The following is a 56,607-nucleotide window of genomic DNA, read 5'->3' as shown; positions in this document are numbered from 1 at the left end:
GAGCCGATGACGGCCCCGGTCGTCCTCGACCTGCTCGGCACGTTCTTCTTCGCGATCTCCGGCAGCCTGCTGGCCGCGCGGCGCGGCTTCGACATCGTCGGGTCGCTGCTGCTCGGCTCGCTCACCGGGCTGGGCGGCGGTGTCATCCGGGACGTCATCCTCGGCGTCACGCCGAACGCGTTCGCCAACCCGGTGTACCTGGCGCCGCCCGTCGTGGCCGCGATCCTGGTCTACTTCCTGTCCGGCGCGGTGGCGCGCCTCCCGCGCACGCTGCTGGTGTTCGACGGCGGCGGCCTGGCGCTGTTCTGCGTCACGGGGACCGTCATCGCGCTCGGGCACGGCGCCAACCCGGTCGCCGCGGCCGTGCTCGGCGTGACCTCCGCGGTCGGCGGCGGGCTCCTCCGCGACGTGGTCGCCAACCGTGACCCGCGGCTCTTCGACCCGCACGACCTCTATGCTGTGCCGGCGATGCTCGGGGCGGCGGTGATCGCGGTGCTGTGGAGCACGGGAGGCTACAACCCGTGGACGGAGGCCTCGGCCGCCGCGCTCGTCTTCGCGTTCCGGATGCTCTCCCTCCGCTTCCGCTGGCACGTCCCGCTCGCCGCGGTGTCGCGTCACACGGCCTGAGGCTCAGCTCCCGTCGTACGGGGCCAGCTCCGCCAGCACCTCGTTGAGCGCCTCGGTGCTGGAGGGGTGGGTCCAGATCCCGTTCAGCAGCGCGTCGACCGTGACGCCGGCGCGCATCGCGAGGGCCACCAGGTTGATCACCTCCTGCGAATCGACGCAGAACAGCGTCGCGCCGAGCAGCTGCCGCGTGGCCGCGTCCGCCGTGAAGGTGATGATCCCGTCCGCGTCGCCCAGGATCTTCGGCCGGGGCATCGCGGCGATGTCCGCGACCTTCTTCGCCGCGTAGAGGACCTCGTGCCCGCGGCTCAGCGCCTCGGCGGGCGTGAGCCCGACCTGCGAGAGCGGCGGCGTGATGAACGTCGTGTTCGGCACGGCCACGCGATCGGTCGTCGTGCGCCGGCCCTCCCCCGCGATCTGGTCCCAGACCACGCGGTTGTCGTCCAGCGAGATGTAGGTGAACTGCGGGCCGCCGTTGACGTCCCCGACCGCGTACACGCCCTCGGCGGAGGCGCGAAGTCGCTCGTCCACGCGGATGAAGCCCCTGTCGTCGGTGGCGACGCCCGCCGCCTCCAGGCCGAGGCCGGCGGTCACGGGCGTGCGGCCGGTCGCGACCAACACGGCGTCGGCGTCGACCGCGCCGTCCTCCAGCAGCACGCGCAGCCCGTCGCCGGAGCGCTCGATCGCGCGCACCCGGGTGGCCGTCCTCAGCGTCACCCCACGCGCGCCGAGCACGTCGCGGACGGTGGCGACGACGGCCGGCTCCAGCTTCGGCAGGAGCTCCGTGCGCGGATCCAGCACGGTCACCTCCGACCCGAAGAGCTGGAACATGCTCGCGAACTCCAGCCCGACGAAGCCGGCGCCGATGACCGCGAGCCGCCGCGGGAACGGGTCGGCGTGCTGGATGGTCGTGGAGTCGTACACGCCGGGGAGGTCGAGGCCGGGGATCTCCGGCCGCGCCGGGATCGTCCCGGTCCCGATCACCACCGTCGCCCCGCGGATGGTCAGCGTCTCGCCGTCGGAGGTGCGGACGGCGACCTCCCGCGGGCCGATGAACCTCGCGGAGCCGTCGACCAGCGTCGCCAGCCCCTCCAGCATCCGGTGGTTGGCGCCGTTCAGGCCGTGCACGAGCTCGTCGCGCCCGGCGACCGCGCGCGTGAAGTACTCCTGCGGGTCGTCGTCGGGCCTGCGCGCCTCCGCCGCGACCACCAGGTCCTTGGTCGGGACGCACGCGACGTTGATGCAGGTGCCGCCGTACATCGCCGGGTCCCGCTCGACCAGCGCGACGGAGCGCCCGGCCGACGCGTATCTCCTGGCGAGCGTCTTGCCCGCCTTGCCCCACCCGACGACGAGCAGGTCGACGTCCAGTTCCGAATCGCTCACGGTGCCTCCTCGGTCGCCCGGTGTCACCCTACGACCGAGGAGGCCGTGGCGTTCAGGCCCCGACGGAGCGTTCCGCCAGGAAGGACGCGAGCTGCGCGGGGTCCGGGTACGACGCCTGAGCGCCGGGATGCGCGGCCGCGTAGCCGCCGACACCGACCGCGAACCGTGCGGCGTCCACGAGCGCGTCGCCCTCCGCCAGCCGGACGAGCAGCGACCCCATGAAGGCGTCGCCCGCGCCCGTGGTGTCGACGGCTGTGATCCGCACGGCGGCGACGTGCGCGGGAGCCGCGTCGCCGTCCACGATCAGGCAGCCGTCCGCCCCGCAGGTGACGACCGCGCGGGCGATCCCGAGCGCGGCGAACCCGTCGCGCACGGCGGCGGGGTCGGAGGCGACCGCGCCCTCCGCCAGGCCGAGGAGCGCCTCCGCCTCCCCCTCGTTGACGAGAAGGACGTCGGCGAGCGGGAAGAGGTCGCGCGCGGCCTCCCCGAACGGCGACGGGTTGAGCACGACCGTCGCACCGGCCGCGCGGGCACGCGCGGCGGCGGCCCGCACGGTCGCGGCCGGCACCTCCAGGCACAGGCCGAGGACGGCCGCGCCGTCGAAGACGCTATCCGGGAGGTCGTCCGCAACGAGCGTTCCATTGGCGCCGGCGGAGACCACGATCGTGTTCTCGCCGTCCGCGGCCACGGTGATGAGTGCCGTGCCGGTGGCCACGCCGTCCCGGACGATCACGTGGGACGTGTCCACCCCCGCCGCCGCCACGGCCGAGCGCAGCAGCTCGCCGTTCGCGTCCGCCCCGACCGCGCCGACCATCGCGACGTCGCCGCCGATCCGGCCGGCGGCGACCGCCTGGTTGGCGCCCTTGCCGCCCGCGCCGACCAGCAGGTCGCCTCCGGAGACGGTCTCGCCCGCACGCGGGAACCGCTCGGTGCGCACGACCAGGTCGGCGTTCAGCGAGCCGACGACGACGATCCTGCGCCTGCTCACCGCTCGGCCTCCTGCGCCACCTCGGCGGAGGCGGGACGCGGGATCAGGAACGACACGGCGAGCGCCGCAGCCGTGATGACGGCACCGAGGATCATCCCCGCAGAGTATCCGGTCGTGGAGTGCCCCGTCGCGCCGCTCGCGATCTGGATCGCGGGCAGAAGGGCGAAGCTCAGGCCGGCGCCGAGGTTGAACGCTCCCGCGTTCAGTCCGGGCAGGAAGCCGGGGTTCGCGGCGGGCGAGAGCACGATGCCCAGCCCGTTCAGCATGATGTTCGCGATACCGGCGTAGGTGATCCCGAGCAGCACGGTGGCGGCGATCAGCACGGGGAGCGAGTGCACGCCGACGAACGCCATGATCAGCGTTCCGATCACACTGCCGACCAGGCCGATCCGGAGGATGCGACGGTAGCCGAGCGTCGGCGCGAGGCGACCGGCGAGCGGGCCGACCACCCAGCCGACCAGCGCGTACGGCGTGAGGAAGGCGAGCGACGCGAGGTCCGGCGCCATCCCGAACCCGGCGTCCGGGTTCTGCGCGATGGAGGTCACCAGACCGTTGACCACGGCGAAGACGCCGGTCATCGTCAGCAGCGTGGTGAGCAGCAGCGCCCAGGTGGACCGCGGCTTGAGCAGCGGGGTCGGGATGAGCGGCTCGCTCCGGCGGTTCTCGATCGCCCAGAACGCGGCGAACGCGAGCCCGGCGACCAGCAGTGCCCCGATCACGAGCGGCCAGTTCGCGGCGGCGAGCCTGCCCGCCTCGTTGAGGCCGGTGAGCAGCGCGGCGAGCGACAGGGCGAGCGGGAGCACTCCCCACCAGTCCATCCGCACACCGGCGGACGGCCGGGACTCGACGCCCCAGGCGGCGAGCATGACCACGGCGACGACGGTGACAGCGGCGATCACCCAGAAGACCGAGCGGAAGCCGAAGGCCGTCGCAAGCCAGCCGCCCGCGATCGCGTCGATGCCGGCGATGCCGCCGTTGACGGCGGTGAGCAGGCCCATCGCGGCGCCGTAGCGGCGCGGGTCGGAGATCTCCGAGCGCAGCATGAGCAGGCAGATCGGGACGACCGGCCCGGCGACGCCCTGCACGATGCGGCCGACGAAGAGCATCTGCACGTTGACGGCGAGCGCGGCGACCACGCTTCCGGCGAACATGACCACGAGCATCCCGAGCAGGACGCGCTTGCGGCCGGCGATGTCGCTGAGGCGCGGGAGGAACAGCGAGAACACCGCGGCGACGGTGAAGAACAGGGTCTGCGACAGGCCGATGGTGGCGTCGTCGCTGTGCAGCTCGCGCGCCATCGTCACGAGCACGGGGCTGAGCATGCTCGCGTTGAGCTGGAACGCGACGCACGCCGCGAGCAGGGCCGCGGTGAGGGCGGCGATGCGGACCGGACGGCCGGTGGGGGCGGAGGTGGCGACGGGGGCGGTCACGCCACGGCTCCGTTCGCGGAAGCGGCGGCGATCGCGGCCTCCGGGTCCCCGATCCGCTCCAGCGCGTCCACCACGAGCCCCCAGAAGCGGTCGCGGTCGAGCTCCAGCGCAGCCCAGGTCACGCAGTCGTCCGGCGCCGGGCCGCGGCGGTCGGCCACGGTCATCCCGGTGGTCAGGCGCCCCTGGGTCTCGATCGCGATCGGCATGCGCTCGGCGCGCACGATCGTCGGGTCGATCACGTACGCGACGGCGCACGGGTCGTGGACGGGCGGGCTGTCGAAGCCCTGCGCCTCCGAGTAGGTGTGCCCGAAGAAGTCGAGCAGCTCGCCGACGAAGCGGGCAGGGGCGGTGCCGACGGCGGCGATGCTCTCGCGCACCTCGGGGGTCGCGAGCGCCTGGTGCGTCAGGTCGAGCCCGACCATCACCACCTTCCAGCCGGCGCTGAAGACGATGTCGGCGGCCTCCGGGTCGATGACGATGTTGAACTCGGCGACCGGGCTCCAGTTGCCGACGTGGACGCCGCCGCCCATCAGGACGACCTGCTTGACGCGCTCCACGATCCGCGGCTCGCGACGGACCGCGAGCGCGATGTTGGTCAGGGCGCCCGTCGGGACGAGCGTGACCGTGCCCGGCTCGTGCGCCATCACCGTCTCCACGATGAGGTCGACCGCGTGCCGCGCGTCGAGCTCGATCAGCGGCTCCGGGAGGACGGGGCCGTCGAGCCCGGACTCGCCGTGGATGGACGGCGCGACCTCGATCGGCCGCACCAGCGGGCGGTCGGCGCCTGCCGCGAACGGGACGCCGGCGATCCCGGCGACGCGCGCCACGGACAGCGCGTTGCGGGTGACCTTGTCGAGGGTCTGGTTGCCCGCGACGGTCGTCACGGCGAGCAGCTCGATCTCCGGGTTTCCGTGGGCGAGCATGAGCGCGATCGCGTCGTCGTGACCGGGATCGCAGTCGAGGATGATCTTCTCCATCGGGTGGAGCCTCCGCTTCTTCGAGGAACGTAAAACGTTTGACACGATAAGCCTAAAGCGCTTTACGCGCAACCGGACCGGCCCTCGGTATCATGGGCGGGTGTCGACGCCGCCCCCTCCCCCGCCGCGCAAGCGGGTGACCGCGGCGATGGTCGCGGAGCGCGCGGGAACGAGCATCGCCGCCGTGTCCCTCGTGGTCAACGGCAAGCAGGCCGGCCGCATCTCGGACGAGAACGCGGAGCGCGTGCGCGCCGCCGTGCGGGAACTCGGCTACGTGGTCGACAGCACCGCGAGCGCGCTGGCCCGCGGCACGAGCGACGTCGTCGTGCTGCTCGCCCCCGACCTCCCGAACCCGTTCTTCGGCCGGGTGATCAACGCGGTGCAGGAGACCCTCGGCCCGCGCTTCCAGCTCCTGCTCTTCGCGTCGCCGACCGGCGAGCAGCCGACCGTCGCCGACGTCCAGCGGCTCGCCGCGCTGCGGCCGGCGGGCCTGCTCGTGTCGGCCCCGACCGTGGAGTTCCTGGACGACGCGCCGGCCGGCGTCCCGCTGGTGCTGCTGGACGCGCCCGGCCTCCAGGAGCGCGCCCCGACGGTCAACTACGACCTCGCCTCCGGCGTCCGCGCGCTGATCGCCCACCTCGCCGAGCGCGGCCACACCACGATCGGCTATCTCGACGGCTCCACCCCCGCCGCGACCTACGAGCTGCGCCGCACCCTGCTGCAGGCGGAGGCCGAACGACGCGGGATGACGCTGCTCACGACGCCGCCGGTCCGCAGCCGCCCGGACATCGCCGAGGCGATGGCCGCGACGGAGGCGGCCCTCCCGGGCTGGCGGGCCGCCGGCGCCACCGCGGTGATCGCGGCCTCCGACACCCTCGCCCACGGCGTCCTCGCCGCGTGCGCGCGAGCGGGCCTGCGGGTCCCGGAGGACATCGCGGTCGCCGGCTTCGACGACCTCCCCGCCTCCTCCGTCACGGCCCCGGCGCTGACCAGCGTCGCCCTGCCGGGCGACCTCCTCGGCTCTGTCGCGGCACGCCTCCTGCTGTCGCTCATCGACGGCGGCGAGGCGCCCGCGAACGAGGAGCTCCCGGCCGAGCTCGTCGCGCGCGCGTCGACCGGCTGACGGCCCGCGTCATACTCCCCGGCTCCGGCGCTCTCTCAGGGGCGTCGGCGACAGGAGGAGAGAACGATGACGACACAGGACGGCCCCTGGGCACTGGAGGGGCCCCGCGACAGCGTGAGCTTCCAGGTGCCCGCGGCGCTCCGGGCGCGCGCACGCGAGACCTACCGACGGACGGCCGAGGCCGAGGACGACCGGACCTGGGCGCACTTCCTCGCAAAGGCTCTCCTCCGCGAGGTCGAGCGCCGCGAGGAGCTGTACAACGCGGGAAACCGTTATCCGGTCGCCGACGTGCGGCTGCGGCCCGGTCGCGGCAACCGGAGGCTCCGCACCGCGCCGGGCGCCGAAGCGTGACCGTGCGCGCCCGGTTGTCCCGGCTCACCGGCCGCGGCACCTCGAGGGTCGCCGGTCCCGCGTCCGCGGAGCCGGCAACGGCCCGCGCGCACGATCCCGGCCGACCGGCCGAGGTCGAGCGTCGCGGGTCGCACTTCTGGGCCTCGTGCCGGACATGCCCGTGGGAGGGCGACGATCGCCTCCTCCACTTCGACGCCGAAGCCGACGCCGCGCAGCACAACGACACCGCGCACCTCCCGCAGCCGACCGAGGGTCGCGGCGGCGACTGACGGCCGGCTCAGAACCGCGCCAGCCAGGCCCGCGCGATGTTGTACACCCCGGAGGCGATGAGTCCCAGGCCCAGCACGACGATGGCGACGCCGCCGAAGGGGAGCTCCTGCAGCGCGGTCAGCCCGCCCGCGAGACCGGTCGCGGTCGCGGGCTGGGCGCGGACCGCCGCGAGGATGAAGGCGACGCCCGCGAGCGCGACCACGACGCCCTTGGCGATGTATCCCACGATGCCGAGCACCACGACCCCGTGCCCGGCGGCGCCTTTCGGCACCTCGATGTCCCGCCGGAACCGGCGCCGGATCCCCTTGACGATGAAGTAGCAGCCGACCGCGCCGGTCACCAGGCCGAGCACGCCCAGCCCGAGCTGGCCTCCCGGGGAGGCGAGGATGCCCGCGCTGACCTGACGGGTCGTGGTGCTGGCGTGCGTCGGATGGCCCTCGGCGAAGGCGACCGCCGTGAGACCCAGCACAGCGTAGGCGACGGCCTTGCTCACGTGCTCCGCGCGCGCGATCCAGCGGTCCTTGGCCGACCCGGCTCGGACCAGCACGGCCTCGGTCAGCAGCCAGAGCGCGAGGGCGAACAGGCCGATGGCGGCGATCCACAGCACGATGAAGCCGCCGGGGATCTTCGTCACCTCGCCCAGGGCGCCGGTCTGGTCGGCCTCCCCCACGTGCGCGGCGCCGAGCTGGATGGCGAGGCCGCCGAGCAGCAGCTGGATGAGCCCGCTCGCGGCGAACCCGACGCGCGCCGGGATCTCTAGCAGCTTGCTGTCGCCCGCCGTGCGGGCGGCCTTGCGGAGCTGCGCCTTGCCGTCGGCCGCGGTGCTCATGGTGTCAACCCTGTGCTCATGTCTCGGCCAAGGGCTCTTGGACACTGCTCAGCACCGTCCAGCCGTCGCCGGGGGCGATGGTGAGCTCGCCGTCGCCCTCCGGGGAGTGCGCGAAGAACACGGCGGAGCCGGACTCCTCACCTGGACCGCCATAGGTGGAGAGGAGGTCGTCACCGGAGGGCGAACGGAGGACGTAGGCACGTTTCGGGAGGAGCTCGCTCCAGTCGGTCACGACCTCCGCTTCGTCGGTCATGCGCGGCGCAGCCACCCGAACAGCCCCGTCTTCTGCGGCCGGAACCAGTTCGCGTACACCGCGAGCTTGGCCTCGGCGAGAGTCGTGCACGTTCCGACCGTCCGTCCGTCGGCGGCCGACGCGGTGAAGCCCGTGTCCGTCTGCTCGATCATGCCGAGGTAGGCGGACGGGGTCTCGGCGACCCAGAGCCCGGCCACCGGCTGACGCCACGCGAGGTGCTCGCTCTGACCCGGGGTCGCGGCCGGCCGGAGGCTGCGGCGCACCCGCGGCTCGCTGCGGTGCTGAAGCGGTCGTGCTGCCTTAACCGCGATCGTCATGGCATTCCCTTCGGCCGGGCTGGTGCGGTGAGTGATGAAGTAACTAGAGCTTCTAGCTAATCGACGGTCTCGGCAAGTTTTGCCCGGGGGGTTGATTCGTCGACCTCGACCTGCTAGTGACATGGCGATCGAGCATCTAGAAATTCGTGTAGCTAGACGCACTAGCGATCCGCTAGGCTCATCCCGCACGGCCGACGAGGAGGGAAATCGCAATGGGAACACTCACCTACGACGGTGACACCATCACCTTCGAGGACCGGACGCTGGCTCACCTGCAGGCCGCCATCACGACCAAGCTGCGGCGGCGGGAGCCCTTCCTGATGAGCTGGAGATGCGACGAACCGGGCCTCCCCGCGCGGAAGTCGCTGTGGATCGACAACTCCATCCCGATCCGCTACGAGTTCGACAGCGCCGAGCTGGGCCGCCTGAACAGCGCGTGGCTCAACAGCATGGTCGAGATGGCGGGACGCACCAGCGGGCTGCTGGTGACCGAGGAGCCGAAGGAGCTGAGCGAGTACCGCGACCGTCGCAGCCGCGTCAGCGAGCAAAGCGTCGCGGCGAGCTAGTCTCTAGCCTCTCTAGCATGTAGATGGTCTATCATCTACTGCATGACGACGGACAGCACGCGTCCGGCGCCCCACTACTGGTACAGCGCCGAGACGGATCGCGAGCGGGCGATCGAGGTACTGGAGCACCTGCGCGCCTACGGCGCCGCCGACAGTGCGATGCAGCGTCGGTCCGAGAAGGCCATGCGGATGAACGAGAACGACATCTCCGCGCTCCGCTACCTGCTCAGGGCGAGCGAGCAGGGCACGACGGTCGGACCGCGCGAGCTCGCGGAGTACCTGGGCATCCAGAGCTCGTCCATCACCGTCCTCCTCGACCGCCTGGAGAAGGCCGGCCACATCCGCCGCGTCCCGAGCCCGTTCGACCGCCGCGCGCTGATCATCGTGCCGACGGTCCCGACCGACCAGCTCCAGCGCGCCATCCTCGGCGACGTCCGCGAGGAGCTGGTCGAGGTCGCGTCGAACCTGACCCCGGAGGACGCGGAGACCGTCGTGGACTTCATCGACCGCCTCCGCGACGCGGTCGACCAGATCGACACCCCCGGCGGCGACACCGCGACCGCGACGAAGACGTCCACGAAGGCGGCCTCGCACTAGGATCGACCCGATGAGCGAGGCACCCTGGTACGACACGGCGCCCGCGCACGCCGTCCGCGTGATCGCATCGCTACGCGAGTACCGCACCGCCGAGCAGGCCATGCGCCGCCGCACCCGCGAGTCGATGCGGATGGGCGAGGCCGACCTGAAGGCGCTGCGCTTCCTCCTGAAGGCCGAGGCGGAGGGCCGCCACGCGACCCCGGCCGAGCTCGGTGCGCACCTGGGCATCAAATCCTCGTCGGTGACGGCGATGCTCGATCGCCTCGCCGCCTCCGGCCATGTCACCCGGCATCCGCATCCGCAGGACCGGCGCAGCCTCACGATCCGCGCCACGCCGGGAGCGGACGAGGAGGTCAAGCACACCCTGGCGGCGATGCACCGCCGCATGCTCGACGTCGCCGCAGGGCTCGACCCGCGGGCGGCGGCGGCCGTGGCCGGATTCCTGGCGCAGCTCACGGTGATCGCGGAGCAGGGCGAGCGGGGCTCGGCCGCCTGACGCCGCGGACCGGGCCGGCCGACTCCAACGCCGTGGACCGACGTGTCCGAAACCGGCCATTCCGCTGTCCCGGATCGGCTTTCGAGCGCACGCGCACGGAAATTAGGTTCTTTCCATCCCGTAGCCGCCCACCCCGCTGAGCATCCGATCCGGTACCCGATCCGGACCCCTCGGCACTGGAGGGCGGCCCTCTCCCGCATCGTCGGGGCGGCCTCCCTGTGTCGTGCATGGCCGTCCCCGGAAGGAACCGCCATGCGCCCGTACGCAGACACCACCGTCGACGACGACCTCGTCACCCGCAGCCGAGCAGGCGACACCGCGTCGTTCGCCGAGCTCTGGCGCCGCCACTCCGACGCCGGGCGCCGATTCGCGGCCTCCGTGACCTCCGCCTTCGACGCGGACGACCTCGTGGCGGAGGCGTTCGCCCGGATCTTCCGCGCGCTCCGGAACGGCAACGGCCCGGTCCGCGGCTTCCGCGCCTACCTCTACACGACGATCCGCAACGCGGCCGCCGCCTGGGGGTCCGCCCGGCAGGAGGTCGCCGTCGAAGACCCGGGCGAGTACAGCGACGAGCCGTGGACCGACGACCACCAGGACGTGGTCTGGGAGCGGTCGCGCGTCGCCGCTGCGCTCGGCGCGCTGCCGGAGCGGTGGCGGAGCGCCCTCTGGTACAGCGAGGTGGAGCAGCTCACCCCGGCGGAGGTCGCCGGCATGCTGGGCATCTCGCCGAACGCGGCCGCCGCCCTGACCTATCGGGCGCGCGAGGGACTGCGCCGCGCGTGGGACGCCCAGCTCGCCGCCTGACGGCCTCGGCCGGCCCGTCCGATCCGGTCTCCCAGGGTCTTGCGCGATCGAATGTATGCGCATACGGTGCGCGGGGTGATCGCTCTGCGGGAGTGCGTTCCCGTTCGAGCAGTTGTCGACGATGACACGAAACGGAGACCGTCCCATGAGAAGCCCCCATCCGCCGCGGCGTTCACGCCGCACCACCGCGATCGTGCGGGCCGGCGCAGCAGCCGTCCTCGCCGTCGCGTCGCTCGCGACCGCGCAGACCGCGTTCGCGACGACCGCGCCGGGCGACCAGAGCGCCCAGAACCAGAGCGCGCCGGGCATGCAGGGCATGAGCGCCCAGGCGCCGCTGACCTCGGCCCAGAAGGCGAGCCTCCTCCAGGTCGCAAAAGACACCTGGGCCTTCTTCGAGAAGGACACCGACCCCGTCACCCACCTCCCGCTCGACAACCTCGGGCCCGGCACGACCCGGGGCCAGTACACCTCCGCCGCGAACATCGGCACCTACCTGGAGGCAGTGGTCTCCGCCGGGGACCTCGGCATCGTCAAGCGGCCGCAGGAGCGCGCGCTGATCTCCGCCACGCTCGACACCGTGGCCACCCTGAAGCGCTCGCACGGCTTTCTGTTCCAGTGGTACGACACCACGAACGGGCACACCATCCTGAACCCGGGCGCCGCCGACTGCTCCACCGAGACGACTCCGCAGCAGGACAACTGCTCGTTCCTCTCGGCGGTCGACAACGGCTGGTACGCGTCCGGCCTGATGGTCGCGCGCCAGGCGCTCCCCGAGTTGCGGAAGCAGATCGACGCGCTCATCGCCCCGATGGACTTCTCGATCTTCTACGACGACCGGGCGCAGACCGCCTGCAACACCAACCCGGACATCGCGGGCAACCAGCCGACCGGCCAGATGTACGGCGGCTACTACGCCGGCCAGGGCCCGGCCGGCTACCACAACGGCGCGCTCTACAGCGACCCGCGCATCGCGATGTACATCGGGATGGGCCTCCACCAGATGCCCGGCGACGTCTGGTGGCGCACCTGGCGCACCCTCCCGCCCAAGCAGTGCCCCACCGACCCGGACTTCTCGTGGCAGGGCCAGTGGCCGGTCGGCGGTGACTGGCAGAAGTACACCGACCCGCAGAGCGGCAAGGTCTTCAACGTCTGGGAGGGCCACTACACCTATCCCGGAACGTCGATGACCTTCCTGCCGACCTGGGGCGGCGGGATGTTCGAGGCGATGCTCGCGAACGAGATCGTCCCGGAGACCACGTGGGGCCAGAACGGCTTCGGCCTCGCCGACGTCCGCACGGCGCAGGTGCAGGAGAAGTACGCCACCCAGACCCTCGGCTACCCGGTCTGGGGCATGTCCCCGTCCAGCACCGCCGACGACACCGGCGGCTATGGCATCTACGGCGCGACCGGCCAGAAGTTCCCGGCCGGCCAGGCGCTCGCCCAGTGCCCCGGCTGCTCGACGGAGGACGTGGTCACCCCGCACGCGTCGTTCACGGCGCTCGGCGTGATCCCGCAGGACGCGTACGCGAACATCCAGAAGCTGCGCACACTCTACCCGGGGATCTACACGGCGGACGGCGGCTTCTACGACGCGGTCAACCCGGTCTCGGGCTCGATCGGCCACCGCCGCCTCGTGCTCGACCAGTCGATGATCATGATGTCGCTCGACAACGCCCTCCAGAACGGCGCCATCCGCCAGCACTTCGCGGACGACCCCGTGTCGTGGGCGGCGAAGACGTACCTGGGGATGGAGACGATGACGCTGAAGTAGGAATGTCGCCGGAGTGTGTGCCCCTGGTGCTCGGCGCCAGGGCACATCCGTGGTCAGTGTCGCGCCCACTCACGCCGCGCGAGAACCGCACCCACGATCGACGGCTTCCCCGCGTTCATAGTGCTGGATTCGCCTCTCCGGCCCTCCTGAGCCGGTGATCGTGACGGAAAAGGACGAAGGCGACGATGAACGCCAGCACCGAGCCGAGTGCGATCCAGTTGAACTCCCACCCCTGGGTGGTGTTCCGCCACAAGCCCGTCGCGTCATCGAGATAGCTGCACTGGTAGTAGAGGGGAAAATCGTGGAGGCCCGGCCAGACGTGCGACTCACGTGCGACGGTCGCCGGCGGCGTTTCGCGACACACGTCGCTCGGGGCATACCTCGCCCAGGTGATGTAGCGCCAGGCCACGAACAAGCCACCCGAAACCGCCGCGGACGCCAAAGACACCGAGATCGCCCGCAACGACCAGTTGCTCATCCATCACCCCCGCACCTGGCGGAAAGCGATCAGCTCTCGAATGAGCCGATACCCTTCACGTCAACGTAGTGGTGAACATCTACGCTTTGCAAATCTGTTACTTGCAGCTTAATATTTTTATTTCACGAGGCCCGCTCAGCCAGCGCCCGAGCACCCACCACGACATCTAGCACCGCCGCCGCGACGAACCCGGCCGACATCAGGAACGACAACCACGCGCTGCCCGACATCATCGTCCCGACCCCGGCCAGGAAGGTGAGGACGATCACGACGAACGCGGCGAGCGCGGCGCGCTGGGCGACGTGCTCACGACGGGCCGTCAGCCAGACCCGCACCGCCGTGACGACGACCCCGATCCCGACGAGCGCGTGGAGGCCGAGCACGATTCCCGCGACGACGCGCGCGACGCCGACGTTCTCCTCCGGGCTGCCGAGGAGGTTCGCGCCCATCCCGAGCAGGAACTGGACGGCGAGGGCGCTCAACGCCTCCAGGGATCGGCGGACGAGGTCGGCGGCGGACGGGCTGGAGGTGGGCACAGCGGACATGGGAGTCCCTTTCACTGGGCGGATCGCAACGGTCGGGCCCATCCTCGTGCGGCGCCGGAGCGCTGTCATCCGGCCGGTGGAGTAGCCGCGGTTACTCTTCCGGGAGTAGCGGCTACTCTACGTAACGTGACCAACCAGCCTCGACCGGACGACATCTCGATCGGCGGCGACATGATCCGTCTCGGGCAGTTCCTGAAGTTCGCCGGCCTCCTCGACTCCGGCGGGAACGTCAAGGAGGCCATCATCGACGGCTACGTGACCGTGAACGGCGAGGTCGACCGCCGGCGCGGGCGGCAGCTCCAGCTCGGCGACGTCGTCGGGTTCGAGGGCCGCCGCGTCCGCGTCTGCCCGTGAGCACGGATGCAGGCTGAGCAGATGAAGCTGACGCTCGACCTGCACGACATCTACAACCGCGGCGGCGACATCGACCGCGCCTTGCGCGGGATCATCGCGGAGGCTGTCGCAAAGAAGGCGCCGCTGGTCGAGATCATCCCGGGGAAGGGCTCCGGCGCGCTGAAGAAGCGGGTGCTGCGCTTCCTCGACCAGCCGGAGATCAAGGCGCAGTACCACCGGGTCGAGAAGGATTCGAAGAACTTCGGGCGGGTGTTCGTGCACTTCCGCTGGAAGTAGCGCGCGTCGGCGGCGACGTCACAGCACCCCCAGCCCGCGACCGCGCGACCCCACCGGCGACGTCCGCAGCTCCTTGCGCGTCGTCACGCCGAGCTTGGCGAACACCTTGCCCAGATGCCATTCGACGGTGCGCGGGCTGAGGTAGAGCTGCTCCCCGATCTCCGGATTGCTCCGGCCATCCGCGGCGAGCCGTGCGATGAGCGCCTCCTGTTCGGTCAGGTCCACGACGGTGTCGGGCGTTCGCGCGCGCGCCGTCTCTCCCGTCGCCGCCAGCTCGCGGCGGGTGCGTTGGGCGAACCCCTCCATGCCTGCCTCGCGGAAGAACTCGTGAGCGGCGCGCAACTGCTCGCGCGCGTCCGTCCGGCGGCCCTGCCTGCGCAGCCACTCGCCGTAGACCAGCCGGGTCCGCGCCAGCGCCACGCGGATGCGGGTGCGGCCGAGCCGGTCGAGCGACTCCACGTACGCGCCCTCGGGGTCGTCAGACCCGGCGAGGAGCGCCCGGCAGCGGGCCAGCACGCCGAGCGCCCAGTCGGTGTCCGCGGCGCGGGCGATCTCGGTCAGGCGCGCCAGCGCATCCGCGGCCCTGTCCGGCTCGTCCAGGCGGGATGCCGCCTCGATCAGCTCCGGGTACACCCACGTCGACAGCCCCAGCTCGAAGGGGTGCGCTGCCGCACGCACCGTCACCGCGAGCGCCTCCTCGTACCGGCCGAAGGCGTTCAGGAAGACGGCGGTCGTCAGCTCGGTGCCCGCAAGCCACAGTCCCTCGCCGCGAGCGGAGACGTCGGCGCGGCAGGCGTCGAGCAGTGCCCGTGCGTCTGCCTCGCGGCCTCCCCACGCGGCGCGGAGGAACGCGATGTGCGGGCTCAGCGGGTGGCCGGTCGCGGAGGTCACCGCCTCGGCCTCCGCGGCCAGCGCCAGCGCAGCCGGGAGGTCGCCCACGAAGAGCTCCACGGTGAAGCGCTCGGTCAGCGCGATCGACAGCATGCTCAGCGCGCCCGTCCTCCGCGCGAGGTCCACCTGCCGGGCGGTGAGCTCGAGCCAGGCGGCGTCGTCGCCCACAGCGCGGGCCGCGCGGGAGGCCGGCCACAGCCAGCGCAGCGCCTCCTCGTCGGAGAGCGGATCGGTCCGCACGGCGTCGAGCGCGCGGTGCAGGACCGGGACTCCGGCGGCGTACCCGCCGGTGACGAGCGAGGCGAGGCCGTCGAGCAGCAGGGCGCACCCGGACGGCGCGGCGGCGTCCGTCAGCCCGGCCGCCGCGACCGCGGTCGCGACATCGGCGAGCGCCGCGCCGCCGTCGGCGAGCCGGCCGGCGAACAGGGCTGCGGTGAACGCGTCGAGGTAGGTGTCCCTGGCGACGGTGGGGTCCAGGGTCTCGTACCGCTTCGCCGCGCTCAGCAGCAGGGCGGGTGCCTCCCTCCCCCGGGTGGATGCGAACGAGAGCCGCGCGCCGAGGAGCTGGGCGCGCGCCCGGTCGGGCTCGCCGAGCGGCCCCGCCGACGCCATCGCCAGCATGGCGCGGGCGGCGTCGGCGGCTCCGGCCTGCATGCGCGCGTCTGCCGCGTCGAGCGCCCGCCGAGCCCGGAGCGCCGGGTCGGGGGTGAGCTCCATCGACCGGGTCAGGAAGGAGCAGGCCGCCGACCAGCCGCCGCGGGCCCGCGCTCGGCCCGCGGACGCTTCGAGCTCGGCGGCCACCTCCTCGTCCAGGCCGACCGCCGCCTCCGCCCGGTGCCAGGCCCGGTCGTCGGCGTCGGCCTCATCGACGACGGCCTCCGCGAGGGCCAGGTGCGCCGCGCGCCGCTCCTGCGCTGTCGCGTCGCGGTAGACCGCCGACCGCGCCAGCGGGTGACGGAAGCGCACCTGCGCGCCGAGCTCCAGCAGCCCGGCCTCCTGCGCCGGCCCGATCGCGTCCGCGGCGATCCCTGCCCCCGCTGCCGCACGCCAGACGAGCGCGGTGTCTCCCGACGGCTCGGCCGCCGCGATCAGGGCCAGCCGCCGGGTGTCGCCGGGGAGCCGCTCGAAGCGTCGGGCGAACCCGCGCTCGATGCGTTCGGCGAGCGCGCTGCGGCCACCCTGGGCTTCGGAACCCGGTTCGGGCGCATCCACCTCCCGCGGCAGCTCCAGCAGGGCGAGCGGGTTGCCTCGGGCCTCCGCGATGATCCGGCTGCGTACCCGGTGGTCGAGCGGCCGGGCGGTCACCGCGTCGAGGAGCGCCTCCGCGTCGGCGTCGGCGAGCCCGTGCAGGTGCAGCGTCGGGAGGCCGCCGAACGCCTCGCCGCCTGACGCTGCGGTCCCGCCCCGCGGCTCTCCGCCGTCGCTCCCGTCCTCATCCCGCACCGCGAACAGCATCGCGACGCGCTCTGCCGCGAGCCGCCGCGCCACGAACGCCAGCGTCTGCGCCGAGTCGGTGTCGACCCACTGGGCATCGTCGACGACGCAGAGCAGCGGCGCGCTCTCCGCCGCCTCCGCCACGAGCCCGAGCACGGCGAGCCCCACCAGGAAGCGGTCGGGCGGGCCGCCGCTCTGCGTGCCGAGCGCCGTCCGGAGGGCCTGGCGCTGCGGCTCCGGGAGCCGGTCAGCGCGGTCGAGGAGCCGGGCGCACACCTGCTGGACGACCGCATTGGCGAGCTCGAACTCCGACTCGACGCCGGTCGCCCGCACGACCGCGAACCCGGCCGCGCGCTGCTCCGCGAAGCCGAGCAGCGCGGTCTTGCCGACGCCGGCCTCGCCGCGCAGCACCAAGACGCCGCTGCGGCCGGATGACGCCGCCGCCAGCAGCCGGTCCAGCTCTGCGCACTCGTCGCGCCGGCCGCGCAACGGGCCGAGCTCGTCCTCGATCCTCATGGCGCACCCGACCTTAGGGACTGCGGAGGGCGCTGGCAAGGGAGCGGCCCGGGCACGGACCCGGGGGTCTCCCGGGCGCGACGGGCGGCGACCGCGACGAGCATTGCCGTCATCGAAAACGAGATCTCTGGAAAGGGGATTCGATCATGAACACCACCACGAACACCACCGCCCGCTCCGCCTTCGGGATCGGGGTCGACCTCCGGGACGGCTTCGCCGAGGTCGGCGACGGCGTGACCCTGCACTACGTGGAGGCCGGCACCGGCCCGCTCGTCGTGCTGCTGCACGGCTTCCCCGAGTTCTGGTACGGCTGGCGCGACCAGATCGCGCCGCTCGTCCAGGCGGGCTACCGCGTCGTCGCGCCCGACCTCCGCGGCTACAACCTGTCGTCGAAGCCGACGGACTTCACCGATTACACCGCCGACAAGCCGGCGGCCGACATCGCGGCGCTGATCCGTGCGCTCGGCGCCGGGACAGCGGCGGTCGTCGGGCACGACTGGGGCGGCTCGATCGCCTGGACCCTGGCGATGAACTCCCCGGAGGTCGTCGAGCGCCTGGTCATCCTCAACGCCGCGCACCCGCGCAAGCTGAACGAGGGCCTGAAGAGCCCCCGCCAGCTGGAGCGGAGCTGGTACTTCTTCTACTTCCAGCTCATGGGGACCCCGGAGCGCCATGCCGCCAAGGACGACTGGGCCTTCTTCGCCCGGTTCTTCCGCGACGCCCAGCCGGCCTACACCGCGGACGAGCTGGACCGCTACCGGGAAGCCTGGTCGCAGGAGGGTGCGGCCACCGGGATGATCGACTACTACCGCGCGGCCGTGCGGCTGGGGTCGAAGCAGAAGGTGCTCACCGTCACCGCGCCGACGCTCGTCATCTGGGGAGAGCAGGACCGCTTCCTGGGCTCCGGCCTGGCCGAGCCGCACGCGGAGGACGTGCCGAACCTCGTGGCCGTCGAGCGGCTGGAGAACGCGTCGCACTGGGTGCACCACGACGAGGCGGACCGCGTGAACGGCCTCCTCATCGACTTCCTCGGCGGGGCCGGGGAGGGCGAGCGCCGCTGAGGCGGACACCACCGGCGCCGCGGTTGGGGGTTTCCCTCAAATCATCCCCTCCGCCTCGCGGAGGTTGAGGGAAGCCCCCGAAGCCGCGGCGCCGCCGATACGGAAAGGTCGGGGGCGGCGACGTCCGTTCACCGTCGCCGTCCCACCAGACAGGAGGACCACATGTCCATCAGCGAACACCCCGCACGCACCGGCCACGACGACGAGCACACCGCCGTCCGTCCGTTCACCATCGACATCCCGCAGTCCGACATCGACGACATGATGCGCCGCGTCCGCGAGACCCGGCTGCCGGAGCGCGAGACCGTCGACGACACGTCCCAGGGCGTGCGACTCCAGGTCATGCGCGACCTCAAGGAGTACTGGAAGGACGGCCACGACTGGCGCGGCGTGGAGGCGCGGCTGAACAGCCTGCCGCAGTTCGTCACCGAGATCGACGGGCTCGACATCCACTTCATCCACGTTCGGTCGCGTCACGAGGGCGCCCTGCCGATGATCGTCACCCACGGCTGGCCCGGCTCGGTCATCGAGCAGCTCAAGATCGTCGGGCCGCTCACCGACCCGACGATGTACGGTGCGAGCGCGGACGACGCGTTCGACCTGGTCATCCCGTCGCTGCCGGGGCACGGCTTCTCGGCCAAGCCCGACCGGCCGGGCTGGGATCCGATCCAGATCGCCCGCGCGTGGGCCGAGCTGATGCGGCGGCTGGGCTACGACCGGTACGTCGCCCAGGGCGGCGACTGGGGCAACGCGGTCACCGAGCAGCTCGCGCTGCTGAAGCCGGAGGGCCTCATCGGCATCCACACCAACATGCCGGCGACGGTCCCGGACGGCATTCAGGCCGCGCTCGACGCACACGAGGACCCGCCGGCCGACCTGGACGACGAGGAGCGGAACGCCTGGGACCAGCTCGCGTTCTTCGACGCGCACGGCCTTGCCTACGCGCAGGAGATGGGCAACCGCCCGCAGACGCTGTACGCGCTCGCGGACTCCCCCGTCGGCCTCGCCGCATGGATGCTCGACCACGACGCCCGCAGCTACGACCTGATAGCGCGCGTCTTCGCAGGCGGCACCGAGGGCCTCACGCGGGACGACATCCTCGACAACGTGAGCCTGTACTGGCTGACCAACACGGCGGTGTCGTCGGCGCGGCTGTACTGGGAGAGCACGCTGGCGTTCTTCGCGCCGAAGGGCGTCACACTGCCGACCGGGGTGAGCGTGTTCCCGGACGAGATCTACGCCGCCCCACGGAGCTGGGCGACGCAGGCGTACCCGAACCTCATCCACTTCAACCGGCTCGCGAAGGGCGGACACTTCGCGGCCTGGGAGCAGCCCGAGCTGTTCTCCCAGGAGCTGCGGGACACGTTCCGCTCGCTGCGATGAGCGGGACGCCCGGCGGCCTCGCGCACATCGTGGCCGGCGAACTGGAGGTCGAGTACGCGGACTCCGGTCCGCAGGACGCCCCGGCCGTCCTGCTGCTCCACGGCTGGCCGTACGACCTGCACGCGTTCGACGCGTCGGCGGCGCTGCTCGCGGATGCCGGTTACCGCGTGCTCGTCCCGAACCTGCGCGGCTACGGCGGCACGCGCTTCCTCTCGGCGGAGAGCGCCCGCAACGGGGAGCAGGCCGTGCTCGCGACGGACGCGCTGGCGTTCCTCGACGCGCTCGGCGTGGCCGACGCGATCGTCGGCGGGTTCGACTGGGGCGCGCGCACCGCGAACGTGCTCGCCGCGCTCTGGCCGGAGCGCGTCCGCGGCCAGGTCTCCGTCAGCGGGTACCTGGTCGGGAGCCAGGCGGCGAACGCGCAGCCGCTGCCTCCCGCCGCCGAGTTCACCTGGTGGTACCAGTTCTACTTCGCGACCGAGCGCGGCCGGGTCGGCTACGACCGCTTCCGCGACGACTTCACCCGGCTGATCTGGCGGACGGCCTCACCGCAGTGGGAGTTCTCCGACGAGACGTTCGCACGCACGGCGGCCTCGTTCGCGAACCCCGACCATGTGGCGATCGTCATCCACAACTACCGGTGGCGGCTGGGGCTGGCGGACGGCGATCCGGCACTGGGGGAGCTGGAGGAGCGCCTGGCGGCACGGCCGCCGATCGGGGTGCCCACGATCACTCTGGAGGGCGACGCGAACGGGGCGCCGCATCCCGAGGCCGCCGCCTACCGGGACCGGTTCACCGGTCCGTACGAGCACAGGGTCGCCTCCGGCGGCGTCGGCCATGACCTCCCGCAGGAGGCGCCGCAGGTGTTCGCGGACGCGGTCGTCGCCGTCGACCGGATGGCCAGCGAGGCCGGGCGGCAGCGGGAGGGGGTGCGCCGTGTCTGACGAGGATGGGCAGCGCCGGCCGTTCCGCTCGCTCCTGCACCGCCGGCCCGACGACGACCGGGATCACCTCCCGGACGAGGGCGCGCTCGCGCCGTTCACCCGCGCCACGGCCTGGCTGAACTCGCCGCCGCTGACCCCGGCCGGTCTCCGGGGGCGCGTCGTCCTGGTCGACTTCTGGACGTTCACCTGCGTCAACTGGCTGCGCACGGCGCCGTACCTGAGGGCGTGGCACGCGAAGTACGCGAGCGCGGGCCTGACCGTGATCGGCGTCCACACTCCCGAGTTCGGCTTCGAGCACGACCTCCCGACCGTGACGGACCGGGTGCGGCAGCTCGGGATCGAGTACCCCGTCGCGGTGGACAGCGATTACGGCGTGTGGGGCGACTTCGACAACCACTACTGGCCCGCCCTGTATGTCGCGGACGCGGATGGCCGGCTGCGCTACCACCGCTTCGGCGAGGGCGAGTACGCGATGACCGAGATGGTCCTCCAGGAGCTGCTGCGCGACGCCGGTGCGGACCTCGACGGTTCCCTCATCATGCCGGACGCGCGCGGCCTGGAGGTCGCGGCCGACTGGCCGACCCTCCGCTCGCCCGAGACCTACCTCGGCTACGGCCAGAGCAGCGGCTTCGTGTCGGAGGACGCCGGCCTCTACGACCTGTCGAGCGTCTACCCCGGCGGCGCGCGGCTGACCCTGAACGAGTGGGACCTCACCGGCCGCTGGACGCAGACCCGCGCCGCCGCGGTGTCCGGCGGGGCGGACGGGCGTGTCTCCTTCGCCTTCCACGCCCGCGACGTCAACCTCGTCATGGGACCGGCGGCCGGCCGCGGCGCCGTGCCGTTCCGCGTGCTGCTCGACGGGAGGCCGCCGGGCGAGGCCCACGGCACCGACATCGACGCCGCCGGGAACGGCGTCCTCGACCAGCAGAACACCTACCAGCTCATCCGCCAGCCGGGGCCCATCGCGACGCGCCTGGTCGAACTGGTCTTCCCGGACGGAGGCGCCGAGGCCTACTGCTTCACCTTCGGCTGAGCCCGCCGGTCACACCACCCCGTGCCGCAGCGCGAACGCCGTGGCCTCGCTCCGCCGCGCCACCCCGATCTTGCGGTACATCGAGGTGATGTGCCGCTCGACGGTCCGGTCGCTCAGCCAGAGGACGGCGGCGATCTCCTTGTTGCTGAGCCCTTGCGCGAGCAGCCGGAGCACTTCGGCCTCCCGGTCGGTGAGGGCGGGCGAGCCGTCCCGCACCGCGGTCGTGTCCGGCAGCCCCGCATCGTGGATCGTGCGCGCGAGGGCGGCGAGCTCGGGCGCGACCTGGTCTGCGAGCGAGCGCAGGAGCTCCTGCAGGTGGAGCAGGGCGTCCTCGGCCGCCCGCCTCGCGGCCGCTTCCTGCTCGAGTCGCTGCGCCGCGTGGATCGCGATCGCCGCCTGGCCGACCGCGGCGCGCAGGAGCTGTCGCTCGTCGGCGGTCGGGAAGCCCGGCCGGGAGGCCGAGACGACCACCACACCGCTCTCCCACGGCAGGGCCACCGGCAGGGCGACCACGCGTCGCGAGGCGACCTCCCCCGGCTCGGAACCGGCGACCACGATCCCCGCGCCGCGCGCTGCGACGCGCTGCAGCATCCGCGCCAGCTCGCGCGGAGGACGCGACCCGGCCGGCCGCCACACTTCGAGCGCGTCCCCGCCGGCGTCCACGAACCGCGCGAAGGCGCTGTCGAGCCGCAGCACACCGAAGAGGACGCTCAGCAGCCCGTTCGCGATCTCGCGCGGCTCGCGGTCCACCCACAGCGCCGGGAGGGCCAGGAGCGCGCTCACGTCCCCCGCCCATCCCCGAGCGTCCGCCTCCAGCGAGTCCGCGCCCATCAGCGCCGTGCACCCTCCCGGGCCGCCGGTGTCGCGGTGCGGCCACAACGGACATCCTGGAGGGTGCGCGGCCGCGCGGCAAGGCTACGCGCTCAGGCGCGGATAGTCCGTGTACCCCTCGGCGCCCGCCCCGTAGAACGTCGCCGCGTTGGGCTCGTTCTCCGGGTGCTCGCCCTTCCAGCGCTCCACGAGGTCGGGGTTCGCGATCGCGAGACGGCCGACGGCCACCGCGTCCGCGTGCGCGTCCTCCACCAGCGCGATCGCCTCGTCACGCGAGGTGACCGAGCCGAACCCGCTGTTGACGATGAAGGGGCCGCCAAAGCGCTCGCGCAGGTCCTGGACCAGCGGGCCGGTGGGGTCGCCGTGCAGCACGCTCACGTAGGCGAGGCCGAGCGGCGCGAGCCCGTCCACCACGGCCTCGTACGTGGCGGTGGCGTCGGCGAGGTCTGTCTCGAAAACGTCCTGGATGTTGTGCATCGGCGACAGCCGGATGCCCACGCGTCCGGCGCCGACGGCCGCGGCGATCGCGGAGGTCACCTCGACCACGAAACGCGCCCGCGCCTCCGGGGAGCCGCCGTACTGGTCGTCGCGGACGTTGGAGACCGGCGAGAGGAACTGGTGCAGCAGGTAGCCGTTGGCGCCGTGCACCTCCACCCCGTCGAGGCCGGCGGCGATGGCGTTCTTCGCGGCCAGGACGAACTCGTCGCGGACCGTGGCGAGCTCCTCGGTGGTGAGCGCGTGCGGCACCGGGAAGGCGACCTTCCCGGTCGTCGTGCGCGTCTCCCCGTCGATCGCGACGGCGCTCGGGGCGACGACGCGGTCCGCCCCGTTGATCAGCGGGTGCGAGACGCGGCCGCTGTGCATGAGCTGCATGACGATGCGGCCGCCCTCGGCGTGCACGGCGTCGGCGACGGCGCGCCAGCCGGCGATCTGCTCGTCTGTGACGATGCCGGGCTGACCCGGGTAGGCGCGCGACTCGTGGCTCGGGTAGGTCCCCTCGGTGATGATCAGGCCCACGCTCGCCCGCTGCGCGTAGTGTTCCGCCACCAGCGGCCCCGGGATGCCGGCCTCACCCGAACGCGTGCGGGTGAGCGGCGCCATCACGACGCGGTTGGGAAGGTGGAGGTCGCCGAGCGAAACAGAGGAGAACAGATCCATCGAGGCATGCCTTTCGGTGTGCGGACACGTTGCGGCTGCGCGGTCGGGCGCAGCCTTTGAGGCGAACAGCCGTCGCGGATGCTCTATTCCGATTCCGGAGTCGGAATCGAGCAGCTAGGTTCGCACTATGCCGCAGTCGCGATGGAAGGCCCCTCTGATCGCCCTCGCGATCGTCGTCGGCCTCGGCGGAACGCTCGCCGGCGGGCTCGCGCTGTTGAGCCTTCCCTCGCCCGCCCCGACTCCGCACCATCCGGTCCCGGGCCCCGACGCCACGCTTTCCGCGACGGCGCAGGCCTATATGGAGGCGGCGAAGGACAACGACTGCGGCATGACCCTCGCCCTCACCACCTCCAACACGACCGCATGGTGCGACGGTCCGCGGCTGCTCTCGTACCGGTTTCTCGGCCGCACCGGCGACGACGGCGAATGCATGGAGTACTCGATCACCACCGACCGCGGCCTCGACGGCACCGACCAGGGCGGGACCGAAGGCTGGTCGTTCTGCTACCGCCAGACGAAGGCGGGCTGGCGGCTCTGGGACCAGGGCCAGGGCTGATCCCCCGGGGAGGGCAGCGGACCAGGAAGTCGACTAGACGACTCCGCGCAGGAGGCCGCTGACGACGCCGAGCGGTGAGATCGGGAGGGTCGGAAGCGGCACGGGCGGCGCCGGCACCTGGACGACCGGCGGCGGGGTGGCCGGCGCCGCCGGCGCCGACGGGGCCGACGGGGCGGGCACCGGCGCCGGTGGGGCGGGCACGGCGCCACCGCTCCCGGCAGCGCCGCCGCCTCCGGCTCCGCTTCCGGCTGTGCCCGGGTTTCCTGTCCCGCCCGTGCTCCCGGCTCCGCCCGTTGCCGGGGTCACGCCCGACCCGGCCGGCGCCGAGACGGTTGCAGGGCCGGTCGTCCCGGCCGCGTTCTGAGGAGGCGTCGAGACAGTGGATCCCGCCGGTGCGACCGTCAGCGCGATCGTCGCTCCCCTCGCAGCGTGCGCTCCCGCGCCCGGGGTCTGGCCAGTCACGACGTCGTCCGTCCGGCCCGCCGCGGGCTCCCCGGACGCGGTGCGGAACACCACTGAGAACCCGCGCTCGCGCAACGTATCCCTGGCGCGGGACTCCGACAGCCCGATCACGTTCGGCACGGACAGAGCGACGACAGGGGACACACCAGGCGCGTGAGCATCGGAATGGGCAGGCGCCGGCGCCAGATCGGCCGTGACCAGTGGGGTGACGACGAGCGCCGCCACCAGCGCGGCGGTCGCGACAGCACCGGTCCGGTAGGGGTGTTCGACGATGACGTCGCCGACACGCCTGAGGCCGCCGGCCCGCGCGTTGTGCCTGCCCGCCATTGTCCCTTCCCTACTGATGATCGAGACGGCGGGCGTAGCGCCAGCCGACCGCGGCGACAGTACGCCTCCCGCGCCGGATCCGGGAGGGACGCCCAGGAGGCTGCCAGGTCCGGCGGCCACCGAACAGGTCCCGGATCCGGCATAGCCGCGAGCGAAGCCCGCTCCTATACTTTCGCCCGAAACGGCAGACACCCCACCCGAAGGAGACCGACATGACCGATGCGACATCCACTCCCGCCGACGGGACCGGCACGGATGACGAGGCCGTCAGCGTGACGGCAGCGGGCATCAGCGACGGCGCCTACACCCTGATCGCCGCCGATTTCTCGGACACCGACATCGCGATGGAGGCGTACGAAGCGCTCAAGACGGTCGAGGACGGCGCGACCGTGAAGATCGACGGGGTCGTCGTCGTCAGACGGGACGCCGGCGGCAAGCTCGAAGTGCAGAAGGCCACCGACCACAGCACCCGCGACGGCCTCACCTGGGGCGCTGTCGGCGGCGCGGTCCTGGGCGTCCTGTTCCCGCCGTCGATCATCGGCAGCGCGCTGGTAGTGGGCGCAGGCGGCGGAATCATCGGCAAGCTGCGCGAGCGCCACCACAAGAAGGAACTGGCGAAGGAGCTCGAGGACGCGATCGCCCCGGGCCACTCCGGCATCATCTCACTGGTCTCCGACCCCGGCGAGGTCAAGATCCGCAAGGCACTGGAAAAGGCCGACCGGATCGTCGAGAAGGCTGTGGACGATGCCGCCGCTGCGGACATCAAGGCGGCGGGCAAGGATGGGGACAGCGCGGCCGACTCCGGCGCCGCGGCGGATGCACCCGCCGCCGAGGGCGACTCCGCCGACAAGAAATAGAACTGCCGCCCAGAGGCGCTCCCGGGAAAGCGGGCCTGCGACCCGCGGCCCTCCGCGGCGAGTCGTAACGACGATCCGGCGGCCGCGCCGCGAAGGGCACGACCGCCGGACGTGTGGGAGAGGACTACTGCGCCGCCACCAGTTGGCCGACGTATCCGGGAGCGTTCGGGCTGCCCCAACCGGTTGTCAGGTCGTAACCGGAGGTCGTCGGGTACCCCGGCACCGGGTCGGGCGTGACGAATCCGTCGGATCCGAGGTCCCAGATGCGGTTGTTCTGCAGCACGCCGCTCGGCGTCGTCCCGTAGGTGTGCGGGACGATGTCGTTGAACGCGGCCGACTTGTCGAACGAGGCACCGTAGATCACCGGGTTCAGGAATCCGATCGGCCCCTTGCCCGCTGCCGCACGCTGCTGGTTGCCGATCGCGGTGATGGCGGCGAACTGCGGTGACGCAGCAGAGGTTCCACCGTACACACCCCAGCGCGGGCCGCCGTAGAGCGTCGGGAAGTAGGTCTCGTACGTGAGCACGCCACCGTTCACCGCCGCGTTGAAGGCCACATCAGGCACGCCGCGCTTTCCGCCGACCACGCCGGACACTGTGCTCTGGTAGGACGGGCGGGCGTAGACGGTCGAGAGGCCGCCACCCGTTCCGATTCCCTCGAAGCTCTCGTTCCAGACGTTCTCCGAGCTGCCGCCGCTGGTCCACGACCAGTAAGCCGGGTTACGCGCACCCGAAGCGAGGAACGGCATGTCCTGGGTGGGGGCCCACTGCCATCCCGACATCACCTGCGTGCCGCCGACCGACGTCACGTACGGCGAGACGTTCGGGTAGCTCACCTCGGGGGTCGAGCCGACCGTCGTCTGACGGTGCGACCGGGTGACACCGGTCGATCCGTTGTCGCCGGCGGAGGAGAAGAACGTGTCGCCCTTCGCCTGCCCGCGCTGGAACGTCTGGTCGAACTTCGCGAACTGCGCGGCCGCGGCTCCCCCGAACGCCTGCTCGTCGGTGCCGAAGGACATCGAGAACACGGTGCCTGATGGGTACGCTCCGACAGCCCAGTCGATCGCTTTCATGAGGTTCGGCAGGCCCTGGACGCCCTGGGTCTCGGCGGGAGGAGTGGCGACGAGCACGATGTGCGCCTTGGGAGCCATGGCGTACGCCCACTCGATGTCGAGACTCGCCTCACCGGCCCAGCCCGCGGCCGAGTTCGGGCCGGACTGACCGACTCCGTTTCCGGTGGGGTTCTTGTAGTCGGGTTGGCCGAGGGGGTACACCTCGCTGAAGTCGGGTGTGGGGCCACCGTAGGTGCTGGCGAAGAACGACAGGTCGTTCGCTCCCGTCGGCGTGCCGTACGCGTCGACCAGCACGATCGTCTGTCCGGCGCCGTCGTTGCTCGACGCGAGCGGACCGAGGCCGTAGAACGAGCGCAGCTGGTCGGGTCCGTAGCAGTGGAGCGTGGTCGACACCCGGTTGTCGGGTGCGGGCCGCTGGCACGAGACGGCACCCTGGGCGCTCGTCGCGTCGGTGAACGCCGAGTCGGGTGCGCGCAGCGCCATCGGCTGCACGGACGCGGAGGACGCGACCGGCGGCGGAGTCGGAGCGCTGAACGCGGTGGCGCCGAGTGCGGCGATACCGAGCGCGGCGGCAAGGATTGCGGATCTATTCTTCATCGAACTTCACAACCTCCTCTTGAGAGTCGCGCGGGAGGCGCTGGCGCTTGTGACGCGGCGCTGCTCGTGCGCGCAATTGGCAAGAAAGTATCACCGCTGAGAACGGCCTGTCTACGCCCGACCGAGGGGCCTGCCGCCTCGTCCGTGAACCTTCTTCTTCTCACCACCCGTCCTGCGCCACCCGCTTCAGCGTCGGCCATGCAGTTGCTCACATGATCGCTCAGATGTTCTGTTACCGCTGCGTTACCACAGGGCACGAGCGGTAACACGGAAAACCCCCGCATCCCTGTAAACACAGGGATCGCGGGGGTTTTTCGTGGCGGTACCGGTGGGATTTGAACCCGATCCCTGCTCTTGAATTTTCGGGGCACTCAGATTAAATCGCTGGTCAGTCGATTGATTTGAGTCACGTATGATCACGTTGAATCATTTAGAGTCACGTACGGTTGTGGGCAAAACGTGGGCAAACGAAAGAACCCGCGCCCCTGCCTATCCCTGAGCCGGCGGTGTCGGCTCGCCCAGCGAGAGCATGAGGCGGTTGGCCCAGTTGAAGAAGGCGGCGCCGTTTATCGCGTCGATGATCGCGAGGTCGTCGAGTCCGGCATCGCGCAGCGCCTGCACATGGCTGGAGCCGAACTCGTCCGGGATGCGTGTCAGCGCGACCGACGCGTCGATCACGGCGCGCCACTGCGGGTCGTCCTGCTGCGCGGCGGTGCCCTCGTCGAGGAGGCGCTGCACGTCGTCCTGCCGCTTGGAGTGGTGACTGGCGAAGCGCGAATGCACCGAGGCGCAGAAGATGCAGCCGTTGGTGCGGGAGGCCGCGGTGGCCGACAGTTCGCGCAGCGCGCGGGTCAGGCCGCCCTTCTCGTTGTAGAAGATGTCGTTGTCGGTGCGGGTGCGCGCGCCGAGGATGTCCGGGTCGCGGACGAGCAACCGGAAGTACGGGCTGTTCGCGCGGCCCTTGTCGACCAAGCCTTCGTAGTGGCGCTCGGTCAGCTCCTCCAGGGGCAGCGGCTCGAGCCATGCCTCCCACCCGAGTTGCTCCTGCGTGAAGGCGTTCGGCGCTTCGATCTCGGTGCGGGTGCTGGTCTCGCTCATGCGAGGTCTCCTTTCAGGACGGTGAGCCCCGCGACCACGCGGAGCTGGAAGCTGAGGAACGCGACGAGCTGCGACAGGGTGACGATGCCGGTGGTCGACCAGCCGGCGTCGAGCAGCTCCTGGAGGGCGTCGGCCGAGGCATCGCGCGGCCGGTAGACGAGCAGGTGGGTGTGCGCGAGGGCGGCGGTGAGGCGCGGGCCGGCGGCGGCGGCCAGCTCGGGCGACGGCTGCCAGTGGAGGCCGTCCACGTTCTCGACGGTGAGCGGGCCGTCGGGGTAGTCCCCGCACGGCCCCTCGGTTAGCGCGCCGGGCAGCGCGCCCGCCAGCACCGCGAGCAGTCCCGCGTCCTCCGCGGCCAGGAGGTCGCGGTAGTACGACGCGGTCGGCGACTTCGAGAGGGCGACGGTCCAGTAGGCGACGGCGAGCCGCTCTCGCTGGGAGACGTCCGTCAGTTCCGATGAGCGCAGCAGCGCGTCGAAGCTGGCCTGCGCGTTGGCGCGGGCGTTGGGGCGCTGCTCGCGCAGGGTGTCGAGCGGGTCGCCCGGCTGGATGCCGACCAGGTGGTCGATGACGTCGGTGGTCATGGAGGTCCTTTCGATGGTGGACGGATCAGAGGAGGAGGACTCAGCGCACCGCGACCGCCGGCGCGGCCGGCGACCAGTCGAGCAGTTCGCGCCCGACCTCCGCGGTGAGCTCGATGGAGCGCAGCACCGTCTCGTGCGGCGGGTCGACGGGATGCGGCTGGAACGCCACGTCGGTCGTCAGCGCGATGACCGCGTCGGCGCCGAGGGTGGTGAGCACCTGTTCCGGCGTGCCGATGTGTATGTCGAGCCAGGCCAGCAGTTCCGTGTCGGTCGTGCCCTGCGGGACGGCAAGCCCCTGCGAGTCGACGAATGCACGCCCGCGGTCGATCGCGCGCCGGATCCACGAGGCCGCCTCCGCCTCCGTGTCGACCACGAGCACCGAGCGGGAGGCCAGGATGCGCGGCGCGGCGCCGTCGGGCAGCGCTGTGAGGTAGGCGTCGACGACCGCCTGCTGCAGCTGCGGCGAAGAGGGTGCGTCCCACTCCCGGCGGGGCTGGGTGCGCGAGAGCATGAGGCCGTTGCCGCGGCGGCCGATGCGGGCGGCGCCCTCGGCCGAGAACGTCGCCTCCCACACGACGTCGAGCACCGAGGGCGCGGCCGGGTACAACACGCCGCCGTCGGAGGTCAGCTGGTCTCCTCGTAGGGCGGCGATCAGCGCCTCCCTGTGCCGGTCGTAGATCGCGGCGCGGTCGGCCGGGTCGTGCCCGAAGGGTGGGAACGACGAGGGCGTGCCGCCGGAGCCGATGCCGAGCTCCAGCCGGCCGCCGGAGAGCAGGTGCAGCACGGCGGCGTCCTCCGCCACCCGCAGGGGCGCCTCCAGGGGCAGCGTCACGATGCCGGTGCCGAGCCCGATGCGGGAGGTCAGCACCGCCGCCTGGGCCAGTAGCACGAACGGCGACGGGAGGCCGCCCTCCGCCTCGTGGAAGTGGTGCTGGGCGACCCAGACCGTGTCGAGCCCCACCTCCTCGGCTCGCACGAACTGGTCGAGCGCATTGCGGTAGCGCTGCAGTGCCGTGCCGTCGTCGAGTAGGCGGGTGAAGAACCCGAGCCGTTGGCGTGAAGGTCCGGTCATTCGCGGGCCGCCTTTCCCAAGTAGGCCTCCTGGATCTGCGGGTCGTCCAGTAGCTCGCGTGCCGTGCCCTGCAGCACGATCGCGCCCGTCGCGAGCACGTAGCCCCGGGAGGCGATGGAGAGCGCCAGCTCGGCCTGCTGCTCGACGAACAGCACGGCCACGCCGAGCTCGCTGTTGATGCGCACGATCTCGTCGAGCACCTGGTCGACGAGTTTCGGCGAGAGACCCATGGTCGGCTCGTCCATGCAGACGAGCTTCGGGCGGCTCATCAGGGCGCGCGCGAACGCGAGCATCTGCTGCTCGCCGCCGGAGAGCGTGCCGGCCTGCTGCCTGCGGCGCTCGGCCAGGCGGGGGAAGTGCGTGCGCATCCGGTCGAGGTCCTCGGCGATGGCGGTCTTGTCGGCGCGCGAGCGCGAGCGGCGCGTGTACGCACCTGCGATCAGGTTCTCGTCCACCGTCATCTCGGGGAAGACCCGCCGCGCCTCCGGCACCGACGCGATCCCGCCGGCGACCCGGTGCCGTGTGGAGGCGTGGGTGATGTCGTCGCCGGCGAAGCGCACGGTGCCCGACTTCGGCCGCACGAGCCCCAGGATGGTCTTCATCGTGGTGGACTTGCCGCTCGCGTTGCCGCCGAGCAGCGAGACGATCTCGCCCTCCCCCACCGTCAGCGAGTTGCCGCGCAGAGCGTGGAAGGGGCCGTAGTAGACGTTCACGTCCTCCAGTGCCAGCAGGTCGGTCATGCCAGGTCCACCCCTCCCAGTCCTCGGCGGCGTCCGAGGTAGGCCTCCACCACCGCGGTGTCACTGCGCACCTCGTCCGGGCGTCCCTCCGCAATGATGCGGCCGCCGTCCATGACGATCACGCGGTCGGACACCGTCATGACGAGGTCGAGCTTGTGCTCGACGAGCAGGATGCTCTGCCCGGCCGACTTGAGCTCGAGGAGCTGCGCGAGCACCTCGGCGGTCTCGGACTGGTTCATGCCGGCGGTCGGCTCGTCGAGCACCAGCAGTTTCGGCTCCAGCGCCAGCGCGCGGGCGATCTCGGTGCGACGGCGGTTGGCGTAGCTCAGCGAGTACGCCGGGTCGTCGCGGCGCGGGCCGAGCCGGGCCTCGAACCGGTCGATCTCCGACTCGACGGCCGCGTCGATCGCGGCCCGCTCGCGGCGGGAGGCCGGGGTGCCGACGATGGCGATGTACAGCTCGGCGAGCAGCGGGATCCAGCGCAGCAGGAACAGGTTCGACAGCCTCCGAAACGGCCGGTGCGCCCGCAGCGTGGTGTGGAGGCCGACCTCGATGTTGTCGGCCACCGACAGCGTCGCGAACACCCGCCCGTTCTGGAAGGTGCGGGCGACGCCGTGCTCGGCGATGCGGGCGCTGTCGGCGCGCTCGATCCGCTCGCCGTCGAGGGTGATGGTGCCGCCGTTCGGCCGGATCGCGCCGGTCACCAGGTTGAGCGTCGTGGTCTTGCCCGACCCGTTCGGGCCGATGATCGACACGACCTCTCCGCGGTGCACGGAGAAGGTGATCCCATCGACGGCCTTGAGCCCGTCGAAGTGGCGTTCCAGCTTCTGGACGCTCAGCAGCGTGCCGTTCGTTCCGTGCGCGCTCATGAGTTCCTCACTAGGATGCCGCCGGGGCGGAAGCGGACGACCAGGATCAGCACCAGGCCGTAGACGATGATGCGCAGCTCCGGGGTGAACCGCAGCAGCTCCATCGCGCCGATCAGGATGATCGAGCCGACGACCGCGCCGTAGGGGAGGTTGATCCCGCCGAGGATCACGATGGTCACCACCAGCAGCGACATCAGCATCGTGAAGATGGTGGGGTCGATGTAGGTGTACTGGTGGGCGAGCAGCGAGCCCCCGATCCCGGCGAAGAAGCCGGAGACGGCGAACGCCAGCGCCTTGTAGTCGCGTCCGCGGACGCCCGACGACAGCGCGGCCACCTCGTCGGAGCCGACCGACGAGATCACCTTGCCGAGGTGCGAGCTCCGCAGCCGCCACATCACGATCAGGGTGATCACGAGCACGCCGAAGTCGATCCAGTAGTAGGCCTGCGGAGTGTTCAGCGGCGTCCCGAACCACTCGGGAACCGGGATGTTGTAGAGCCCCTGCGGCAGGATCAGCTGGATGACGGCGACGATCGCGATGCCGAGTCCGAGCGTGGCGATGGACACGTAGTGCCCCTTCACGCCCCAGATCGGCGACGCCAGGATCGACGCCACCACCGCCGCGGCGAGGCCGGCCAGCGGCAGTGCCACCCAGAACGGCACGTGAACGTACAGCGTGAGCAGTGCGGAGGCGTACGCGCCGATCGCGATCGGGCCGGCCTGGCCCAGCGCGAGCACACCGGCCTGCCCGGCGGTCACCGTGAAGCCCGCCGCGATGATCGCGTAGACCAGCACCTGGGTGCCGGTGGTCAGGAGGTAGTCGTTGCCGAAGACCGGCACAGCGATTCCGAGCACCACGAACGCGAGCGGCCACACCCAGCGCGGGATCCGCAGCGGCCGGCCCTTGCCGAGGAACGTGCCGGTGAGCGGTTCCGTGGAGATCAGCGGCACCTTGCCGAAGAACCCGCCCGGCCTCACGATCAGCACGACGATGAGGATGACGAACACGATGATCTCGCGCGCCGTGTCGCCGAAGAAGTGGATGCCGAACGCCTCCAGGATGCCGAGAACGAAGCCGCCGATCACCGCCCCGACGAGCGAGCCCAGGCCGCCGAGCGTGGCGGCCACGAACGATGTGAGCCCGACATCCAGCCCCGAGCTGGGGTTCGCGACGCCCACGTAGAGGGCGATGAAGACGCCGGCGAGGCCGCCGAGCGCCGAGGCGATCACGAACGACAAGTGCTGCACCTGGCCGACCGGGATGCCCATCTGCAGGGCGGCTTCCTGGTCCTGGGCGGTGGCGCGGATGGCCCGCCCGATCTTCCCGTACTTCAGGAACACGGTCATCACGACCATCACCGCGGCGGTCGTGCCGAGCATCACCACGTCGGAGGTGCCGAAGCGCATGTTCCCGATGTGCAAGTTGGAGGTGGGCAGCACCTCCGGGAAGACGCGGAACTGCGCCGTGAACGCGACCTGCGATGCGTTGTCGAGGATCAGCGAGATGGCGTAGGTGCTGAGCATCGCCGCCAGCGGCAGGTACTTCGCCAGCGGGCGGACGACGGTCACGTTGATCAGCAGGCCGATCGCGCCGCAGACGAGGAGCACTGCCAGGAGCGCCAGCCAGAATGGCAGTCCCAGCTTCACCACGAAGAACCAGGACAGCATCGCGCCCAGCCCGAAGAAGGAGAACTGGGCGAAGTTGACGACGTTCATGACGCCGAAGACGAGGGAGATGCCGACCGCTCCGAGGGCGTAGACGTTCCCTCGGAGCAGGCCGGCGATCAGTGTGTCGAGCATGATGTGCGCTTCAACGGGCTCAGCCGTTGTACGCGACCCACTTCCCGTCCTTGAGGATGCTCGGGGTGAGCTGCGGGGAGGCGACGCGGCGGGTCGACTGGTCGAAGGTGATCTTCCCGTAGACGACGCTCGGCACGTCCGTGACCTTCTTGAACCCCGCGAGGATGCCCTCCCGCGTGGTGCCGCCGATCTTCGCGGCGGCGACCGCGACGTGGAGAGCGTCGTATGCGCCGGCCTCGAAGCCTGTGACCTCGGACTCGTTCGGGTACTTCTTCTTGAACGCCTTCACGAAGTCCTGCACCTCCTTCGACGGATTGGTGGCGAGGAACTCGGCGCCGTTGATCGCGCCCTCGGCGTCCTTGGTGCCGTCGAACGACTGCTCGTCCTGGCCGCCGTAGAAGGTGCCGTCGTAGCCGATCGCGCGCAGCTGGGTGACGAGTTTCGCGGCGTCCGGGCCGTAGCCGATGTGCACGAAGGCCTCCGGCTTGCCTGCGACGGCCTTGGTGAGCGACGGCCGGTAGTCGTCGGAGGTGTCGAGCACGCCCTCCGCGTCGGTGATCTTCAGGCCGATCTTCTTGGCCTCGTCCTTGAACGCGGTGAACGCCGGGATTCCCCAGTCGGCGGTGTTCAGGTAGGTGACGCCGACGGACTTGATGCCCTGCTTCTTGATGTAGTCGGCCGTCCACGTGTAGGTGGCGCTGGTAGTGATGGAGGTCGACCACTGGTACTGCGTGCCCTTGGCGGTGAAGTCCGGGTTCGAGTTGTTGAAGCCGTACTGCAGCAGCTTGCCCGCCGTGTAGATCGGCGAGGCCGGGATGGAGGCCGCCGACGAGTAGTCGCCGAACACGAGGCTGACGCTGTCGTCGCCGACGAACTTCTGCGCGACCGCGACCGACTGCTTCGGGTCGGACTGCGAGTCCTCGTACTTGAGGGAGACAGGGTGACCGTTGATGCCGCCCTTCGCGTTGACCTCCTCGACGGCAAGGTCGAAGGCCTCCTTGAACTGCTCGCCGTACTGCGCGTACTGACCGGTCACGGCGGCGGAGACGCCGAAGTAGACGGGGCTCTTGCCGGAGGAGCCTCCGGTAGCGGCCGAGGATTCGCTCGCGCAGGCGGCGAGACCTGCGACGGTGAGTGCGGCGACGGAGACGACGGCTGCGCTCCGGAGGATTCTCTTCATGCTGGTTCCTTCACATCGGGCTGAGGATGACGCGGGATCAGGGGTGCGTCGCCGACGTTAGGACCGCCTCGGGTGCAGGCGCACCCCCCACCGTCACAAACGGTTGCGATTGTTAACACGCGTCATACAGTTTGCGGACGCGCACATCCGCAAGGCGGCCGCAACCATCTGGCAGCAGTGCCCGAATCACCTCGCCAAAAGCCAAACCGCGGCTGATCATCAGCTGCAATTCCCAGTGTTGGACGGGTCTGTAACTAGGCCAGGAATCGAACTCGCGACACCACGATTAGGTTCCTGCAGAACATCTAGGGTCGCGTAAGGCGAGATTCGCTTGATTTTCCGCTGATTTCGATCGCAGATGCATCATTAGAGCGGCCCTCGATCTGCTTCAATGTGCGGGGTAAGTGCGGGGTTGGTCCAGCCAGTCAGGAGCGGCAACAGCGTACGGGGACGGACTGAACCGTCTTCGCGATCGGCCCGCGAACCTAGGTCGGGCGACGGAGCGCTAGAACGAATGGCGCCCACCGACTCGCATTCTTGAAGCGTCGCTCTTCAAGCTTGAGCAGTCCCCGCACTGCGGGGACCCCCACCGATGTTCGTGGGGCCGCGCGCAGCGCTCGGGTTCCCTCCGCCGCGAGGGATCCTGCTGCCAGCTCCAGCGCTGCGTTCGACATGACGAGCCTGAACATGGAAATGCGGCCTCCGTCAGTGTCGAGCCGCTTCGTCACGACGCGCGGGCGTGCGCGACGAGTACAGCTGGGCGAGGAAAGCGTTGTGCTCGGCCTGGCGCTCGTAGCCGGCGCTGTCGCGCGTACAGTCCGGGCACCAATGGCCGCCGATGAGGAGCAGGAACGGACTGGCGGCGAAGATGTGGCCGAACGCGCAGCTCCAGATCAGCGGCTCGCGAGGGCGCCCCACCTGAACGACCGGGGAGACGAGTTCGCCGCCGCGGAACTCGGCAGCGTGCACGTAATCGGTGCGATCCCAGTCCTCGGGCGTTTTGCGTTCGTCGAAGCCGTGGTCGAGGCACGACGGCACTCGCGAGGGTTCAGGCACGGTGAACCTCGTCCAGTCGCCGATGGCCTGCCATGCCTCGAGCGACCCGAAATGAGCGCGGATCGCCGCATCGTCATGGTGAGCGATGGCGTGCATAGTGCCGCGCGGCTTCCGTGTGAGCGGTCGCATGACGAGGTGCTTCACGATCCACCCCGGTACGCGACCGGCCGACCGGACAGAGTTGGGCAGCGTCGCGACAGCGCGCTCGAACGCCTGATCGAACGTGTCTTTCCGGAACGGGACGAGCTCGTGGAGTCTGTCGCTGTCGGTGTACCAGTGTCCGTGGAAGTTCTGGGTGGCGAACCAGTTGCGGTTGTACCAGCCGCGCACGTCGGCGACGCCGAGAGCGCCGCTGATGGCGGTCTGAAGCTGCCAGTTCGTCAGCCGCCACTCCTCACCGCCGCCAATGTTGTAGATGCCGCCCCAGAACTCGTCGGGCAGGTCGCGTTCGGCTATGCCGGCGAGCAGCCGTGCGGAGTCCTCGGCGGTCGCCCACTCCATGACGCCGCCCAGGGTGGAGTGGGTCATGATCGGGTCGCGGAGCGCGAGCATCCCGGGGTGGAAGATGCCGGTCTGACGCAACCACGCCCACTTCGGCAGCTTCGACTCGATCAGCAGTTTCTCGGCGACGACCTTCGTTTGCCCGTACTCGTCGAACTGCGACACACGGATGGGGTCGCCGACACGTCCCCAGTGGATCGGGGGTGTTCGGTCGCCGGTCTCCGCGACCGAACCGATGCCCACGACCCCGACCGATCCGGGGTCGGACAGCGCCGCGACCGCGCGGATGAGGTTCTGCATGCTTCCGATGTTCACGCGCTGCGCGAGCTCGGGGTGCTGGTCGGCGAGCGGCGAGACGACGGCGCCGACGTGGAGAACCAGGTCGACATCCCGGATGGCGCGTTGGACGTCGGCCGGGTTCAGCAGGTCGCCCCGGAAGATCTCGAGGTTCTCCATGTCCGCGAACTCCTCGAGGACCGCGCGATCCTGCGGTGTGTCGAGGACGAAGGCGACGACCCGCGTCCGGTCGGCGCGCTCGCGGAACTCTCGGAGCGCGGCACGGCCCCAATTGCCCGTCGCACCGGTGAGGAGGACTCGGGTTCTCGGATCGGTGGCTGTCACAGTCGGGCCCCTTCCGCACGGGTTGCGAGTCGGTCGGTAATGAGGTCGATCGCTTGTGCGAACCGGCGAGTACCGGGGACGTTGAGGAAGCCGTGGAATCCACCACGGACGATGCGGTAGCCGACGTCCGTGCCCGCTGCACGCAGCTGGGAGGCGAAGAGCGATCCGGAGGCTCGCAAGGAATCCCGCTCGGCGTCGATGATCAGCGTCGGCGGCATCCCCGCCAGGGCCTGATCGCCGGGGAACGCGTCGTGCATCGCCGCCTCCGAGCCGGCGTAGTTGCGGTTGATCCGGGCGATCGTGCCGGGCCGGAACCTGAACCATCCCGCCGGCCCGCGCAGCGCGGCGCGAACCTCAGGAGAGGGAGAGGGCAGAGACGCGTGGAAGCCGCCGTAGACGACAACAAGGTCGCTCGGGAGCGTGGCGCCCGCGCCGACGAGACGGAAAGCGACGGTTGCGGCAAGACACGCCCCTGCGCTGGCACCCCCCAGCGCGACCACCCCATCAGCCCGCGCGACCACGTCACGGAACACGTCTTCGAGGTCGATTGCCGGGCGCGGGTAGCGCACACCGGAAAGCGACCCATCGGGAAACGGCCGGTTCTTGGGCCAGGCGGGGACGAGTGAGTAATCCACGGCGACGACGCTCAACCCGGACTGGGCGACCGCGGCCGCGACGGCATGCGATTCGGGCATCTCCAGGTCGCCGTGAACGAAGCCGCCGCCGTGGGCCCATACCAGGGTGCCGGGTTTGTGCGCATGCGGATTCGTGTAGCGCCGGATGCGGATCGGGTTGGAGCCGCCACTGACGATGTCGTCGTCGATCCGGAGCCCGCGCTCGAGCGCGTCCAGGCGACGCCGTCTGCGGCTCACGACGCCACCTCGCTCAACTCTGCTCCCCCGGCGCTCAGCGCGATCAGTTGGTCGAGCGCCTCGTCCGGGATCTCGACTCCCGGGAACCGCGCGAATTGCCCCATCGGCATCGACTCGACCATCTTGAGCATGTTGCCGTTGGCGTCGGCCGCGGCGAGCTGCTCCTCCGATGCTCCGGCCATCATCGCTTGCATCAGGGCCGGCCCGACCACGGGATGGCCGAACCAGTCGCCGACGGTCGATGCCAGTGAGAGCACCTGGGGCGCGTCCACGTCGCCGTCGAGGTCGATCGGCCGCTCGGCGACGATCTGCTCGGCCGATTCGCCGAGCTGGATCGCGTAGCTGCCGGGTGCGACCCACCACCGTGCACGCGGGGTGTCCCAGAACGCGAACGCGCGCCGGGTCAGCGGGATCTCGACTGTGGTCGACTCCCCCGGCTCCAGCCGTACCTTGGCGAAGCCGACAAGCTCACGCGCGGGGCGCCGAACCGGAGCGCTTGTCGGCGCGACGTACAACTGCACGACCTGCGCTCCCGCGACCGCGCCGATGTTCGTGACCGTGATGCGAGCGAGCGCGCCGTCGGCGCCCGTCGCCTCCACCTCCAGTGCCGACTCGAACGTCGTATAGCTGAGTCCGTGCCCGAAGGGATAGCGCACCTCGCGCCCGACGGTCGTGTAGTAGCGGTAGCCGACGAACACGCTCTCGCTGTAGCGGACGACCTTGTTCTCGCCGGGGAAGGAGAGGTACGAGGGGGTGTCCTCCAGCCGCAGCGGGATGGTCTCGGCGAGCCGGCCGGACGGGCTGATCGCACCCGTGAGCACGCCGGCCAGCGCGTGGCCGACGGCCTGGCCGAGCGCCCATCCTTCGACGATCGCGTCGACGCTGTCGTGCCATGGCTCGAGCGAGACGACACCGCCGTTGGAGAGCACCACGACAGTGCGGGGTGCCGTTGCGGCGACCTCCTGGATGAGGCGGACGTGCGCGTCAGGGAGGTCGATGCCCGTGCGGTCGAATCCTTCGGACTGGTCTTCCTCATAGAGGCCGACGAAGACGACCGCGACCTCGGCATTGCGCGCTGCCGCGACCGCCTCCTCTCGCAGGCGTTCATTCGTCTCCGGGGCGGTGCGGTCGTAGCCGGGAGCGAAGACGACCTCCGAGCCGAGTCGAGCGCGCAGCTCATCCAGCGGGATGTCGAGCCGGCTCGGGTTCACGTGCGAGCTGCCGCCGCCCTGGTATTGCGGCTCTGCGGCGAGCTGCCCGAGCACAGCGACACGCTGGCCCTGTCGGAGCGGCAGGGTGTCGTTCTCGTTGCGGAGCAGCACGATCGCCTCGCCGGCGGCTCGGCGGGCCAGGTCGTGGTGGGCGTCAGCGTCGAACGTGTGATCGCCGTCACCGGGCGATGTGCGCTCAGCGAGCTGGGCCAGCCGGGCCACACTCCGCTCCACCACCGAACGGTCGAGACGTCCATCGCGCACAGCGGCGATGATCGCCTCGGTGCCCTCGTCGCCCGTGCCCGGCATCTCCAGGTCGAGGCCGGCCTTCAGCGCCTGGACCCGGTCCTTGATCGCGCCCCAGTCGGAGACGACGAGCCCCTCGAAGCCCCACTCGTCTCGGAGCAACTCGGTCAGCAGCCACTCGTTCTCGGAGGCGAACGACCCGTTGATCGCGTTGTACGCGCTCATCACCGTCGCCGGTTGCGCCTCAGTGACGACCTGCTCGAACGCGGGCAGGTAGATCTCGCGCAGTGCACGGTCGTCGACCTGGGCGTCCACCCGCATCCGTTCGGTCTCCTGGTTGTTGACGGCGAAGTGCTTCAGGGATGCGCCGACGCCGGTGCTCTGGAGGCCGTGCACATACTCGGCGGCGATCATCCCGGTGAGTCGCGGGTCTTCCGAGAAGTACTCGAAGGTCCGACCGCCCAGCGGCGAGCGTTTGATGTTGATCGCCGGCCCGAGCAGCACGTCGACATCCAATGCGCGCGCCTCGCGGCCCAGCGCCGCGCCGACCTCCCGCACCAGCGCAGGGTTCCAGGTGGAGCCCAAGCCGACCCCGGGTGGGAAGCAGGTGGACGGGAGGCTCTGGTTGAAGCCGAGGTTGTCGGCCGTGCCGGCCTGCCGGCGAACGCCGTGCGGACCGTCGACCAGCACGAGCGAGCGGATGCCGTCGCCTTCACGCGTGGACCAGAAGTCGCGACCCGTGAGCAGGGCCGCGTCACGGGTAAGAGCGCCGTCATCCACGGTCGGCTCGGGTACTGTGATCACGTCGTCCGGCACGGGTTCACCCGCGCTGACGGCCGCGAAGCCACGCTCGAGGTCGGCGAGGACGGCGTCCGGGCCGGGGAGCATGGCAGCGATCTGACGGGGGGTGACGGCTTCCTGGCCGCGGAGCCCCGCCTCCATGTGCTCGGCCGCCTCGGGGACGTGCTTGGTGATGACACCGGTGAGGACGGCCATCGCGTCCGCGCTCTCGACGAGCGTGCCGAGCGGGGTGTCGACGGTCACGGTGACGTGCGTCTCCACGTCGACCTCGAAGGGTTCAGTGAACTCGTGCTCGCCGTGGCCGACCGAGTGCCGGGCGCCGGAGGGGAGCACCACCTCCGCGGTGACACCGACCGGGATGCGGACAGCCAGGCGAAGTTCGCCGTCGCTGAGTACCCAGCCGCTCTCAGCCGTGCCGTAGGGCGTCTTCAGCCGGCCGGAGGCCGACGTGAGTCCACGCCGCGGAGGCTGCGGTGCGATGCGAAGCTGCCGGTAACCCGGCGCCGCGGGCGCGAGACCGGCGACGACGCGGTGCAGCCAGTCGCCGACCGCGCCGAACGCGTAGTGGTTGAACGAGGTCATGCCGGACGGGTTGACGGTGCCGTCGGGCAGCAGCGAGTCCCACCGCTCCCAGATCGTCGTCGCACCCTGCTCGACGGTGTACAGCCAGGACGGCGCCTCGGTTTGGAACAGAAGCTTGTACGCGGTGTCGAGGTGCCCGTTGGCCGAGAGCGCATCGCAGATCAGCGGCGTGCCGACGAACCCGGTCGCGATCTTGAAGCCGTTCGAGCGCACGATTTCGGCGAGCCGGTCCGCGGCCCGTGCCCCGGCGGCTGCATCCCCGGCGAGGTCGAACTGGAGGGCGAGCGCGTAGGCCGTGGCCGAGTCGGAGAGGACGCGGCCGGCCTCCGAGACGTATTCGCGGCGGAAGGCGGTGGCCACCTCGTCCGCCAGCGCGCGGAGTCGCGCCACCTCCGGGTGCTCGAGAAGTGCTGCCGCGTCGGCGACGATGCGTGCCGAGCGGGCGAAGTACGCGGTCGCGACGATCTCCGGGTAGGTGGCGGCCGCTTCCGGCCGTCCCGCCGGCGCGGAGGGGTCGAGCCAGTCGCCGAACTGGAAACCCGCGGACCAGATCCGGTCGGCGCCGGCCGCCGCCTCCACTTCGGTGACCCAGGCGAGCATCGAGTCGAACTGCCGGGCGAGGACGTAGAGGTCTCCGGTCGTCTGATACATGGTCCACGGCACGACCGTGGCCGCGTCGGCCCAGCCTGCCATCGGCCCGGTGTACCCGGTCGTGATGGCAGGGACGACCATCGGGGTGCCGCCGTAGCGAGCCTGCTCCGCGGCCAGGTCTTTCAGCCAGGAGGTGAGGAAGCCTGCGGTGTCGAACAGGTACTCCGCCGTCGGCGCGAAGACCTGGAGGTCGCCGGTCCACCCGAGCCGCTCATCCCGTTGCGGGCAGTCGGTGGGAACGTCGACGAAGTTGCCGCGCATCCCCCAGACGATGTTCTGGTGCAGCCGGTCCAGCTTGGGGTCGGATGCCGTGAACCAGCCGGTGCGTTCCAGGTCGGAGTGCAGCACTTCGGCGACCACCGCTGAGGGGTCGAAGTCGCCGGGCCAGCCGGTCACTTCCGCGTACCGGAAGCCGTGGAAGGTGAATCGCGGCGCCCACACCTCAGCACCGTCACCCTCTGAGCCGCCGCCGCGGAGCACGTAGGTGTCGGTCGCCTTGGCGCCGCGCAACGGCTCGGTCGCGAGTTCTCCGGCCTCCAGAACCTCAGCGTGCCGGAGCACGATGGTGTCCCCGGCTTCGCCGTGCACAGTGATCCGGAGGCGGCCGACGAGGTTCTGCCCGAAGTCGAGAATGGTCCGCCCGGACGGCGAGACGATGACGTCGGCGACCGGCACCGTCTGGGTGACCTTCACCGGCGGACCGTCGGGCGCGACCAGCAGGCCGGTGTCGAATTCGGAGACTGTCACTGGCGTCCAGTCGCCCGACGGACTGCCGGGCCTCGACCAGCTCGGGTCGAAAAGCCGGGCGTCGAAGTGCTCCCCGTTGTATAGGTCCGCAAAGACGATCGGCCCGGCGCTGCTCTCCCAGGCGGCGTCGGTCCCGATCACCTGCCGGTCGCCGTCTTCGTACTCGACCTCCAGCTGGGCCAGCAGCCCCAGCTCGGTGCCGTACCACTCGCGGCGTCCGTCCCAGCCGAGGTAGCCGCGCCACCAGCCGTCGCCAAGCCACGCGCCGATGGTGTTCTCGCCGCCACGGATCAGGTCGGTGACGTCGTAGGTCTGATAGCGCAGGCGGGATTCGTAGGCCGTCCACCCGGGTGCGAGCTCGTCGTCGCCGACCCGCTGGCCATTGATTTCGAGCTGGTACAGGCCGTGCGCCGTCGCGTAGAGGCGGGCTAGGCGCACCCGCTTGGAGGGCAGCCCGGCCGTTCGCCGGAGGAGCGCAGCGGCACCGGCGACCGGGGTGATCAGCTTCGCCGTCCAGTCGTCCGGCTTGAGCAAGCCGGCTTCGACCTCCGCCCACTCCGACCACTCGGAAGCCGTCCGGTCCTCGCCTTGCACGCGAACGCGCACCCGTTCGCCGTCGCGCGAAGCGAGCGAAACGAACGGCCACGGGACGAGCACCGATTCGCCACCGGCGACGTAGACGACCTCGCCCGAGGCCGCCTCGATCTGATAGCCGACCTGGGCCCAGCCGATCGGTGCGTCCTCGACGATCCAGCTGAGCCGGGGTGCGGCTTCGCCGACGCCGAGGGCGTCGCGGTGGTGTTCGAAACGGACGGGGGTGACGGTGACGGTCATGACGAGCCTTAGGGATCAGCGGACGGAGCGGATGCGGAGGATGACGAGGCCACCGAGCAGGACCAGAGCTGCGGCGACGAGGAAGAGCAGCGTGTAGTTCTTCTGACCACCGGTGACCCCGATGAGGAGGATCGCCGAAGCCACGAGCGGGGCGACCGCTTGCGGGATCGAGGTAGCGAAGCCGGTGATACCCATGAAGCGCCCTGCGTCCGTGTCCTTTTCCGGCAGCACATCCAGCAGCAGCGCCTGGTCGACCGCGGCGAACAGGCCGATTCCGAGCGATACCACCAACGAGCCCGCGATCAGGAACGGCAGCGAGCTGGAGAGGGCCATCGTCGTCATGCCCGCCGCCATCACCGCACCGCCGAGCACGAGGAAGACGCGGCGCCGACGCAGTCGGTCGGAGAGGAAGCCGCCGCCGAGTGCGCCAGCGGTCGTGGCGAGCACGCCGATGCCGCCGAGGGCGGCGATGACGCCGGCAACCTTATCGACCGTGACGCCCATGCGCTCCGCGAAGAAGAAGGCGGTGAAAGTCGTGTTCAGGGTGAGCCCGAAGTAGAAGAGGAATCGGCCGAGCCAGTTCCAGGAGAAGTCCGGGAACTGCGCCGGGTTGTAGACGTACTTCCGCAGCAGACGGCCGACGGTCAATTGCTCTTTCGGCAGGCTGCGGCTGTCGTCTTCGTGCACGAGGGTGACGAAGAGTGTCACCAGGATGACGCCGACCGCGCCGGGGACGAGGAAGAGCAGCAGGGCATTGGCCGTGAAGAACTGGGCGATGACGACACCGAACACGGGAGCGATCTGCGTCGCGAAGCCGGTGAGACCGCCGACCTTGCCGCGCTGCGATTCTGGGAGGCGGTCGGCAGTGGAGATCTGGAGGTTGCTGAGCACGGTGCCCCATCCCCACTGCGCGAGGACCCAGCCGACTCCGAGCAGCACGACCGACGGTGCGACCGCCATCCAGACCAGGGAGATGACACCGACGACCATGCCGCCGATCATGAAGGGACGGCGGCGGCCGATGCGGGTCCGGGTCCGGTCGCTCCACACCCCCATGAACGGTGCGCTCAGCATCACGAACAAGGCGCCGGTGCCGGTGATGTAGCCGAGGTACTCGGCGTGCCCCGGAGCGATCGACTGGACCCGGATCGCGAGCGAGATCGCGATGGGGGTGATGAAGGCCATGAAGACGCCGAACTGCGCCAGCACCATGAACCAGATGTACTTGGCGCCGACCTTCGGAAGCTCCGGCGGGGTCTGCACCTCTTCGGCGACCACCTCGGGATGAACGGTCGGAGTGGGAAGCGGTGATGGCATCGCTGCGACGACTGGTTCGTCGCTGGTGGGGTTCGACATGTCAGGTGACTCCATCGTCAGGGCTCGATCGTCAGGGCTCGATCGCTAGTGCGCGATCGCCAACTAAGTAACTAGCACGAGCTAGTGATGTCACTATAGACGCGCCTAGCTAGCACGTGCAAGTGCGAGATAGAGTCGGTACGACGAAGGAGAGTCTGTGACGAACTCGGAAGCCCTCAAGCGCGTGACCGCCGCCGATGTCGCGCGCGCCCTGGGGATCTCCCGCGCGACGGTCGGCTTCGTCCTCAACAACACTCCTGGTCAGACGATCTCCCCGGCGACCCGGGAACGTGTGCTCACCGAGGCGAAGCGCCTCGGGTACAGACCGCACACGGCCGCGCGCGCACTCCGGAGCGGTCAGAGCCGCATCGTGCTGCTGATCCTCCCGGACTGGCCCATGGACTACAGCATGCGCACGCACCTGGACGAGGCCTCCCTCGTCTTGGATCGGGCCGGATATTCGCTGGTCACGATGACGCCGCATCCCGGCGGGCAGGCTCAACCTCTCTGGGAGACGCTGCGCCCCGACGTGGTTCTCGGGATGGCGCCCCTCCCCCGCACCGTTGTGGCGGAGATCAGAGACAGCGGCGTGCAGCATGTGATCGCGGCCGTTCTCGAGGACGAAGCGCAACCTGGCGCCGACGACCTGCGGTACGTCGAAGGGCCGCGCATCCAGGTCGAGCACCTCCTGGAGCGGGGCCGGACCACGCTCGCATTCGCCGGCTCGGCGGATCCGCGCATCGTGGACCTCGTGCGCACCCGCCGTGCGCTAGCGACTCGGACACTGCTTGAACGGACCGGCAGCAGGTTCGCTGCGGATGCGGACATCGACCACACCAACGCGACCGAGACGGTGGGACAGTGGCTGGCGCAAGGAGTCGACGGCGTCGTCGCGTACAACGACGACATCGCCGCCCTGGTCGCGGGCGCCGTCCTCCGCGCCGGCCACACGGTACCAAGGGACGTCGCGGTGATCGGCCACGACGACAGCCCCCTGGCATCGCTTTTCGTGCCCAGCCTCACGAGCGTGCGGATCGACACCGCGGGACTCGGGCGCTATGTCGCAGAACTGGCACTGAGCGCGGTGACCGAATCGCCGAAGCCGGAGGCCGGCCCTGAGACCGAGGCGCAGCTGGTCGTCCGCGAATCCACTGGGCGTCGGTAGTCAAATCCCCGCTCCCGGGGCGTCGACTCTGCCACCCATATTGATGGGCGGGGACGGAGGGATTTGAACTCTATTCGACGACCCCGGAATCCCGTGGATCTTGAAGATTTTCCCTGATCAGAACTGCTAATTGGATCACATATGATCACATAGAGTCTATCTGGATCTCGTTCATCCGTGGGCAAAATGTGGGCAAACGCGCGCAGTTCCGTTTGCTATAAACTGTGCAACTGACGGAGGTTGTTGACAGTCGGGTCTTCCACTTGGGAGGACGCTCAAGGTCAACTTCTCGCGTTCATGTCAGCTACACAGCAAACTGATGGCCATGCACTCCGCGCGCGCTATTCGCGGTGAACGAGCCCGTCACTTCCGAGGCGGCGCCGTGCTCTCGCGGATGACCACCGTCGGCCGTTCGGACGAGAACTTACGCACCTTCCGGCCACTGATCACGGTCTCCAGCAGCTCATACGCGCGCGACCCCAGTCCGGCGAAGTCCTGGTCGACCGTCGTCAGCGGCGGCGTCCACATCCGAGCGAGCGGGTGGTCGTCGAAGCCGGCGACGCTGACGTCCGCCGGAACCGACTTGCCACCCTCGGTCAGACCGCGGATGACGCCCATCGCGATCTCGTCGTTACCGCAGAACACTGCCGTCACCGAGGGGTCCGCGGCGAGCGCGCGGCCGATCTCACGGCCGGACTCCGGCTCCCAGCTCGCGTCGATCGGCACGGGGATGGGCGCGCCGTGGGCGACGAGCGCGCGGCGCCAGCCGGTTGTGCGGCCATCCTCCTTGCGGGACGGGGGCACCCGGACGTGTTGGACGGTCTCATGTCCGAGCCCCAGCAGGTAATCGACGACCTCCTCCGCCGCTTCCGCCTCAGCCAGCACGGCCTGCGGCACGCCCGTCTCGCGGACGCCGGAGATGGACACCGTCGGGATCGACTTGGGGATGCTGTGCAGCGCGGCCACGCCCGGCGGGTCGAACTTGAGCACGACCACCCCGGCGATCGGCTGGTCCAGCACGAGCGAGACCGCTCGCGCGACGGTCTCGTCGTCGGCGGACTCCACGACCGTGATCGTCACCGTGTAGCCCGCGGCGCGCGCGCTCTCCTCGACACCGCGGATCGTCTCCGCGTAGCCGTACCGGGAGGTGTTGCCCGCGATCACCGCGATGAGCTTCGGGTGACGGGCGACCAGGGCGCGCGCGGCTGCGGATGGCCGGAAGTCCAGTTCCTGGATAGCCTGCATGACCTTGGCGCGCTTCTCTTCCGAGACGTACGCGGCGCCGTTGAGCACGCGTGACACGGTCGGGACGGATACCCCGGCCCGGCGTGCGACGTCGCTGATCACAGGCGGTCTCGGGGCGTTGTTCGACATCGTCCTCAGCATAGCGACGCCCCTCCCCTGAGCCTCCACGACCGGCCCCCGCCGCGGCTCACTTGACCGCGCCGCTGGTGATGCCGGAGATGATCCGGCGCTGCATGACCGTGAAGGTGATCAGCAGCGGGAGGCTCATCAGGATGATGTACGCGAAGATCAGGTGCCAGTTCTGCAGGTACAGGCCCGAGCTGGCGACCTGGTAGAGGTTCAGCGGCAGCGTGTCGAGTCGGCCGCCGACCACGAATAGCGCGTAGAACACGTCGTTCCAGATGTAGAGGCAGATCAGGATGGTCGCCGTCGCGAGCGTCGGCCCGAGCAGCGGCATGATCACCCGGAAGAAGACCCGGAGCGGGCCGGCGCCGTCGACGCGTGCGGCCTCCTCCAGCTCGACCGGGATGGTGCGCACGAAGCCGGTGACGAAGAAGATCACCGTTGACAGGTACATGCCCATGTAGACGCCGATCATGCCGACCGCGGTGCCCGCGAGCCCGATCTGGCGCAGCAGCAGCACGATCGTCACGACTGCTGGCGGGAGGACAATACCGCTGATGCCGAGCGCATAGACGAAGGCGATCGGCTTGCTGCGCCGGCGGCCGAGGATCCACGAAGCCATCGCCCCGAGCAGCAGCACCCCGAACACGGACGGAACCATGATGAGCAGGCTGCCAAAGAACGCGGCGATCATCCGGCCCTGGTCGAGCACGGTCGCGAAGTTCTGCAGAAGGTGCCAGGTGGTAGGGAGGGCGAGGCTGGGGTTCAGCGCCTCTGCCTGGTCCTTGCCCGCTGTGACGACGACGAGCCAGAACGGCACGCCGAGCAGGAGCACGACGAGCAGGATGGCGACGATCGGCTGGACGACGCGCGACGGCGTGACCCGCCGGCGAGGGCGGCGGGACGGGGTGAGGGCGCTCACAGCACGTTCTCCCTTCTGCGGAGGAAGTAGATGACGGGGAAGGCGAGGATCGTGACCATCAGGAACAGGCTGAGGCTCATGGTGGTGGCCTGGGCGAACAGCCCCTGCCCGAAGGTGCGGAAGATGAAGATGTTGAGCAGTTCGGTGGTGCCGCCGGGGCCTCCGGCAGTGGTGGCCTGCACGATGTCGAAGCCGTTCATCGAGCCGAGCAGGGCCGTGGCCACGTTGAAGGTCACAGCTGGTGCCAGCAGCGGGAAGCGAATGGTTCGGAACGTGGTCCACCAGCTCGCGCCGTCGAGCCGCGCGGCCTCAAGGATGTCCTCGTTGATGGTCTTGAGTCCAGCGAGGTAGATGAGCATGGAGAGGCCCATCCACTTCCACGCATGGATCAAGGCGACGACGACGATCGTCCAGGTCGTGCTCCCCAGCCAAGCGATGGTGACGTGCTGCCCGGTGAGGAAGGACAGGATCTGATTGAGGCCACCCGCTGGCTTCAGCAGCGCCTGGAAGATGTAGCCCACGGCAAGGGCCGACATGACGACCGGCACGAAGAACGCAACGCGAGCGAATCGGTTGATGCGGGTGTCGCGCTCCAGCACAAGGGCCAGGATGAGACCGAACAGGTTCTGGAAGATCGCGACAAGGACCGCGTAGATCAGTGTGATCCGCAGGTCGCTCAGAAGGCTGCCGTTGCCGAACAGCGAGGCGAAGTTGTCGAAGCCAACGAAGTTGATTTGGCTGTGGAAGCTGGACCAGTCGGTGAAGGCGTAGACGAAGTTGAAGATCGTCGGAACGAAGAAGAAGACGACCAGCACGATCAGGGCGGGGACGAGGAACCAGGCGGGATGGTCCTGGCGGCGTCCGGTTCGGCGGCGCTTCTCCACCGTGCGGGCGACCGCCGGTGGCGCGGGCGCTAGGGGCGCGAGTTGTGCGGTCATCGGGTTTGTTGCCTTTCGTGGGTCCTGTACCGGTGGGCCGGGGCGGCGGGTGTCGCCACCGCCCCGGTACACCGGTTTGGAGTTGCGGGCTAGAAGCCCTTCACTCCCTGCGCCTTGGCGAGCTGGGCGAACTGGTCCTGGGTGGTCTGCGCCACCTGGACCGGCGTCTTGGTGCCCTGGATCATGTCGGCGAGGTTGAGGTACAGGTCGGGGTTCGCCACGGCGAGTGCCTGCATCGAGCCGACCGAGGTGTCGAGCGATTTGGCGACGTCCTGCAGCGCCGTCGGGACGTCGCTCGGGGTGTCGACGCCCTTGATGAGCGAGACCGTGGACTGGGCCTTCACGAAGTCGTTGTACCCGTCGCCGAGCCAGTAGCTGAGGAACTGGCGGGCCGCGGCCTCGCGCTTGCTGTCACCGGTCTTGAAGGCGACGAGGGCGTTGGACTGGTCGGGGATGAACGTGCCGACGTTGCCCTTGGGCGAGATCGGGAAGAAGCCGATCTTCTTGTTCAGGTCCGCAGTGTTGGAGGTCGCTTGCAGCTCGCCGAAGAACGAGTTGACCTGCATGACCATCGCCGCCTTACCGTCCAGCAGCGCCTTGCCCTGGTCGACGAACGTCGCGGTCTTGATGTCGGAGTTGAACAGACCCTGCTGGATCAGCTTCTGGTAGTTGTCGATCGCGCCCTGGATCGTCGGGTCGGTGAACTTCTCGGTGTTGGAGTTCACCTTGTCCCACAGGCCGGTCTTGGCCGCGTCGGCGAGCTGCGCCTGCACCCACCATTGGGTGGCCCACTTGTCGCCGCCCATCTCGTAGAACGGGTCGACGCCCTTCGCCTTCAGCGCCTGCGCGTCGGCGATGAACTCGTCCCAGTTCTTCGGGGTCGAGCTGATGCCGTTGGCCGACAGGACGTCCTTGTTGTAGTAGACGCCGATCACGGCCGGGGTGGTGACGAGGGCGGCATAGCGGGTGCCGTTCAGGATGCCGGTCATGTCGCCGAGGTTGCCCGTGTAGTTCTTCACCCAGGGCGCGCCCTGGAGCGACTGCAGGTTCTGCGTGGCGTTCAGCGCCGTCAGCTCGGAGGCGGTGGGCTGCCAGAAGGCCAGGTCGGGCTTGTCACCCGTGGCGACCTTGGTCTGGATGCCCTGCTCGTACGGGTCGGGGATCGTGACGACCTTGACCTTCGCGCCGGTGAGCTTCTCGAAGCCCGAGATGACGCTGTCAGCGGTCTTGTTGGAGTTCTGGGCGGCCCAGATGGTCAGGTTCACGCCGCTGAGCTTCGTGTCCTGAGCCGGCCAGGTGGCGGCGCCGCTGCCGGAGCCTCCCGAGCCGGGGTCGCTGCATCCGCTGAGGACCAGCGCCGCGGCGGCCGCGATGGCCGCGACGGTCGCGGCTCCCTTCCAAGCGATCTTCATTGAACTGCTCTCCTTGATATGTCGTAGCGAGGTTAACGCCACTGGGTTCGAGTAGCGGAATGTATTGCGGTCGGCGACGGGACACCGGGGGCGGTGCGTCCGACGGCCTGGAGACGGAGGACTCGTGCGCCTGCCTCATCGGCAGGCCCGGCGACGCGCAGTCGTCCGGTTTCCGCGTCCCAGTGGGTGCTCCACTCGGGTAGCGAACGCGGAAAGATCGTGGTGACCGTGAGGTCGGAGCCGGTGAACCGGCCGAGGTCGAGCTCGATCCCGCCGGCGGCGGGATCGCGGTTCCAGACCGTGAGGAGGGCGCCGCTGTCGACAGCGAGCCCGAGGGCGGTCCACGGCGCATCCCAGGCCGGGATGCCGAGCGGCCAGAACGGTGTCGAGGCGAGCAGGTCGCCGCGCAGCGACTTAGCGACAGCGACGGCGTCGGCGACGAGATCCAGCCTCCCCTGGTCCATCCGGCCCAGGTGCCCAGAGACGTAGTAGCGGCCGAGCAGGCCGGTCGCGAGGCAGAAGGCGGCCTCCTCGTTGGTCATCTCCGGCTGCGGGTACGCCCAGCTCGCCGTCTGCTCCGGGAGGATGGAGGCCGGCGCCGCGGCGGCGATCGGCGGGTACTTGAGGAAGTCCTGCTGGTCGGAGGTCGACTGCATCTGCAGCAGGGAGAGCATCGCGAAGTCCGCGCGCATGGCGCCGGAGCCGCAGTTCTCGAGCACGAGCTCCGGGTGGCGGTCGAGCACGCCCTCCAGCCAGGCGAGGTGCGCGCGGTTGTGCGCGAGCAGGCCGGCGCCGACGCTGTCGGCGTCGAGGTCGGTGCCCGGACCCGGGTTGATGTTGTAGTCGAGTTTGAAGAAGCCGATGCCGAAGTCGTGGACCAGGCGGTCGACGACCTCGTCGAGGTGGGCGCGCGCGGCCGGGTGGCGCAGGTCGAGATGGTAGCGGTGGTGCTCGACGACGCGCTTGCCGCCGCGCTGGAGGAACGCCTCGTCCGGCAGCCGCGCGGCCATCGGGCTGTTCACACCGATGACCTCCGGCTCCAGCCAGAGCCCCGGCACCATCCCGGCGGCGCGGATGCGGTCGATGACCTCCCCGAGGCCGCCCGGGAAGCGCGTCGTGCTCGGCGTCCACTCCCCCACGGTGTCCCACCACTCGCCGCTGTCGTCGTACCAGCCGGCGTCGATGCAGAAGACCTCTGCGCCGACGGCAGCGGCCGCGTCGATCAGCGGGAGCAGTTTCTCGCTGGTCGGGTCGCCGTTGAGCGTATTCATGTAATCGTTGAAGATCACGGGCATCGCCGTGTTGTCCGGGTGGTCGCGCCGGGCCGCTCGGCGGTAGGCCGTGAGCTGCGCGATCGCAGCGGTGAAGTCGGAGGCCAACGCGATCGCGACGGGAACCGTGCCGAACGCGTCGCCCGGGTGGAGTGTCTGCGTCCACTGGTGGTCGGTGTCGGTTGGACCGGACAGCGCGACGTAGCCGCTTGCGGTGTCCTCGCCGATCTCCCAGCGCCAGGCGCCGTTGTGCTCGATCTGCCACGCCCACGCGGCGCCGAGCCGACCAGAGCCGACGGCCGCGACGGGGAGGTGCTTGCCGGTCGACCAGGTGCCGGTAGAGGTGACGCTGAACTCCCCGCGCGGGTTGTGGTTGGTGAGGTGCTGCTCGAGGCGCGGGAACCTCACGCCGTTGAGCGGTTCGCTGATCCAGCGCCCCTCGCCGAGCCAGTCGCTCAGGGCGTGGTGGACGTCCCAGTCCCGGATGCTGCTGGAGGCGTCCCCGCCGAGGTAGAGGGCGAGCGACGGGATGGAGCGGAGGACCAGGTCGTCGTCGCCGCGGTTCACGACCGTGACCGACGAGCGGAGGACGCCGAGGCCGTCCGGGAGCTGCAGCAGCAGCTCGATCTCGAGACCGGTGCCGGCGTGCCGCATCCGTAGGCTCAGCTCGCGGCCGGTGGGGGTGGTCCGCTCCTCGTGCCCGGCGTAGCGGGACTCGTGGCCGATCACCGTGTGGACCAGCCGGTCGTTGGCGAGCGAGTGGCCGTGGCAGACCGTGAGCACGTCGACCAGCGGGAGGCCGGCCGGCATCTCGAGGCGGACCCCGGCCGAGGCGACCGACGCGATGCGCGGAGCGGAACCGGCCGACCATTCGAGTTCGACGGTCAGCGTTCCGTTGCCCCAGCTCAGGCGGTCGGTCATCGGGTTCCTCTTCTTCGCGGATGCGGTGCCGCGCCGGCGGTTCGTCGCTCGGCGCTGGATCCATGATAGCGGTATCAGACAAGAACGCAAGTCTCAATCTGATAGCGCTATCAGCCATGTGAACATTGAAGTCCCCACCCCCTTGCGAGGGCAGACGAAATCGCTATCATGATAGCGGTTTCAGGTTGCGTCGATGTGACCGGGGCCGTCCATCCATCCCGTACGAAGGAGTACCGCTTTGACCTCCCCACTCGCCCGGCGCTCTCGCCGCCGGGCACTCCTGCCCGCGATCGCCGCCTCCGCCGGCGTCGCTCTCACCGTCGGCTGCCTGGTGGCCGCACCGGCCTCCGCCGCTCCGGCCGACCCGCTCTCCGTCGACTTCTCGAAGACCACCGGCGCGTTCCGCGGCGGCGCGACCGGGACGCTCTACGGTCTCGGCGACGACGGCGTCCCCAGCCAGGCCGTGCTCGACGGAGCGCACATCACCAACACCTCCCAGAAGCCGCCCCAGGGGGCGCAGCACCCCAGCGGCGACGCCCTCCAGGTGGAGAAGTCCTTCTTCGCCGGCGGCGGCAAGGACCTCTACGTGTACGTGCAGGACATGTACCCGGACTGGCCGTACAACGGCGGCAAGCGCCCCGGCGACGCCAACAACGACGGCGTCTGGGACTACCTCCCGATCCTCAAGCAGGCCGTGGAGGACGTCGCCACCAAGTCGCAGGACCCGTCGAAGTACGTGTTCATCCCCTTCAACGAGCCGGACGGCGGCAACTGGTACCCGAACTGGTCGACGCAGAAGGACCAGTTCCTCGCCGACTGGACCGCCGCCTACGACACCATCCAGAGCGTCTACGCCGAGCACGGCCTCGGCCACGCCCGCGTCGGCGGCCCCGGCGACTCGACCTGGCACCCCGATCGCAGCGCCGACTTCCTCGCCTACGCGAAGCAGCACGCCGAGCTGCCCAACGTCTTCATCTGGCACGAGCTCGGGACGAACAACCTGGCGACGTTCCGCAGCCACCGCGACGCCTACAGCGCGCTTCTCACACAGCTCGGCATCGCCCCCATCCCGGTGAACATCACGGAGTACGGGATGCTGCGCGACATGAGCGTGCCGGGCCAGCTCGTCCAGTGGATCTCGATGTTCGAGGACGAGAAGGTCGACGCGCAGACCGCGTTCTGGAACTACGCGGGCAACCTGTCCGACAACTCGTCGCGCAACAACGGCGCCAACGGCGGCTGGTGGATGTTCGACTGGTACGGCTCACTCGCCGGGTCGCAGACCGCGACGGTCACCCCGCCGCACCTCAACACGGTCGACAGCCTCCAGGGTCTCGCCGCGATCGACACCGCGAACCGGAAGGCCACTGTGCTCTTCGGCGGCGGATCGTCCGATGTCGCGCTCGACGCGAAGGGACTCGACGTCTCCACCTTCGGCAAGACCGTGCAGGTGACGGTGCGCGCCGACCGGCTGAACGGCGCCGAGGGCGCGTCGCTGCAGCCGCCGGTGATCCTGTCGACGACGGCGAAGATCCAGAACGGCGAGGTCCAGGTGACGGTGCCGAACAGCGACCGCTACTCGGCGTACCAGCTCGAGATCACGCCGCAGGCGACCGACCCGCAGCCGGTCTCCCGTGCGCTGGTGAACAGCACCGAGGCCGAGAACGCGACCATCGCGAACGCGACCATCTACACCCAGGATCCGTCCCGCGAGTGGTCGTTCATGGCCTCCGGCGGCAAGGACGTCGGCTCGTTCAACAAGGCCGCTTCGTCCGCGACCTGGAACGTGACGGTGCCGACGAGCGGTGACTACCGTCTCTCGGTGCTCGCCGGCGCCAACCAGGCTCCCGGCCAGCACGCGCTGTTTGTCGACGGCGCCTACAACCAGCTCGTGAAGTATTCCGCCGACCTCGGCTGGACCTACCGCGGAACGACGGACGTCACGCTCCACCTCACGGCGGGCACGCACGCGCTGTCGCTGCGGGCCAGCAAGGACGGCGTCACGGTGCTTCCCGGCGCCGACATCACCCTCGACCGGGTCGACCTGTACGACCTGACCGGCGGCGAGCAGGCCGTGTACCCGGCCGTGGACGCGACCCTGGCCGGAGGCGCAGCCCTGTCGTGGCAGCAGCCGGCGGCACGCGGCTACGCGACGGTGTCCGGCGACGCGAGCGCCGCGTTCTACGCGACCACCGCGGAGACCGGGTACTACGACGTCACCGTGCACTCGGCGACCAGCGGAGGAGGCGCGACCCTCGCGCTCTCGGTGAACGGCCGTACCCTGTCCCTCCCGGCCACCGGAGGCCCAGGGACGTTCGACTCGACCGCACGGGTGTACCTACCGCAGGGCGTGAACGAGCTGACCGTCCGCGCCACCTCAGGCAGCGCGCTCATCGGCGGCATCTCCACACTCCGCGGCGCGGCTCAGAAGGCGGCGGACACGGATCCGGCCGCGGTGTTCCACAGCGAGGCCGAAGCTCTGCCCCGCTCCGGTGCCGCGACCGTGCAGACCGACCCGGCGAACTCCAACGGTTCGGCCGACGCCAACGGCGTAGTCCGCGACGTCGGCTACATCGGCAACGGCGCGGGCAACACGCTCAGCATCCCCCGCCCGTCCGGCTTCGATGCCGGCGACTACCAGCTGGTAATCTCGGCCGCGAACGCCGACAAGTCTGCAGCGATTAACTACAACCCGCAGGTGATCAGCCGGTTCCTCGACATCAGCGAAGCCGGTGGTGACAGTGTGCGGGCCGCGTTCCGCCACAACTACTCGTGGAACAGCTTCTGGGACAAGACCGTTCCTCTCACGCTGACCACGGACGGCGGGGCACTCACCCTCGGGAACGCGACGGCCTACGGCCCGAACATCGACACGATCACCCTCGCGCGTTTCGTGTCGGGGGCGCCATCCACGGTTGCGGTTCAGACCGGGCTCGGCACCAAGTGAGGTAGCAGGGGCGCCGAGGTCGACCCTCGGCGCCCCCTTCTCACCTCCGGTTGCCCATGCCTTGCACCTTTCAAGGGCTTCTCATCGCGGCAGTCTTCCGGCCACAACGGGAAGACGAAGGGATTCCTACTTGGCTACGAGTTGCCAGTCCTGCGTGCCGCCCCCGTTGTCGGACGGCTGTAAAGTCAACGGGGCTCCCGCCGAAGATCCCGTGAGGTAGAGCGAGGGGTTCTGCACACTCTGGAAGTACACGTACCCGCTACTCTTCGTCACCATCGCGAAAAGGCCATTCGCAGCGTTGTCGACCCACTGACCGATCTGCTGGCCCTGCGTGGCGTTGCCGGTCCAGATCTCCGCCGCACGGCCACCTGACTTGTTGAGGAGTGTGATGTTGCCGTCTGGCTTGGTGGTGATGTGCCAGAGCTGCGTATCCGGATTGCCCGCCGATCCTGCGCTCTCCAAGCGGACGTCCGGGGCGTTTCCGTTTCCGATGTTGGCGTCCGTGGTGTTGTTCGTGGTGCCGATCACCTGACCGGTGAGTTTGTTCACGATCTGGTAGTACGTGCCCGCTGAGTGACCGAAGTCGATGTCGGCGTTGATTATCGTGGACGTGCCCTGGTTGGCCAGGATGACGACACGCCCGGTGGTCGCGTCGTAGGTGAGGTTGCGGCTGTACGCGCCGGGCATGGTCGTCTGGTACGCGGTCCAGGTGCCGGTGCTGCTGCCACTGGAGTTCATCCAGACGTTGCCGCTCCCCGCGGCGTTGAAGAGGATCCGACCGTCCGGAAGCCGCACGATGACCGGGCTTCCACCGGTGGTGAGCGCACCGGATCCAGTGGTGACGGGCAGCGTCGTGATCCCGGTGCCCGCGGCGCCTCCGACCGAGTAGAAGTGCAGCGGGTCACTTGCGACCTTGTAGCGGACGTTGTCGCCTCCGCCCCAGTACTCGTAGGTGAGCATCCACTTGCCGTCCGTGGTCTGGACGACGTTGGCCATGCCCGGTCGGCCGCCGCCGATCTCGGTCTTGCCGCCTCCCATCGTCACCGTCGTCCCGGTGACATCGACGACGGGACTGCTCCAACTCGAGTTGCTGCCGTTCCAGGTGCGGTGGGCGAGGATCTGCCCGTCTGAATCGGTCGCGGTGGCGTTGTTCGGGTCGAGCGTCGGCGCGCCGGTGCTGGAGTTATAGCCGGTGTAGTCGTTCTCGTCCGAGTAGTAGGCGACGAGCTGGTTGTTGTAGACCAGCAGGTAGGGCTCCCACACGGGGTCGACCTGCTTGTAGGTGTTGG

The 56,607-nt window shown here is 70.2% G+C and carries 50 protein-coding genes (1 of these 50 only partly in view); 19 read left to right on the top strand and 31 right to left on the bottom strand.

Features of this window, described 5'->3' with window-relative positions; all coding sequences use genetic code 11:
* Nucleotides 1–6: 6 nt before the first annotated feature.
* Nucleotides 7–627 carry a TRIC cation channel family protein gene (locus ABCS02_RS01770; protein WP_345833893.1) on the top strand — a complete coding sequence of 207 codons (621 nt, stop codon included), beginning with the start codon at nucleotides 7–9 and terminating at the stop codon, nucleotides 625–627.
* Nucleotides 628–630: 3 nt separating this feature from the next.
* On the opposite strand, the gene ABCS02_RS01765 is transcribed toward ABCS02_RS01770, so the two are convergent.
* The 4 genes from ABCS02_RS01765 to ABCS02_RS01750 are packed head-to-tail and all read right to left on the bottom strand — an operon-like array spanning nucleotide 631 to nucleotide 5,402.
* Nucleotides 631–2,007, bottom strand: coding sequence for an FAD-dependent oxidoreductase (locus tag ABCS02_RS01765; protein ID WP_345833892.1), 1,377 nt, complete (start codon nucleotides 2,005–2,007; stop codon nucleotides 631–633).
* A 52-nt stretch (nucleotides 2,008–2,059) separates the two neighbouring features.
* Nucleotides 2,060–2,995 carry a ribokinase gene (locus ABCS02_RS01760; RefSeq protein WP_345833891.1) on the bottom strand — a complete coding sequence of 312 codons (936 nt, stop codon included), beginning with the start codon at nucleotides 2,993–2,995 and terminating at the stop codon, nucleotides 2,060–2,062.
* Nucleotides 2,992–4,425 (bottom strand): MFS transporter, encoded by a 1,434-nt coding sequence (locus tag ABCS02_RS01755; protein WP_345833890.1) that lies wholly within the window; start codon nucleotides 4,423–4,425, stop codon nucleotides 2,992–2,994. The genes ABCS02_RS01760 and ABCS02_RS01755 overlap by 4 nt, the downstream gene beginning before the upstream one ends.
* On the bottom strand, nucleotides 4,422–5,402 hold the full coding sequence (locus ABCS02_RS01750) for a nucleoside hydrolase (RefSeq protein WP_345833889.1): 981 nt from the start codon (nucleotides 5,400–5,402) through the stop codon (nucleotides 4,422–4,424). The genes ABCS02_RS01755 and ABCS02_RS01750 overlap by 4 nt, the downstream gene beginning before the upstream one ends.
* A gap of 100 nt (nucleotides 5,403–5,502) precedes the next feature.
* Between ABCS02_RS01750 and ABCS02_RS01745 the strand changes: the two genes are divergently transcribed.
* The 3 genes from ABCS02_RS01745 to ABCS02_RS01735 all read left to right on the top strand — a co-directional run bounded on the left by ABCS02_RS01745 (nucleotide 5,503) and on the right by ABCS02_RS01735 (nucleotide 7,145).
* On the top strand, nucleotides 5,503–6,525 hold the full coding sequence (locus ABCS02_RS01745; RefSeq protein ID WP_345833888.1) for a LacI family DNA-binding transcriptional regulator: 1,023 nt from the start codon (nucleotides 5,503–5,505) through the stop codon (nucleotides 6,523–6,525).
* A gap of 66 nt (nucleotides 6,526–6,591) precedes the next feature.
* On the top strand, nucleotides 6,592–6,876 hold the full coding sequence (locus tag ABCS02_RS01740; RefSeq protein ID WP_345833887.1) for a hypothetical protein: 285 nt from the start codon (nucleotides 6,592–6,594) through the stop codon (nucleotides 6,874–6,876).
* Nucleotides 6,873–7,145, top strand: coding sequence for a hypothetical protein (locus tag ABCS02_RS01735; protein ID WP_345833886.1), 273 nt, complete (start codon nucleotides 6,873–6,875; stop codon nucleotides 7,143–7,145). The genes ABCS02_RS01740 and ABCS02_RS01735 overlap by 4 nt, the downstream gene beginning before the upstream one ends.
* Nucleotides 7,146–7,153: 8 nt before the next feature.
* Here the strand turns inward: ABCS02_RS01735 and ABCS02_RS01730 are convergent, their stop codons facing one another.
* Genes ABCS02_RS01730 through ABCS02_RS01720 form a run of 3 tightly spaced genes read right to left on the bottom strand, consistent with a single transcriptional unit; the run spans nucleotide 7,154 to nucleotide 8,545 of the window.
* Nucleotides 7,154–7,975: a DUF1206 domain-containing protein gene (locus ABCS02_RS01730; RefSeq protein WP_345833885.1), complete on the bottom strand. Its 822-nt coding sequence runs from the start codon at nucleotides 7,973–7,975 to the stop codon at nucleotides 7,154–7,156.
* Between the two features lie 16 nt (nucleotides 7,976–7,991).
* Complete coding sequence (locus tag ABCS02_RS01725) at nucleotides 7,992–8,228, bottom strand: hypothetical protein (protein ID WP_345833884.1); 237 nt, start codon at nucleotides 8,226–8,228, stop codon at nucleotides 7,992–7,994.
* A complete protein-coding gene (locus ABCS02_RS01720) occupies nucleotides 8,225–8,545 on the bottom strand; it encodes a hypothetical protein (protein WP_345833883.1) in 321 nt (106 codons plus the stop codon). Before ABCS02_RS01720 ends, ABCS02_RS01725 begins: the two co-directional genes overlap by 4 nt.
* 212 nt (nucleotides 8,546–8,757) lie before the next feature.
* On the opposite strand from ABCS02_RS01720, the gene ABCS02_RS01715 reads away from it, so the two are divergent.
* The 5 genes from ABCS02_RS01715 to ABCS02_RS01695 all read left to right on the top strand — a co-directional run bounded on the left by ABCS02_RS01715 (nucleotide 8,758) and on the right by ABCS02_RS01695 (nucleotide 12,779).
* Nucleotides 8,758–9,111 carry a hypothetical protein gene (locus ABCS02_RS01715; RefSeq protein WP_345833882.1) on the top strand — a complete coding sequence of 118 codons (354 nt, stop codon included), beginning with the start codon at nucleotides 8,758–8,760 and terminating at the stop codon, nucleotides 9,109–9,111.
* Between the two features lie 42 nt (nucleotides 9,112–9,153).
* Nucleotides 9,154–9,708: a MarR family transcriptional regulator gene (locus ABCS02_RS01710; protein WP_345833881.1), complete on the top strand. Its 555-nt coding sequence runs from the start codon at nucleotides 9,154–9,156 to the stop codon at nucleotides 9,706–9,708.
* Between the two features lie 10 nt (nucleotides 9,709–9,718).
* Entirely contained in the window at nucleotides 9,719–10,204 is a 486-nt protein-coding gene (locus ABCS02_RS01705) for a MarR family transcriptional regulator (protein WP_345833880.1), read from the top strand.
* Between the two features lie 252 nt (nucleotides 10,205–10,456).
* Nucleotides 10,457–11,008, top strand: a complete 552-nt coding sequence (locus tag ABCS02_RS01700) for a sigma-70 family RNA polymerase sigma factor (RefSeq protein ID WP_345833879.1) — start codon at nucleotides 10,457–10,459, stop codon at nucleotides 11,006–11,008.
* 145 nt (nucleotides 11,009–11,153) lie between these two features.
* On the top strand, nucleotides 11,154–12,779 hold the full coding sequence (locus ABCS02_RS01695; protein ID WP_345833878.1) for a glucoamylase family protein: 1,626 nt from the start codon (nucleotides 11,154–11,156) through the stop codon (nucleotides 12,777–12,779).
* A 115-nt stretch (nucleotides 12,780–12,894) separates the two neighbouring features.
* Here the strand turns inward: ABCS02_RS01695 and ABCS02_RS01690 are convergent, their stop codons facing one another.
* Both ABCS02_RS01690 and ABCS02_RS01685 read right to left on the bottom strand, forming a co-directional pair.
* Nucleotides 12,895–13,257 (bottom strand): hypothetical protein, encoded by a 363-nt coding sequence (locus ABCS02_RS01690; RefSeq protein WP_345833877.1) that lies wholly within the window; start codon nucleotides 13,255–13,257, stop codon nucleotides 12,895–12,897.
* Nucleotides 13,258–13,379: 122 nt separating this feature from the next.
* The gene (locus ABCS02_RS01685; protein WP_345833876.1) at nucleotides 13,380–13,802 is read right to left on the bottom strand and encodes a hypothetical protein; all 423 of its coding nucleotides are present in this window, start codon (nucleotides 13,800–13,802) and stop codon (nucleotides 13,380–13,382) included.
* Between the two features lie 126 nt (nucleotides 13,803–13,928).
* Here ABCS02_RS01685 and ABCS02_RS01680 point away from each other — a divergent pair, with 126 nt between their 5' ends.
* Both ABCS02_RS01680 and ABCS02_RS01675 read left to right on the top strand, forming a co-directional pair.
* A complete protein-coding gene (locus ABCS02_RS01680; protein ID WP_345833875.1) occupies nucleotides 13,929–14,156 on the top strand; it encodes an RNA-binding S4 domain-containing protein in 228 nt (75 codons plus the stop codon).
* A gap of 21 nt (nucleotides 14,157–14,177) precedes the next feature.
* Nucleotides 14,178–14,432 (top strand): Smr/MutS family protein, encoded by a 255-nt coding sequence (locus ABCS02_RS01675; protein ID WP_345833874.1) that lies wholly within the window; start codon nucleotides 14,178–14,180, stop codon nucleotides 14,430–14,432.
* A gap of 18 nt (nucleotides 14,433–14,450) precedes the next feature.
* On the opposite strand, the gene ABCS02_RS01670 is transcribed toward ABCS02_RS01675, so the two are convergent.
* Nucleotides 14,451–17,273 carry an AAA family ATPase gene (locus ABCS02_RS01670; protein WP_345833873.1) on the bottom strand — a complete coding sequence of 941 codons (2,823 nt, stop codon included), beginning with the start codon at nucleotides 17,271–17,273 and terminating at the stop codon, nucleotides 14,451–14,453.
* Nucleotides 17,274–17,419: 146 nt separating this feature from the next.
* Between ABCS02_RS01670 and ABCS02_RS01665 the strand changes: the two genes are divergently transcribed.
* From ABCS02_RS01665 to ABCS02_RS01650, 4 genes are all read left to right on the top strand, one after another.
* Complete coding sequence (locus ABCS02_RS01665; RefSeq protein ID WP_345833872.1) at nucleotides 17,420–18,334, top strand: alpha/beta hydrolase; 915 nt, start codon at nucleotides 17,420–17,422, stop codon at nucleotides 18,332–18,334.
* A gap of 162 nt (nucleotides 18,335–18,496) precedes the next feature.
* On the top strand, nucleotides 18,497–19,717 hold the full coding sequence (locus tag ABCS02_RS01660; RefSeq protein ID WP_345833871.1) for an epoxide hydrolase family protein: 1,221 nt from the start codon (nucleotides 18,497–18,499) through the stop codon (nucleotides 19,715–19,717).
* On the top strand, nucleotides 19,714–20,661 hold the full coding sequence (locus ABCS02_RS01655) for an alpha/beta hydrolase (protein ID WP_345833870.1): 948 nt from the start codon (nucleotides 19,714–19,716) through the stop codon (nucleotides 20,659–20,661). The genes ABCS02_RS01660 and ABCS02_RS01655 overlap by 4 nt, the downstream gene beginning before the upstream one ends.
* Complete coding sequence (locus ABCS02_RS01650) at nucleotides 20,654–21,694, top strand: redoxin domain-containing protein (protein ID WP_345833869.1); 1,041 nt, start codon at nucleotides 20,654–20,656, stop codon at nucleotides 21,692–21,694. Before ABCS02_RS01655 ends, ABCS02_RS01650 begins: the two co-directional genes overlap by 8 nt.
* Nucleotides 21,695–21,703: 9 nt before the next feature.
* Here the strand turns inward: ABCS02_RS01650 and ABCS02_RS01645 are convergent, their stop codons facing one another.
* Nucleotides 21,704–22,525, bottom strand: coding sequence for a helix-turn-helix transcriptional regulator (locus ABCS02_RS01645; protein WP_345833868.1), 822 nt, complete (start codon nucleotides 22,523–22,525; stop codon nucleotides 21,704–21,706).
* 84 nt (nucleotides 22,526–22,609) lie between these two features.
* Complete coding sequence (locus ABCS02_RS01640; RefSeq protein WP_345833867.1) at nucleotides 22,610–23,683, bottom strand: alkene reductase; 1,074 nt, start codon at nucleotides 23,681–23,683, stop codon at nucleotides 22,610–22,612.
* 127 nt (nucleotides 23,684–23,810) lie between these two features.
* Between ABCS02_RS01640 and ABCS02_RS01635 the strand changes: the two genes are divergently transcribed.
* Complete coding sequence (locus ABCS02_RS01635; RefSeq protein WP_345833866.1) at nucleotides 23,811–24,239, top strand: hypothetical protein; 429 nt, start codon at nucleotides 23,811–23,813, stop codon at nucleotides 24,237–24,239.
* 33 nt (nucleotides 24,240–24,272) lie between these two features.
* On the opposite strand, the gene ABCS02_RS01630 is transcribed toward ABCS02_RS01635, so the two are convergent.
* Complete coding sequence (locus ABCS02_RS01630) at nucleotides 24,273–25,028, bottom strand: PASTA domain-containing protein (protein WP_345833865.1); 756 nt, start codon at nucleotides 25,026–25,028, stop codon at nucleotides 24,273–24,275.
* 212 nt (nucleotides 25,029–25,240) lie between these two features.
* Here ABCS02_RS01630 and ABCS02_RS01625 point away from each other — a divergent pair, with 212 nt between their 5' ends.
* Nucleotides 25,241–25,885 (top strand): DUF1269 domain-containing protein, encoded by a 645-nt coding sequence (locus ABCS02_RS01625; RefSeq protein WP_345833864.1) that lies wholly within the window; start codon nucleotides 25,241–25,243, stop codon nucleotides 25,883–25,885.
* Nucleotides 25,886–26,009: 124 nt separating this feature from the next.
* Here ABCS02_RS01625 and ABCS02_RS01620 read toward each other — a convergent pair whose 3' ends face one another.
* The 12 genes from ABCS02_RS01620 to ABCS02_RS01565 form a co-directional block, all read right to left on the bottom strand.
* Nucleotides 26,010–27,554: a S53 family peptidase gene (locus tag ABCS02_RS01620; RefSeq protein WP_345833863.1), complete on the bottom strand. Its 1,545-nt coding sequence runs from the start codon at nucleotides 27,552–27,554 to the stop codon at nucleotides 26,010–26,012.
* 489 nt (nucleotides 27,555–28,043) lie between these two features.
* A complete protein-coding gene (locus ABCS02_RS01615; protein WP_345833862.1) occupies nucleotides 28,044–28,652 on the bottom strand; it encodes an alkylhydroperoxidase domain protein in 609 nt (202 codons plus the stop codon).
* Nucleotides 28,649–29,236 carry a CMD domain protein gene (locus ABCS02_RS01610; protein WP_345833861.1) on the bottom strand — a complete coding sequence of 196 codons (588 nt, stop codon included), beginning with the start codon at nucleotides 29,234–29,236 and terminating at the stop codon, nucleotides 28,649–28,651. Before ABCS02_RS01610 ends, ABCS02_RS01615 begins: the two co-directional genes overlap by 4 nt.
* 40 nt (nucleotides 29,237–29,276) lie before the next feature.
* Entirely contained in the window at nucleotides 29,277–30,308 is a 1,032-nt protein-coding gene (locus ABCS02_RS01605; protein WP_345833860.1) for a putative FMN-dependent luciferase-like monooxygenase, read from the bottom strand.
* A complete protein-coding gene (locus tag ABCS02_RS01600) occupies nucleotides 30,305–31,039 on the bottom strand; it encodes an ABC transporter ATP-binding protein (protein ID WP_345835157.1) in 735 nt (244 codons plus the stop codon). Before ABCS02_RS01600 ends, ABCS02_RS01605 begins: the two co-directional genes overlap by 4 nt.
* A 5-nt stretch (nucleotides 31,040–31,044) precedes the next feature.
* Nucleotides 31,045–31,917 (bottom strand): ABC transporter ATP-binding protein, encoded by an 873-nt coding sequence (locus ABCS02_RS01595; protein WP_345833859.1) that lies wholly within the window; start codon nucleotides 31,915–31,917, stop codon nucleotides 31,045–31,047.
* On the bottom strand, nucleotides 31,914–33,716 hold the full coding sequence (locus ABCS02_RS01590; protein ID WP_345833858.1) for an ABC transporter permease: 1,803 nt from the start codon (nucleotides 33,714–33,716) through the stop codon (nucleotides 31,914–31,916). The genes ABCS02_RS01595 and ABCS02_RS01590 overlap by 4 nt, the downstream gene beginning before the upstream one ends.
* Before the next feature lie 19 nt (nucleotides 33,717–33,735).
* Nucleotides 33,736–34,896 (bottom strand): ABC transporter substrate-binding protein, encoded by a 1,161-nt coding sequence (locus tag ABCS02_RS01585; RefSeq protein WP_345833857.1) that lies wholly within the window; start codon nucleotides 34,894–34,896, stop codon nucleotides 33,736–33,738.
* Between the two features lie 705 nt (nucleotides 34,897–35,601).
* A complete protein-coding gene (locus ABCS02_RS01580) occupies nucleotides 35,602–37,074 on the bottom strand; it encodes an NAD(P)-dependent oxidoreductase (protein ID WP_345833856.1) in 1,473 nt (490 codons plus the stop codon).
* Nucleotides 37,071–37,946, bottom strand: a complete 876-nt coding sequence (locus tag ABCS02_RS01575) for an alpha/beta hydrolase fold domain-containing protein (RefSeq protein ID WP_345833855.1) — start codon at nucleotides 37,944–37,946, stop codon at nucleotides 37,071–37,073. Before ABCS02_RS01575 ends, ABCS02_RS01580 begins: the two co-directional genes overlap by 4 nt.
* The gene (locus tag ABCS02_RS01570; RefSeq protein ID WP_345833854.1) at nucleotides 37,943–43,018 is read right to left on the bottom strand and encodes a family 78 glycoside hydrolase catalytic domain; all 5,076 of its coding nucleotides are present in this window, start codon (nucleotides 43,016–43,018) and stop codon (nucleotides 37,943–37,945) included. Before ABCS02_RS01570 ends, ABCS02_RS01575 begins: the two co-directional genes overlap by 4 nt.
* Nucleotides 43,019–43,033: 15 nt before the next feature.
* Nucleotides 43,034–44,296 (bottom strand): MFS transporter, encoded by a 1,263-nt coding sequence (locus ABCS02_RS01565; RefSeq protein ID WP_345833853.1) that lies wholly within the window; start codon nucleotides 44,294–44,296, stop codon nucleotides 43,034–43,036.
* A 235-nt stretch (nucleotides 44,297–44,531) separates the two neighbouring features.
* On the opposite strand from ABCS02_RS01565, the gene ABCS02_RS01560 reads away from it, so the two are divergent.
* The gene (locus ABCS02_RS01560) at nucleotides 44,532–45,539 is read left to right on the top strand and encodes a LacI family DNA-binding transcriptional regulator (RefSeq protein ID WP_345833852.1); all 1,008 of its coding nucleotides are present in this window, start codon (nucleotides 44,532–44,534) and stop codon (nucleotides 45,537–45,539) included.
* Nucleotides 45,540–45,902: 363 nt separating this feature from the next.
* Here the strand turns inward: ABCS02_RS01560 and ABCS02_RS01555 are convergent, their stop codons facing one another.
* From ABCS02_RS01555 to ABCS02_RS01535, 5 genes are all read right to left on the bottom strand, one after another.
* A complete protein-coding gene (locus ABCS02_RS01555; protein ID WP_345833851.1) occupies nucleotides 45,903–46,913 on the bottom strand; it encodes a LacI family DNA-binding transcriptional regulator in 1,011 nt (336 codons plus the stop codon).
* Nucleotides 46,914–46,971: 58 nt separating this feature from the next.
* Entirely contained in the window at nucleotides 46,972–47,829 is an 858-nt protein-coding gene (locus ABCS02_RS01550) for a carbohydrate ABC transporter permease (RefSeq protein WP_345833850.1), read from the bottom strand.
* Nucleotides 47,826–48,767: a sugar ABC transporter permease gene (locus tag ABCS02_RS01545; protein ID WP_345833849.1), complete on the bottom strand. Its 942-nt coding sequence runs from the start codon at nucleotides 48,765–48,767 to the stop codon at nucleotides 47,826–47,828. Before ABCS02_RS01545 ends, ABCS02_RS01550 begins: the two co-directional genes overlap by 4 nt.
* An 89-nt stretch (nucleotides 48,768–48,856) precedes the next feature.
* Nucleotides 48,857–50,179, bottom strand: a complete 1,323-nt coding sequence (locus ABCS02_RS01540) for an ABC transporter substrate-binding protein (RefSeq protein ID WP_345833848.1) — start codon at nucleotides 50,177–50,179, stop codon at nucleotides 48,857–48,859.
* Between the two features lie 32 nt (nucleotides 50,180–50,211).
* Nucleotides 50,212–52,371 (bottom strand): glycoside hydrolase family 36 protein, encoded by a 2,160-nt coding sequence (locus tag ABCS02_RS01535; protein WP_345833847.1) that lies wholly within the window; start codon nucleotides 52,369–52,371, stop codon nucleotides 50,212–50,214.
* A gap of 238 nt (nucleotides 52,372–52,609) precedes the next feature.
* Between ABCS02_RS01535 and ABCS02_RS01530 the strand changes: the two genes are divergently transcribed.
* Complete coding sequence (locus ABCS02_RS01530) at nucleotides 52,610–55,318, top strand: CBM35 domain-containing protein (RefSeq protein WP_345833846.1); 2,709 nt, start codon at nucleotides 52,610–52,612, stop codon at nucleotides 55,316–55,318.
* A gap of 126 nt (nucleotides 55,319–55,444) precedes the next feature.
* Here ABCS02_RS01530 and ABCS02_RS01525 read toward each other — a convergent pair whose 3' ends face one another.
* Nucleotides 55,445–56,607, bottom strand: partial view of an RICIN domain-containing protein gene (locus ABCS02_RS01525; protein ID WP_345833845.1) — the 3' portion only. Its footprint extends 652 nt past the window's final position; the window shows 1,163 of its 1,815 coding nt (coding positions 653–1,815); its start codon lies beyond the right edge, outside the window; it ends in the stop codon at nucleotides 55,445–55,447.

The organism is Microbacterium sp. X-17 (genome assembly GCF_039615055.1).
The sequence above is the reverse complement of the archived record's forward strand: the minus strand, read 5'-3'. Positions and strand labels throughout refer to the sequence as shown.

Coding starts and splice junctions, on each gene's coding strand:
- ABCS02_RS01770 (WP_345833893.1), top strand. CDS start 7: ATGACGGCCCCGGTCGTCCTCGACCTGCTCGGCACGTTCTTCTTCGCG.
- ABCS02_RS01750 (WP_345833889.1), bottom strand. CDS start 5,402: ATGGAGAAGATCATCCTCGACTGCGATCCCGGTCACGACGACGCGATC.
- ABCS02_RS01740 (WP_345833887.1), top strand. CDS start 6,592: ATGACGACACAGGACGGCCCCTGGGCACTGGAGGGGCCCCGCGACAGC.
- ABCS02_RS01730 (WP_345833885.1), bottom strand. CDS start 7,975: ATGAGCACCGCGGCCGACGGCAAGGCGCAGCTCCGCAAGGCCGCCCGC.
- ABCS02_RS01725 (WP_345833884.1), bottom strand. CDS start 8,228: ATGACCGACGAAGCGGAGGTCGTGACCGACTGGAGCGAGCTCCTCCCG.
- ABCS02_RS01720 (WP_345833883.1), bottom strand. CDS start 8,545: ATGACGATCGCGGTTAAGGCAGCACGACCGCTTCAGCACCGCAGCGAG.
- ABCS02_RS01715 (WP_345833882.1), top strand. CDS start 8,758: ATGGGAACACTCACCTACGACGGTGACACCATCACCTTCGAGGACCGG.
- ABCS02_RS01710 (WP_345833881.1), top strand. CDS start 9,154: ATGACGACGGACAGCACGCGTCCGGCGCCCCACTACTGGTACAGCGCC.
- ABCS02_RS01705 (WP_345833880.1), top strand. CDS start 9,719: ATGAGCGAGGCACCCTGGTACGACACGGCGCCCGCGCACGCCGTCCGC.
- ABCS02_RS01700 (WP_345833879.1), top strand. CDS start 10,457: ATGCGCCCGTACGCAGACACCACCGTCGACGACGACCTCGTCACCCGC.
- ABCS02_RS01695 (WP_345833878.1), top strand. CDS start 11,154: ATGAGAAGCCCCCATCCGCCGCGGCGTTCACGCCGCACCACCGCGATC.
- ABCS02_RS01690 (WP_345833877.1), bottom strand. CDS start 13,257: ATGAGCAACTGGTCGTTGCGGGCGATCTCGGTGTCTTTGGCGTCCGCG.
- ABCS02_RS01685 (WP_345833876.1), bottom strand. CDS start 13,802: ATGTCCGCTGTGCCCACCTCCAGCCCGTCCGCCGCCGACCTCGTCCGC.
- ABCS02_RS01675 (WP_345833874.1), top strand. CDS start 14,178: ATGAAGCTGACGCTCGACCTGCACGACATCTACAACCGCGGCGGCGAC.
- ABCS02_RS01670 (WP_345833873.1), bottom strand. CDS start 17,273: ATGAGGATCGAGGACGAGCTCGGCCCGTTGCGCGGCCGGCGCGACGAG.
- ABCS02_RS01665 (WP_345833872.1), top strand. CDS start 17,420: ATGAACACCACCACGAACACCACCGCCCGCTCCGCCTTCGGGATCGGG.
- ABCS02_RS01660 (WP_345833871.1), top strand. CDS start 18,497: ATGTCCATCAGCGAACACCCCGCACGCACCGGCCACGACGACGAGCAC.
- ABCS02_RS01655 (WP_345833870.1), top strand. CDS start 19,714: ATGAGCGGGACGCCCGGCGGCCTCGCGCACATCGTGGCCGGCGAACTG.
- ABCS02_RS01645 (WP_345833868.1), bottom strand. CDS start 22,525: ATGGGCGCGGACTCGCTGGAGGCGGACGCTCGGGGATGGGCGGGGGAC.
- ABCS02_RS01640 (WP_345833867.1), bottom strand. CDS start 23,683: ATGGATCTGTTCTCCTCTGTTTCGCTCGGCGACCTCCACCTTCCCAAC.
- ABCS02_RS01635 (WP_345833866.1), top strand. CDS start 23,811: ATGCCGCAGTCGCGATGGAAGGCCCCTCTGATCGCCCTCGCGATCGTC.
- ABCS02_RS01630 (WP_345833865.1), bottom strand. CDS start 25,028: ATGGCGGGCAGGCACAACGCGCGGGCCGGCGGCCTCAGGCGTGTCGGC.
- ABCS02_RS01625 (WP_345833864.1), top strand. CDS start 25,241: ATGACCGATGCGACATCCACTCCCGCCGACGGGACCGGCACGGATGAC.
- ABCS02_RS01620 (WP_345833863.1), bottom strand. CDS start 27,554: ATGAAGAATAGATCCGCAATCCTTGCCGCCGCGCTCGGTATCGCCGCA.
- ABCS02_RS01615 (WP_345833862.1), bottom strand. CDS start 28,652: ATGAGCGAGACCAGCACCCGCACCGAGATCGAAGCGCCGAACGCCTTC.
- ABCS02_RS01610 (WP_345833861.1), bottom strand. CDS start 29,236: ATGACCACCGACGTCATCGACCACCTGGTCGGCATCCAGCCGGGCGAC.
- ABCS02_RS01605 (WP_345833860.1), bottom strand. CDS start 30,308: ATGACCGGACCTTCACGCCAACGGCTCGGGTTCTTCACCCGCCTACTC.
- ABCS02_RS01595 (WP_345833859.1), bottom strand. CDS start 31,917: ATGAGCGCGCACGGAACGAACGGCACGCTGCTGAGCGTCCAGAAGCTG.
- ABCS02_RS01590 (WP_345833858.1), bottom strand. CDS start 33,716: ATGCTCGACACACTGATCGCCGGCCTGCTCCGAGGGAACGTCTACGCC.
- ABCS02_RS01585 (WP_345833857.1), bottom strand. CDS start 34,896: ATGAAGAGAATCCTCCGGAGCGCAGCCGTCGTCTCCGTCGCCGCACTC.
- ABCS02_RS01570 (WP_345833854.1), bottom strand. CDS start 43,018: ATGACCGTCACCGTCACCCCCGTCCGTTTCGAACACCACCGCGACGCC.
- ABCS02_RS01555 (WP_345833851.1), bottom strand. CDS start 46,913: ATGTCGAACAACGCCCCGAGACCGCCTGTGATCAGCGACGTCGCACGC.
- ABCS02_RS01545 (WP_345833849.1), bottom strand. CDS start 48,767: ATGACCGCACAACTCGCGCCCCTAGCGCCCGCGCCACCGGCGGTCGCC.
- ABCS02_RS01540 (WP_345833848.1), bottom strand. CDS start 50,179: ATGAAGATCGCTTGGAAGGGAGCCGCGACCGTCGCGGCCATCGCGGCC.
- ABCS02_RS01535 (WP_345833847.1), bottom strand. CDS start 52,371: ATGACCGACCGCCTGAGCTGGGGCAACGGAACGCTGACCGTCGAACTC.